Annotated in this window: 58 protein-coding genes and 1 pseudogene (1 of these 59 only partly in view); 9 read left to right on the forward strand and 50 right to left on the reverse strand. The window is 65.5% G+C overall.

All coding sequences use genetic code 11. The features are described from left to right. Positions 1–124, forward strand: a pseudogene (locus AC066S_RS23375) (IS481-like element ISRm20 family transposase); the annotation flags it as partial. A 41-nt stretch (positions 125–165) separates the two neighbouring features. On the opposite strand, the gene AC066S_RS23380 reads toward AC066S_RS23375, so the two are convergent. The 4 genes from AC066S_RS23380 to AC066S_RS23395 are packed head-to-tail and all read right to left on the reverse strand — an operon-like array spanning position 166 to position 4,668. Further along, positions 166–945, reverse strand: coding sequence for an SDR family NAD(P)-dependent oxidoreductase (locus AC066S_RS23380; RefSeq protein WP_478270699.1), 780 nt, complete (start codon positions 943–945; stop codon positions 166–168). 38 nt (positions 946–983) lie between these two features. Next, positions 984–1,727 (reverse strand): aspartate/glutamate racemase family protein, encoded by a 744-nt coding sequence (locus AC066S_RS23385; RefSeq protein ID WP_478270700.1) that lies wholly within the window; start codon positions 1,725–1,727, stop codon positions 984–986. A 9-nt stretch (positions 1,728–1,736) separates the two neighbouring features. Beyond that, on the reverse strand, positions 1,737–3,002 hold the full coding sequence (locus tag AC066S_RS23390; RefSeq protein ID WP_478270701.1) for an NAD(P)/FAD-dependent oxidoreductase: 1,266 nt from the start codon (positions 3,000–3,002) through the stop codon (positions 1,737–1,739). A gap of 4 nt (positions 3,003–3,006) precedes the next feature. Further along, positions 3,007–4,668, reverse strand: coding sequence for a thiamine pyrophosphate-binding protein (locus AC066S_RS23395; RefSeq protein WP_135168705.1), 1,662 nt, complete (start codon positions 4,666–4,668; stop codon positions 3,007–3,009). A 430-nt stretch (positions 4,669–5,098) separates the two neighbouring features. On the opposite strand from AC066S_RS23395, the gene AC066S_RS23400 reads away from it, so the two are divergent. Then, positions 5,099–5,788: an aspartate/glutamate racemase family protein gene (locus tag AC066S_RS23400; protein ID WP_126255076.1), complete on the forward strand. Its 690-nt coding sequence runs from the start codon at positions 5,099–5,101 to the stop codon at positions 5,786–5,788. A 64-nt stretch (positions 5,789–5,852) separates the two neighbouring features. Here the strand turns inward: AC066S_RS23400 and AC066S_RS23405 are convergent, their stop codons facing one another. The 6 genes from AC066S_RS23405 to AC066S_RS23430 form a co-directional block, all read right to left on the reverse strand. Continuing rightward, the gene (locus AC066S_RS23405; protein WP_478270826.1) at positions 5,853–6,644 is read right to left on the reverse strand and encodes an ABC transporter permease; all 792 of its coding nucleotides are present in this window, start codon (positions 6,642–6,644) and stop codon (positions 5,853–5,855) included. Then, positions 6,622–7,434, reverse strand: a complete 813-nt coding sequence (locus AC066S_RS23410; RefSeq protein ID WP_126255851.1) for an ABC transporter permease — start codon at positions 7,432–7,434, stop codon at positions 6,622–6,624. The genes AC066S_RS23405 and AC066S_RS23410 overlap by 23 nt, the downstream gene beginning before the upstream one ends. A gap of 256 nt (positions 7,435–7,690) precedes the next feature. After that, positions 7,691–8,740 (reverse strand): ABC transporter substrate-binding protein, encoded by a 1,050-nt coding sequence (locus AC066S_RS23415; RefSeq protein WP_164718304.1) that lies wholly within the window; start codon positions 8,738–8,740, stop codon positions 7,691–7,693. A gap of 22 nt (positions 8,741–8,762) precedes the next feature. Next, positions 8,763–10,070 carry an NAD(P)/FAD-dependent oxidoreductase gene (locus AC066S_RS23420; protein ID WP_478270702.1) on the reverse strand — a complete coding sequence of 436 codons (1,308 nt, stop codon included), beginning with the start codon at positions 10,068–10,070 and terminating at the stop codon, positions 8,763–8,765. A gap of 16 nt (positions 10,071–10,086) precedes the next feature. After that, on the reverse strand, positions 10,087–10,803 hold the full coding sequence (locus tag AC066S_RS23425; RefSeq protein ID WP_126255072.1) for an HAD family hydrolase: 717 nt from the start codon (positions 10,801–10,803) through the stop codon (positions 10,087–10,089). Between the two features lie 35 nt (positions 10,804–10,838). Then, positions 10,839–11,918 (reverse strand): ABC transporter ATP-binding protein, encoded by a 1,080-nt coding sequence (locus AC066S_RS23430; protein ID WP_478270703.1) that lies wholly within the window; start codon positions 11,916–11,918, stop codon positions 10,839–10,841. Between the two features lie 210 nt (positions 11,919–12,128). Here AC066S_RS23430 and AC066S_RS23435 point away from each other — a divergent pair, with 210 nt between their 5' ends. Beyond that, positions 12,129–13,067: a LysR family transcriptional regulator gene (locus AC066S_RS23435; protein ID WP_135168707.1), complete on the forward strand. Its 939-nt coding sequence runs from the start codon at positions 12,129–12,131 to the stop codon at positions 13,065–13,067. A gap of 266 nt (positions 13,068–13,333) precedes the next feature. Here AC066S_RS23435 and uxuA read toward each other — a convergent pair whose 3' ends face one another. From uxuA to AC066S_RS23465, 6 genes are all read right to left on the reverse strand, one after another. Further along, positions 13,334–14,524, reverse strand: a complete 1,191-nt coding sequence (uxuA, locus tag AC066S_RS23440; RefSeq protein ID WP_478270704.1) for a mannonate dehydratase — start codon at positions 14,522–14,524, stop codon at positions 13,334–13,336. A gap of 13 nt (positions 14,525–14,537) precedes the next feature. After that, positions 14,538–15,587 (reverse strand): L-idonate 5-dehydrogenase, encoded by a 1,050-nt coding sequence (locus AC066S_RS23445; RefSeq protein WP_478270705.1) that lies wholly within the window; start codon positions 15,585–15,587, stop codon positions 14,538–14,540. Beyond that, positions 15,584–16,990, reverse strand: coding sequence for a TRAP transporter large permease (locus AC066S_RS23450; RefSeq protein ID WP_478270706.1), 1,407 nt, complete (start codon positions 16,988–16,990; stop codon positions 15,584–15,586). The genes AC066S_RS23445 and AC066S_RS23450 overlap by 4 nt, the downstream gene beginning before the upstream one ends. A 4-nt stretch (positions 16,991–16,994) precedes the next feature. Continuing rightward, positions 16,995–17,573 (reverse strand): TRAP transporter small permease, encoded by a 579-nt coding sequence (locus tag AC066S_RS23455; RefSeq protein ID WP_478270707.1) that lies wholly within the window; start codon positions 17,571–17,573, stop codon positions 16,995–16,997. Positions 17,574–17,832: 259 nt separating this feature from the next. After that, positions 17,833–18,798 (reverse strand): sialic acid TRAP transporter substrate-binding protein SiaP, encoded by a 966-nt coding sequence (locus AC066S_RS23460; protein ID WP_478270827.1) that lies wholly within the window; start codon positions 18,796–18,798, stop codon positions 17,833–17,835. Between the two features lie 82 nt (positions 18,799–18,880). Further along, the gene (locus tag AC066S_RS23465) at positions 18,881–19,693 is read right to left on the reverse strand and encodes a FadR/GntR family transcriptional regulator (protein ID WP_478270708.1); all 813 of its coding nucleotides are present in this window, start codon (positions 19,691–19,693) and stop codon (positions 18,881–18,883) included. A 142-nt stretch (positions 19,694–19,835) separates the two neighbouring features. Here AC066S_RS23465 and AC066S_RS23470 point away from each other — a divergent pair, with 142 nt between their 5' ends. Both AC066S_RS23470 and AC066S_RS23475 read left to right on the forward strand, forming a co-directional pair. Beyond that, positions 19,836–21,320 carry a mannitol dehydrogenase family protein gene (locus tag AC066S_RS23470; RefSeq protein ID WP_478270709.1) on the forward strand — a complete coding sequence of 495 codons (1,485 nt, stop codon included), beginning with the start codon at positions 19,836–19,838 and terminating at the stop codon, positions 21,318–21,320. Positions 21,321–21,415: 95 nt separating this feature from the next. Beyond that, positions 21,416–21,823: a nuclear transport factor 2 family protein gene (locus AC066S_RS23475; protein WP_478270710.1), complete on the forward strand. Its 408-nt coding sequence runs from the start codon at positions 21,416–21,418 to the stop codon at positions 21,821–21,823. A gap of 22 nt (positions 21,824–21,845) precedes the next feature. Here AC066S_RS23475 and AC066S_RS23480 read toward each other — a convergent pair whose 3' ends face one another. Continuing rightward, entirely contained in the window at positions 21,846–22,601 is a 756-nt protein-coding gene (locus tag AC066S_RS23480) for an HAD family hydrolase (protein WP_478270711.1), read from the reverse strand. A gap of 143 nt (positions 22,602–22,744) precedes the next feature. On the opposite strand from AC066S_RS23480, the gene AC066S_RS23485 reads away from it, so the two are divergent. The 3 genes from AC066S_RS23485 to AC066S_RS23495 all read left to right on the forward strand — a co-directional run bounded on the left by AC066S_RS23485 (position 22,745) and on the right by AC066S_RS23495 (position 26,110). Next, positions 22,745–23,593, forward strand: a complete 849-nt coding sequence (locus tag AC066S_RS23485; protein WP_135168715.1) for an SDR family oxidoreductase — start codon at positions 22,745–22,747, stop codon at positions 23,591–23,593. A 118-nt stretch (positions 23,594–23,711) separates the two neighbouring features. Then, positions 23,712–24,980, forward strand: a complete 1,269-nt coding sequence (locus tag AC066S_RS23490; protein WP_478270712.1) for a serine hydrolase domain-containing protein — start codon at positions 23,712–23,714, stop codon at positions 24,978–24,980. Between the two features lie 551 nt (positions 24,981–25,531). Continuing rightward, on the forward strand, positions 25,532–26,110 hold the full coding sequence (locus AC066S_RS23495) for a MarR family winged helix-turn-helix transcriptional regulator (RefSeq protein WP_126255059.1): 579 nt from the start codon (positions 25,532–25,534) through the stop codon (positions 26,108–26,110). A 14-nt stretch (positions 26,111–26,124) separates the two neighbouring features. Here AC066S_RS23495 and AC066S_RS23500 read toward each other — a convergent pair whose 3' ends face one another. Further along, positions 26,125–27,087: a hypothetical protein gene (locus AC066S_RS23500; RefSeq protein WP_478270713.1), complete on the reverse strand. Its 963-nt coding sequence runs from the start codon at positions 27,085–27,087 to the stop codon at positions 26,125–26,127. Positions 27,088–27,903: 816 nt separating this feature from the next. Here AC066S_RS23500 and AC066S_RS23505 point away from each other — a divergent pair. Next, a complete protein-coding gene (locus tag AC066S_RS23505) occupies positions 27,904–28,674 on the forward strand; it encodes a winged helix-turn-helix transcriptional regulator (RefSeq protein WP_167767409.1) in 771 nt (256 codons plus the stop codon). Positions 28,675–29,073: 399 nt separating this feature from the next. On the opposite strand, the gene AC066S_RS23510 is transcribed toward AC066S_RS23505, so the two are convergent. The 32 genes from AC066S_RS23510 to flhB all read right to left on the reverse strand — a co-directional run. Further along, the gene (locus AC066S_RS23510; protein ID WP_126255056.1) at positions 29,074–29,532 is read right to left on the reverse strand and encodes a hypothetical protein; all 459 of its coding nucleotides are present in this window, start codon (positions 29,530–29,532) and stop codon (positions 29,074–29,076) included. Continuing rightward, positions 29,529–30,041 carry a flagellar biosynthesis protein FlgN gene (locus AC066S_RS23515; RefSeq protein WP_478270714.1) on the reverse strand — a complete coding sequence of 171 codons (513 nt, stop codon included), beginning with the start codon at positions 30,039–30,041 and terminating at the stop codon, positions 29,529–29,531. The genes AC066S_RS23510 and AC066S_RS23515 overlap by 4 nt, the downstream gene beginning before the upstream one ends. Before the next feature lie 43 nt (positions 30,042–30,084). After that, the gene (locus AC066S_RS23520) at positions 30,085–30,561 is read right to left on the reverse strand and encodes a rod-binding protein (RefSeq protein WP_167767410.1); all 477 of its coding nucleotides are present in this window, start codon (positions 30,559–30,561) and stop codon (positions 30,085–30,087) included. Beyond that, positions 30,558–30,977: a hypothetical protein gene (locus AC066S_RS23525; RefSeq protein WP_135168721.1), complete on the reverse strand. Its 420-nt coding sequence runs from the start codon at positions 30,975–30,977 to the stop codon at positions 30,558–30,560. The genes AC066S_RS23520 and AC066S_RS23525 overlap by 4 nt, the downstream gene beginning before the upstream one ends. Positions 30,978–30,983: 6 nt before the next feature. Then, on the reverse strand, positions 30,984–31,736 hold the full coding sequence (gene fliR, locus AC066S_RS23530) for a flagellar biosynthesis protein FliR (protein ID WP_126255052.1): 753 nt from the start codon (positions 31,734–31,736) through the stop codon (positions 30,984–30,986). Then, entirely contained in the window at positions 31,733–33,814 is a 2,082-nt protein-coding gene (gene flhA, locus AC066S_RS23535; RefSeq protein ID WP_478270715.1) for a flagellar biosynthesis protein FlhA, read from the reverse strand. Before flhA ends, fliR begins: the two co-directional genes overlap by 4 nt. Before the next feature lie 77 nt (positions 33,815–33,891). Next, positions 33,892–34,158: a flagellar biosynthesis protein FliQ gene (fliQ, locus tag AC066S_RS23540; protein ID WP_126255050.1), complete on the reverse strand. Its 267-nt coding sequence runs from the start codon at positions 34,156–34,158 to the stop codon at positions 33,892–33,894. Then, positions 34,155–34,574, reverse strand: a complete 420-nt coding sequence (gene flgD, locus AC066S_RS23545) for a flagellar hook assembly protein FlgD (protein WP_126255049.1) — start codon at positions 34,572–34,574, stop codon at positions 34,155–34,157. The genes fliQ and flgD overlap by 4 nt, the downstream gene beginning before the upstream one ends. A gap of 16 nt (positions 34,575–34,590) precedes the next feature. Beyond that, positions 34,591–35,001 carry a flagellar biosynthesis repressor FlbT gene (gene flbT / locus AC066S_RS23550; protein WP_478270716.1) on the reverse strand — a complete coding sequence of 137 codons (411 nt, stop codon included), beginning with the start codon at positions 34,999–35,001 and terminating at the stop codon, positions 34,591–34,593. Beyond that, a complete protein-coding gene (gene flaF / locus AC066S_RS23555; protein WP_164718296.1) occupies positions 35,001–35,345 on the reverse strand; it encodes a flagellar biosynthesis regulator FlaF in 345 nt (114 codons plus the stop codon). The genes flbT and flaF overlap by 1 nt, the downstream gene beginning before the upstream one ends. 54 nt (positions 35,346–35,399) lie before the next feature. After that, positions 35,400–36,446 carry a flagellar hook-associated family protein gene (locus tag AC066S_RS23560; protein WP_126255046.1) on the reverse strand — a complete coding sequence of 349 codons (1,047 nt, stop codon included), beginning with the start codon at positions 36,444–36,446 and terminating at the stop codon, positions 35,400–35,402. A 3-nt stretch (positions 36,447–36,449) separates the two neighbouring features. Beyond that, positions 36,450–37,925 carry a flagellar hook-associated protein FlgK gene (gene flgK, locus AC066S_RS23565; protein WP_478270717.1) on the reverse strand — a complete coding sequence of 492 codons (1,476 nt, stop codon included), beginning with the start codon at positions 37,923–37,925 and terminating at the stop codon, positions 36,450–36,452. 34 nt (positions 37,926–37,959) lie between these two features. Then, entirely contained in the window at positions 37,960–39,189 is a 1,230-nt protein-coding gene (locus AC066S_RS23570) for a flagellar hook protein FlgE (protein WP_126255044.1), read from the reverse strand. A 121-nt stretch (positions 39,190–39,310) separates the two neighbouring features. After that, a complete protein-coding gene (locus AC066S_RS23575) occupies positions 39,311–39,895 on the reverse strand; it encodes a transglycosylase SLT domain-containing protein (protein ID WP_478270718.1) in 585 nt (194 codons plus the stop codon). Beyond that, positions 39,846–41,186, reverse strand: a complete 1,341-nt coding sequence (gene fliK, locus AC066S_RS23580; RefSeq protein WP_478270719.1) for a flagellar hook-length control protein FliK — start codon at positions 41,184–41,186, stop codon at positions 39,846–39,848. The genes AC066S_RS23575 and fliK overlap by 50 nt, the downstream gene beginning before the upstream one ends. Then, on the reverse strand, positions 41,183–42,361 hold the full coding sequence (locus tag AC066S_RS23585) for a chemotaxis protein (RefSeq protein ID WP_478270720.1): 1,179 nt from the start codon (positions 42,359–42,361) through the stop codon (positions 41,183–41,185). Before AC066S_RS23585 ends, fliK begins: the two co-directional genes overlap by 4 nt. After that, positions 42,358–43,659 (reverse strand): MotB family protein, encoded by a 1,302-nt coding sequence (locus tag AC066S_RS23590; RefSeq protein WP_478270721.1) that lies wholly within the window; start codon positions 43,657–43,659, stop codon positions 42,358–42,360. The genes AC066S_RS23585 and AC066S_RS23590 overlap by 4 nt, the downstream gene beginning before the upstream one ends. A gap of 6 nt (positions 43,660–43,665) precedes the next feature. Then, complete coding sequence (locus AC066S_RS23595) at positions 43,666–44,349, reverse strand: hypothetical protein (RefSeq protein WP_478270722.1); 684 nt, start codon at positions 44,347–44,349, stop codon at positions 43,666–43,668. Next, the gene (fliF, locus tag AC066S_RS23600; protein ID WP_478270723.1) at positions 44,346–45,965 is read right to left on the reverse strand and encodes a flagellar basal-body MS-ring/collar protein FliF; all 1,620 of its coding nucleotides are present in this window, start codon (positions 45,963–45,965) and stop codon (positions 44,346–44,348) included. The genes AC066S_RS23595 and fliF overlap by 4 nt, the downstream gene beginning before the upstream one ends. Positions 45,966–46,264: 299 nt before the next feature. Beyond that, a complete protein-coding gene (locus AC066S_RS23605; protein ID WP_135162612.1) occupies positions 46,265–47,176 on the reverse strand; it encodes a flagellin N-terminal helical domain-containing protein in 912 nt (303 codons plus the stop codon). Between the two features lie 266 nt (positions 47,177–47,442). Continuing rightward, positions 47,443–48,348, reverse strand: coding sequence for a flagellin N-terminal helical domain-containing protein (locus AC066S_RS23610; RefSeq protein ID WP_478270724.1), 906 nt, complete (start codon positions 48,346–48,348; stop codon positions 47,443–47,445). 242 nt (positions 48,349–48,590) lie between these two features. Next, the gene (gene fliP / locus AC066S_RS23615) at positions 48,591–49,331 is read right to left on the reverse strand and encodes a flagellar type III secretion system pore protein FliP (RefSeq protein ID WP_135168732.1); all 741 of its coding nucleotides are present in this window, start codon (positions 49,329–49,331) and stop codon (positions 48,591–48,593) included. Further along, positions 49,328–49,771 carry a flagellar basal body-associated FliL family protein gene (locus AC066S_RS23620; protein WP_135162610.1) on the reverse strand — a complete coding sequence of 148 codons (444 nt, stop codon included), beginning with the start codon at positions 49,769–49,771 and terminating at the stop codon, positions 49,328–49,330. The genes fliP and AC066S_RS23620 overlap by 4 nt, the downstream gene beginning before the upstream one ends. A 42-nt stretch (positions 49,772–49,813) precedes the next feature. Then, on the reverse strand, positions 49,814–50,521 hold the full coding sequence (flgH, locus tag AC066S_RS23625; protein ID WP_135162609.1) for a flagellar basal body L-ring protein FlgH: 708 nt from the start codon (positions 50,519–50,521) through the stop codon (positions 49,814–49,816). Continuing rightward, on the reverse strand, positions 50,522–51,271 hold the full coding sequence (locus AC066S_RS23630; RefSeq protein WP_478270725.1) for a MotE family protein: 750 nt from the start codon (positions 51,269–51,271) through the stop codon (positions 50,522–50,524). A 68-nt stretch (positions 51,272–51,339) separates the two neighbouring features. Then, the gene (gene flgI, locus AC066S_RS23635; protein ID WP_126255031.1) at positions 51,340–52,470 is read right to left on the reverse strand and encodes a flagellar basal body P-ring protein FlgI; all 1,131 of its coding nucleotides are present in this window, start codon (positions 52,468–52,470) and stop codon (positions 51,340–51,342) included. Further along, positions 52,467–52,943, reverse strand: a complete 477-nt coding sequence (gene flgA / locus AC066S_RS23640) for a flagellar basal body P-ring formation chaperone FlgA (protein WP_478270726.1) — start codon at positions 52,941–52,943, stop codon at positions 52,467–52,469. Before flgA ends, flgI begins: the two co-directional genes overlap by 4 nt. A gap of 10 nt (positions 52,944–52,953) precedes the next feature. Then, positions 52,954–53,742 (reverse strand): flagellar basal-body rod protein FlgG, encoded by a 789-nt coding sequence (gene flgG / locus AC066S_RS23645; protein WP_478270727.1) that lies wholly within the window; start codon positions 53,740–53,742, stop codon positions 52,954–52,956. A gap of 18 nt (positions 53,743–53,760) precedes the next feature. Continuing rightward, entirely contained in the window at positions 53,761–54,090 is a 330-nt protein-coding gene (gene fliE, locus AC066S_RS23650; protein WP_126255028.1) for a flagellar hook-basal body complex protein FliE, read from the reverse strand. 2 nt (positions 54,091–54,092) lie between these two features. Further along, a complete protein-coding gene (gene flgC / locus AC066S_RS23655) occupies positions 54,093–54,509 on the reverse strand; it encodes a flagellar basal body rod protein FlgC (protein WP_126255027.1) in 417 nt (138 codons plus the stop codon). 11 nt (positions 54,510–54,520) lie between these two features. Then, positions 54,521–54,922, reverse strand: a complete 402-nt coding sequence (gene flgB / locus AC066S_RS23660) for a flagellar basal body rod protein FlgB (RefSeq protein WP_126255026.1) — start codon at positions 54,920–54,922, stop codon at positions 54,521–54,523. A 64-nt stretch (positions 54,923–54,986) separates the two neighbouring features. Continuing rightward, positions 54,987–55,299: the final stretch of a flagellar biosynthesis protein FlhB gene (gene flhB, locus AC066S_RS23665; protein ID WP_126255025.1), read on the reverse strand. Its footprint extends 776 nt past the window's final position; the window shows 313 of its 1,089 coding nt (coding positions 777–1,089); its start codon lies beyond the right edge, outside the window; its stop codon occupies positions 54,987–54,989.

The following is a 55,299-nucleotide window of genomic DNA, read 5'->3' on the forward strand; positions in this document are numbered from 1 at the left end:
CCTCGACCGCGATGGCCATTACGGAATCTTCTTTGCCAGCTGGCAGGTCGCATCAATCGACTTGACCAACGGCCAACCTGTCAGTGATGTGTCCGAACAGGTGTCAGCCATGTCCCCGGACTAAACATCAAGCCGGGCGATGACAGCGAGAATGGAGCCGCGGGCCTACTTATCCCTCACCGGCACCGTGTAGTTCAGGATCAGCCTTCCGCCGTCCGGATAGATCGTCTGTCCGGTGATGTAGGACGCATCGTCGCTCGCCAGGAACGCCACCACCGACGCCACCTCGCTCGGCTCGCCGCCGCGGCCGGCTGGCGTGCGCGACATCACGGTCCTGCGGGCGTCCTCCGAGGTGTAGATCGACGACGCGACCATGTCGGTCAAAATCGTGCCCGGCCCGACCGCGACGACGCGGATGTTGTGCGGGGCGAGCGCAACGGCGGCAACCGACGTCAGCTGCTTCATGCCGCCTTTGGACATCGCATAGGTCGCCAGCGCCGGGATGGCCAGCAGCGCGTTCACCGAGGACATGTTGATGATGACGCCGCCACCGCCTTGCGCGATCATTTGCCTCGCCGCCGCCTGCACGCCGAAGAACGCGCCCTTCAGATTGATGCCGATGATCTCGTCGAACTCCTGTTCGGTGATGTCGAGGATGTCCCGGTTGCGAGCAACGCCGGCATTGTTGACCATGATGTCGAGCCGGCCGAACTCCTTCACGGCGGTCGCGACGAGCTGATCCACATCGGCACGCTTGGCGACATTGCCGACCACGGTGCGCAAGGCGTCCGGCCGCCCCAGCTCGGCAGCCGTCGCGGCGAGGCCTTCCGCATCGACATCCGAGATGACGACCTTGACGCCGTCGTCCAAAAATCTCTTCGCGCAGGCCTTGCCGATGCCGCGCGCCGCACCGGTGATGGCGGCGACCTTGCCGGATAGTTTCATGGGTTGCTCCAGGACTTGTGACGATCTCGCGGACGCGTTCACGCAAAGGCGCGCGGGCGCAGTCCGGCGTGAAACCAGGTGATCATGGAATAGATGTCGTAGACCGGCAATCCCACCTCGGCCTGAAGCGCCGCGGCGTAAGGCGGCATGTTGGTGCATTCGAGCACGATGGCGCCGACATCGGGATTCTCGGCGACGAGCTGCTTGCCGGCCTCAACCACGTCACGCTCGGCCTGCGCGATGTCCATGTCGTCCTTCTCGGCCTTGATCAGGACGCGAAAGAACTCCTTGCCGTTCTCGGTGCCGACCACCGGCGTATCGAGCGGCACGCCGGCGCCTTCGAGATGGGCCGGCGTCAAGGTCGAGCCCGACACCGTGACGAGACCGACGCGCTTGCCCGGCGGCAGGGTCGCCTGCACCCACGGCACCTGCATCAGTGACGAGGTCGCGACGGGAACGCCGATTGCGGCCGCGATCTCCCTCTGGAACAGCGAGAGGAAGCCGCAATTGGTGGTGATGGCCTCAGCCCCCATCCGCACCAGATCATTGGCCGCATCGATGAAGTCGGGCAGCAAGCCGGCCGCGCCCTTCAGCACCACCTTCTCGGGCGAAGCCCCGCTCACCACGCGATAGAGCACCGGAAACGGCCAGGTCGTGCCGTTGCCCATGTCGCCGGGAATGCGGGGAAAGCGCGCTTCCAGCATCAGGATGCCGAGCGGCGCGCCGTAGATGGCCTTGCCGCCACGGGCGATGCGGGAGGATGAATGAGCCGAGTTGGTCATGCTGCGACCTCAGAGGAAACGTTCGGGCGCGAAGGGGAGAAGCGGAATTTCAGGCTGCCTGCCGCTGAGAAGCTGCGCGACAAGGCGGCCGGTACGGGCCGAGCCGACCAGGCCGACATGGCCGTGACCGAAGGCATAGACGATATCGCGCGAGGCGCGCGCATAGCCGATGCAGGGTCGTCCATCCGGCATGCTCGGCCGATGGCCGAACCAGGTCTTGATGCGCGAGGCAGGAATATCCCTCGGCAAATTCGGGAACATGCCGAGAAGATGTTCGCGCAGAATCTCGGCGCGCTTCCAGTTCGGCGCGGCGTCAAGGCCGGCGATCTCGACCGTGCCGGCGGCGCGCAAGCCCCTGTTGGTCCAGTTCACCACCATCTTGGCGTCGGATGCCATCATCGAGCTGCGCGGGCCCGATTCCGGATTCTCGATCACGACGTGGTAGCCGCGTTCGGTCTCCAGCGGCAGCGGATCGCCGACCGATGCCGTCAGTTGCTTCGACCGCGCGCCCGCGGCAATCACGACGGCATCGCAAGCAATCTCGCCGGTCTCGGTGACGACAGCCACCAGCCTGTCGCCGTTCAGCCTCAAGCCGGTCGCCTTGGCCCGCACGTGCTTGGCGCCGCTTGCGATCGCATGATTGGCGAGCGCCGCGACATAAGCGCCGGGATCGCGGCAGCGGCCGGCTTCCTCCACCACCACGCCAAAGGTATAGCGCGGATGCAGATCCGGCTCGCGCTGGCGCATCTCGTCGGCGTTGAGCTCCAGCCATTCGACGCCGACCTTCTTGCGCAGGCGCCAGCCGAGATCGTTGTCGAAATTGCCGCGCGACGGGAACACATGCATCACGCCGTTACGCTCGATCAGCTCCGGGACGCCCGCCTCTTCCGCCAGCTTTCGGTGCAGCAGCGGTGCATCCTTCAAGAGATCGCGCAGCGCGAACGCCGTCGTCTCGACGCGCGCCGCCGTCCAGCCCGAGAGCAGATATTTGACCAGCCAGGGCAGCGCCTTTGGCAAATAGGACCAGCGGATCGCGAGCGGCCCGAGCGGGTCCATCAGATAGCCCGGCACCTTCCTCCAGATGCCAGGCTCCGCCGGCGGGATCACCGAGTGCGACGACAGCCAGCCGGCATTGCCATAGCTCGCGGCCTGTTCGCCGCCCGGCTCCCCCGGATCGATCAGCGTGACGCGATGGCCCTCGCGCAGCGCCTCGATGGCGCTGATCACCCCGACCGCGCCGGCCCCGATGATCGCGACGTGGCGGCGGGCCGCCACCGCCTTAAGCCTTCACCGCGGGCGTGAAATCCTTGCCGACCGAGATCGCGCGGGGATCGATGATGCAGTGGAGGATCGACGGCTTGCCCGAGGCGAGCGCACGCTCGAACGCCGGCGCGAACTCCTCGGTGCGCTCGACCCGCTCGCCATGCCCCCCGAACGCCTTCGCATACATCGCAAAGTCCGGATTCTTGAGCTGGGTGCCGACGACACGGCCGGGATAGTCGCGCTCCTGATGCATGCGGATGGTGCCGTACTGCGAATTGTCGACGACGATGACGATCAGCGGTGCGTCATATTGCACGGCGGTGGCGAATTCCTGGCCGTTCATCAGGAAGCAGCCGTCGCCCGCAAACGCGACCACGACGCGATCCGGGTATTGCCGCTTGGCCAGCACGCCCGCCGGCACGCCATAGCCCATCGAGCCCGAGGTCGGCGCCAGCTGCGCCGCAAAGCTGTGGAAGCGATGATGACGGTGGATCCAGCCGGCGTAGTTGCCGGCGCCGTTGCAGACGATGGCGTCCTTCGGCAGGCGGTCGCGCAGCCAGGTCATCACCTCGCCGTACTGGAACCTGCCCGGCAGCTCGCGCGCCTTCCCGGTCCAGGCGAGATAATCGGCATGCGCCTTGGCGGCCTCGCCCTTCCAGGCCACCGCGCCCGATGGCTTCAGCTCCTCGACGGCGGCCGCGAACGCGGCAGGCGTTGCCTGGATCGCGAGATCAGGCTGGTAGACGCGGCCGAGCTCTTCCGAGCCCGGATGCACGTGGATCAACTTCTGCTTCGGCGCGGGAATGTCGAACAGCGTGTAGGACGAGGACGGCATTTCCGACATGCGGCCGCCGATCAGTAGAACGACGTCGGCGTGATCGACGCGCGCCTTCAGGCCCGGGCTCGGCCCGATGCCGAGATCGCCGGCATAATGCGAATGATCGGCATCGATCAGCGAGGCCCGGCGGAACGAGGTCGCGACCGGCAGGTCGAACCGCTCGGCAAAGCGCGCGATGCTCCTGGTCGCCGCGTCGGTCCAGCGCGAGCCGCCGAGGATGACCAGCGGCGCCTTGGCGCTGGCCAGCATCGCACCGACCTGCTCGATGTCGGCCGGCGCGGGCCAGCTCACCGCCGGCTCGATGCGCATGGCATCGGCGACGGCCGCGGTCTCGGTCAGCATATTCTCCGGCAGCGCGATCACCACGGGACCGGGACGGCCCTGCATGGCGACGCGGAAGGCGCGCGCCACCAGCTCCGGGATGCGGTCGGGACGATCGATCTCGACCGCCCATTTCGCCATGGTGCCGAACACCGCCTTGTAGTCGAGCTCCTGGAACGCCTCGCGCTCGCGCATGCCGGTGTCGACCTGGCCGACGAACAGGATCATCGGCGTCGAATCCTGCATCGCGATGTGGACGCCGTGGCTGGCATTGGTGGCGCCGGGGCCGCGGGTGACGAAGCAGACGCCCGGCCGACCGGTGAGCTTGCCATAGGCTTCCGCCATCATGGCCGCGCCGCCCTCGGCGCGGCAGATCATGACGTCGATCGGACTGTCATGCAGCGCATCGAGCGCGGCGAGATAGCTCTCGCCCGGCACGCAGGTGACGCGCTCGACGCCTTGCGCGACGAGCTGATCGATCAGGATCTGGCCGCCGGTGCGGGTGTTGCGGATGGTCATGACGGCTCCCTCAAGGCTCTGGCGATGCGCGATTATTCGGCAACTGCGTAAGACAGGCCGAGAGCGCGCGCAAGGTCGAAAGGCTTCCCGCAGCCTGCGCAGGCGGCATGCCCGTCGGTGCCGTTTGCACGACCGCCCATTCGTCGGCCCGATGGAGGGATGCGGTTGATATACCGCCTTCTGCTTGTCCCGGACGCGCCGCAACGCCTCTTAGCGTTGCGGCGCAGAGCCGGGACCCAGAGCCGGCACGGCACGCAGCGAGATGGGCCCCGGCTCTGCAGCGCATCGGTGCGGCAGGCACGAAGCTCCCGGATATAGCTCCCCTCATCCGAGCTACGCAGCGCCCACTAGGCATGCCTTTGCGACGGCTACCGAGCCTCGACGTTTTCGTCTACGGTCCGGCCGGACCACATCGTCGAGGACACCGGGAATGCAAACCATCGGCCTGATCGGCGGCATGAGCTGGGAGAGCACGGCGCTCTATTACAAGCTGATCAACGAGCGCGTCCGCGAACGCATGGGCAAGCTGCATTCCGCCCCGCTGCTGCTGTATTCCTACGATTTCGAAGAGATCAAGCAGATGCAATATGCGGGCCGCTGGAGCGAGGCCGCGGCCAGCCTGGCCGAGGTGGCGCGGCGTCTCGAAAGCGCCGGCGCCCGGGCGATCGTCCTATGCACCAACACGATGCACAAGCTCGCGCCCGAGATCGTCTCCAGCGTGGCCATCCCGTTCATCCACTTGGCCGATGCGACAGCGCAGCGGATCCGGGCGAAAGGCTACCGGCGGGTCGGGCTGCTCGGCACCAGGTTCACGATGGAGGAGGACTTCTACGTCGATCGGCTGCGCGCGCACGATCTCGACGTGCTGGTTCCTCCCACTGAGACGCGCGCCGACGTGAACCGCATCATTTACGACGAGCTGTGCCTCGGAATCGTCGCCGATGCTTCGCGCCGTCGCTATCAGGACGCGATGGCAGCGCTGGTCGCCGCCGGCGCGGAATGCATCATCCTCGGCTGCACCGAGATCACGATGCTGGTCGGCCCCGAAGACACGTCGGTCGAGACGTTCGACACCACGGCCATTCACGCCGAGACGGCCGCGGATTTCGCGATCGGGTGATCCTGAACAAGGCCACGCGCAACGGCGTCTGGCGCGCCCGATTGCGCCAGGGCAACGCCGCCCCTCACCCGTCCTTCTTCCGCGCGCTTGCCAGCAGCACCAACATGAACGAGGCCGCCGTCATCAGCGTCGAGATGGCAGCGATGGTCGGGTCGATCTCGTCGCGCAGCGCGGTGAACATGCGCTTGGTCAGCGGCTGATACTGTCCGCCCGAGATGAACAGCGCGACGATGGTCTCGTCCATCGCCGAGATGAAGGCGAAGATGCCGCCGGCAACCACGCTGGACTTGATCTGCGGCAACGTCACCGCAAAGAAGCTGCGGAGGCGGTTCATGCCGAGGCTGCGCGCCACCATCTCCTGCGCCGGATCGAAGCTCTGCAGGCCCGCCAGCACCGAGATGACGACGTAAGGCAGTCCCAGCATCACATTCGCCAGCACGAGGCCGGGCATGGTCGCGACCAGGCCGACCTTGGCATAGACGAAGAAGATGCCGACCGCGGTGATGATGATCGGCACCACCAGCGGCAGCAGCAGTGCCATGTGGATCACGCGCATGATGCGCAACTTCGATTGGCTGATGGCGTAGGCGGCGGCCACCCCACACGGCGTCGCGATCAGGACGGTCAGGACCGCGACCGTCAGCGTCACCTGCGTCGCCTGCATCCAGGCGGGGTTGGCGAAATATTGCTGGTACCAGCGCAGCGAGAACGACGGCGGCGGGAAGGTCAGGAAGCGCGCGCTGGAGAACGAGATCGGCACGATGATCAGAACGGGGAGGATCAGATAGACCAGCACCAGCGCACTGATCGCGTAGAGGACGATGCGGAGCGCGTCATTTCTGCCCCAACACGCGATCGAGCGAGATGAAGCGACTGACGACGAAGAAGATCGCGAGCACGCTGAGGAGCAGCACCACCGCGACGGCGCTGGCGGCGCCGAACTGGTTGTAGAGCTCGACATTGCGGCTCACCAGCATCGATACCATCACGGTGCGGCCGCCGCCCAGCAATTCCGGCGTGATGTAGAAGCCGAGGCAGAGCACGAACACCATGGTGCAGCCCGCGAGCACGCCCGGCAGCGACAGCGGCAGGAACACGCGGACGAACGTCAGCGACGGGCTCGCGCCCAGGCTGGCGCCGGCCTGCATCAGCTCGTTCGGGATCTTCTGCATGGTCGCATAGAGCGGCAGCACCATGAAGGGAAGCAGGATGTGCACCGTCGCGACGACCGTGCCGAAGGTGTTGTGGACAAGCGCGAGCGGCTCGGAGATCCATTCGAGTTGGCGCAGGAACTGGTTGATCACGCCGCTGCGCTGCAGCAGCACCAGCCAGGCATAGGCGCGCACCAGCACGCTGGTCCAGAACGGCAGCACGACCAGCGACAGGATGAGGATGCTCCAGCCTTTCGGCAACGCGTTGGCGAGATAGGCGACGGGATAGCCGAGCAGCAGCGCAATCAACGTGACCGCGAGGCTGATCTCGAAGGTCAGCGCAAAGCTGCGCCAATAGATGTCCTCGGTGAAGACGCGCCGATAATTCTCCAGCGTGAAGCCGTCATGGTAGATCGACTGCCAGGCGAGCCAGCCGACCGGCAGCACGATCAGAGCCAGGATCACGAGCAGCGCCGGCGACACCAGCGCCAGCATCAGCCCGTGCTCACGGCGCTGATGCTTCTGCGATGGATCTGGCACGGACGTCGTCAACGCTGGCATCGCTGGTCTCGGTTGCTACACCTCTCCCGCTTGCGGGAGAGGTCGGATCGCGAAGGCGATCCGGGTGACGGCTTTCTCCTCTTGGAGAGTCTTTGCTGTCGAGACACCCTCTCCCCAACCCTCCCCCGCGCGCGGGGGAGGGAGTGCAGCGTCCTTGCCGACGCACCCACGGGCCATCTCCTCTTTCGCCTCACTTCTGCATGAACGACGCCCAGCGCTTCTCGGCGGCTTCGCCGGCGGACGAGGACCACCAGGCGTAGGACATCAACGCCTGCTTGGCTGCATTGGCCGGCTCGCTCGGCAATTGCGCCGCACGCTCGGGCTTGATCACGCCGGTCTCGAACGCCTTGGGATTGCCCGGGCCGTAGTCGATATGGAGCGGCAGATTGGCCTGGTGCACGGGATCGACGGCCTCGTTGAGGAATTTCACGGCGGTGGCGAGATTGGGCGCGCCCTTGAGGATGCAGAGCGAGGTGCTCTGCAGGATGCCCTGGTTGTAGGTAAAGGCGACCTTGGCGCCTTCCTTGGCGACCGCGCTGACGCGGCCGTTCCAGGCCATCTCCATGTCGACCTCGCCGTCGTTGAGCAGCTGCGCCGACTGCGCGCCCGAGGTCCACCACACCGTGATGTGCGGCTTGATCTCTTCGAGCTTCCTGAAGGCGCGGTCGACGTCGAGCGGATAGAGCTTGTCGGGCGCGACGCCGTCGGCCATCAGCGCCGCCTCGAGCGTGGCGATCGGATGGTTGCGCAGCGCGCGGCGGCCCGGGAATTTCTTCACGTCCCAGAAATCCGCCCAGCTGTTCGGCGCATCCTTCGGGAACGTCTTCTGGCTGAAGGCGAGCACGCTGGAATAGAATTCGTAGGAGACGGAGTATGGACTGCGATACGCCTCCGGCATCGCCGCGGCGTTGGGGATCTTCGAGAAATCGAGCTTCTCGATCAGGCCCTGCTCGCCGCCGCGCAGGCAATAGCCGGTCGGGGTGTCGACGACGTCCCAGATCGGCTTGCCGCTGCCGACCTGCGTCTTGATCGCCGGCCAGGCGTCGGGAATCGAATCCTGATTGATGGTGATGCCGAGCTTCTTGGCGGAGGGATCGAGGATCGCCACCGTCTGCGCCTGCTGATAGGCCCCGCCTTGCGAGACGAAGGTGATCTGCTCGGCGGCATTCGCCGCGGTGCCGCTGAGCGCGATTGCTCCCAGCAAAGCGCAACCAAATCCGCAATTTCGTATCGCCGTCATTTTCGTCTCCTCCAAAGTGATCTCACCGACCGATCGCATCGAGAAACTGGTACCAGCCGGCGACCATGCGCACGGCGGGCTCGCGCAGCGGGTAGAGCGGAATCGTCTTCATCCGGCTGACGTCGAGCAGGCCGACATCGGGGCTTTCGCCGCGCACGAAAGCGGCGAGATAGCGGCCCATCAGGCTCGACATCGCAACGCCGGCGCCGTTGTAGCCCAGCGAGACCAGCGTGCGGTCGTCGAGGCGGCCGATATGGGGGACCGAGTCCAGCGTCATCGCGACCAGGCCCGACCATTTGTATTCGAGCGGGACGTCGGCGAGATCGGGGAAGATGCCGACCATTGCCTTGCGAAGTGCGTCGAACGCGGCCTGCGAGTCCTGCTTGCCGAAGGCGCCGCGGCCGCCGAAAATCACGCGGTTGTCGACCATGCGGAACCAGCGCATCATGCGCTTGGTCTCGGTATAGGTGCGCCCCGTCGGCATCAGCCTTCCTGCAAGATTGCGCGACAGCTGCGCGGTCGCAACCATGGCGCTGCGGAACGGGACCAGCGTGCGCTGCAGATGCGCGGTGGCGCCAGTGAGGTCGGAATAGCTGTTGGTGGCAATGATCGCCTGACTTGCGCGCACGGCACCTTGCGGCGTCTCGGCGACGATGCCGTCCTTCTCGCGCCGCAGCCTCATGACGGGCGACTCCTGGAAGACGGAGACGCCGCGACGCGCGACGCCGTCGGCGAGGCCGCGCAGATAGTTCAACGGATGGATACCACCGGAGCCGGGATTGAGCACACCGCCGACGAAGATGTCCGAGCCGGTCTCGTCACGCACCCCGTTCCTGTCGAGGATGCGGACCTCGGCGGAGCCCATCTCGCGCGTCATCCAGTTGGCTTCGTCGATCGCGGCCCGGAGCGTCGTCTCATTATGCGCGGCCTTGACCTGGCCGGTGCGAGTGAGATTCGCACTCGTGATGCCGAATTCGGAGACGAGCTCCTCGACCATGTCGGTCGATTCATGCGCGATCTCGTACATGCGCCGTGCCATGGCGCGGCCATGCACGGCGTCGATCTCACGAAACGACAGGCGGAACTTTGCGGTGATCACGCCGCCGTTGCGGCCGCTCGCACCCCAGCCGGGGCGGTTGGCCTCGAGCACGATTGGCGCGAGGCCGCTCTTGGCGATGTGGTGCGCCGCGGAGAGCCCCGTATAGCCCGCACCGATGATCACGACATCCGCCTGCCGATCGCCCGACAGCACGGGAAAATCGCGCGCCGGCGCCGCCGTGGCTTCCCACAGCGAGTTGGCCGATGGCAGCGCGCTCCAGTCCCGTGTCATGCCCGCGCTCACGGTGTTACGCCGCAGGCCCAACGGCGGCGTCGGCGAGCGCCTTCAACGTCGGGAAATGGAAGTCCGGCTTGGTCAGCGTCTCCACCGCCGGCGTGCCGCCGAAGCCGGCAATGCCCTGGCGACGCTCGATCCAGCACACCTTGTAGCCGAGCTTCCGCGCAATCCCGATGTCGTGGTACTGGCTCTGCGCGACATGCAGAATGTCGGACTGCTTGTAGCCGAAAGCGGACTGTCGCCCCCTGTTGTAGGCGAAGAATTCAGGGTTGGGTTTTGCAACGCCGGTGTCGTCGGCACACACCGTGTCGTCGAAGGGATCGCCGAGCGCGTGGGCATAGCAGGACAGCGCGACGCGGTCCGCGTTGGTCATCGCCACCAGCCGGAATTTCGTGCGCAGGCGCCCGAGCGCCTCGACCGAATCCGCGAACGGCCCCCAGCGCAGCACCGCAAGCTGGAACATGTCGCAGGCCGCATCGTCGGCGGGCAGTCCGAGCTCGGTGGCGAGGTGACGATAGACATGGAACATCGCCTCGCTGGAGCGCCCGTAGTGCTTGTCGCGGCCGCGCTTGTAGGGCTCGAAGATCTGGTCGTCGCTGAGCTCGGCCGGCGTCTTGCCCGAGATCCTGCGCACCGCGGAGAGCACGCCGGCCTCGAAATCGATCAAGGTGCCGACGACGTCGAAGGTGAGAACCTTGAAATTGCTGAACGCGGCTTGGGTCGACATATCAGTTTCTTCTCTCGGTTGGACAAGGCTTCAGTTCAGTCCACCCTGGGCACGACGATGGTGTCCTCGGGGTGAAGGGTGACGGTGAGGCTGCCGCCGAGCGGCGGAATGCGGCTGTAAGCCTGGTGATAGCTCGGCTGACGCAGGCTGAGCGCAATGCCGTTTTCGAGCGCCAGGAAAATGCGCAGGCTCTCGCCCTGATAGACGATATCGGTGACCGTGCCGGTCAGCCGGTTGCAGGCGGCGTCCTGCGCGCCGTCGTCGATCAGGAGTTTTTCGGTGTGCACGGCGAGCATCAGCGCATCGCCATCGGGAATGGCGCGGGCGCTGCGCAGCAGCGCATTGCCGAGCGCGACGCTGGAGGCATCGACGCGGCGAACGGGCAGCATGGTCGCCTCCCCGATGAAGCTCGCGACGAAGGAATCGGCGGGATGATCGTGCAGCCGCTCGGGCTCGTCGATCTGGACCAGGCGGCCGTCCTTCATGACCGCGACGCGGTCGCTCATGGTCAAAGCTTCGCGCTGGTCATGGGTGACATAGATGATGGTGGCCTGGATGCGCCGGTGCAGCGCGCGCAGCTCGATCTGCATGGATTCGCGCAGCTGCTTGTCGAGCGCCGACAGCGGCTCGTCCATCAGGATCAGCCGCGGCTCGAAGATCATGGCGCGCGCGAGCGCCACGCGCTGGCGCTGGCCGCCGGAGAGCTGCGCGATGCCGCGCTCCTCATAGCCGGCGAGCCCGACCATGCCGAGCGCCGCGCGCACCTTGTCGGGCCAGATCGCTTTCGGCAGGCGGCGGGCACGCAAGGGGAAGGCGACGTTCTCGCCGACGCTCATGTGCGGAAACAGCGCGTAGTTCTGGAACACGACGCCGATGTCGCGCTTGTGCGGCGGCATGTAAGTGACGTCGCGGCCGCCGAACAGGATCGTGCCCGCTGTCGGCAGGATGAAGCCGCCCAAAATTCCAAGCAGCGTGGTCTTGCCCGAGCCGGAGGGACCGAGCAGCGAGACGAACTCGCCGGCGCCGACATCGAGGGAGACGTCGTCGAGGGCGCGCACGGAGCCATAGGCCTTGCTCGCGGATCTGATCTCGACGCTTTCCGCTCGTTTGTCCAACGATCGACCTCGCCCGTCCCTGCAACGGCGTGCCTCACTGCGCGCCATAAGCCTGCTTTATAGACAGGGAATCTGAGCACTCGGGATCGAAGCGTGCACCGCACCAAATCCTTGCTCGCGAGCCCTGTCTTTAGGCTGTAATGGCGATGACAACAGACTTGGCAAAACTCGGCAATTGCCAAATTCTCACGCGCCTCATAACATGGCGTTATGCCCGAGCTTCGCCGCATGCTGCCGTCGAGCAACGCCCTGTTCGTCTTCGACGCCGCGGCGCGCAATGGCAGTTTCACAGCCGCAGCCGCCGAATTGAACGTCACGCAGCCGGCGGTGAGCCGGATGCTCGGACAATTCGAGGAGCATCTCGGCGTCCGCCTGTTCGACCGCAAGGCGGGTCGCGCGGTGCTCACCGAGGAAGGCGAGCTCTTGTATCGCCGCGTGCTCGACGGCTTTCGCAGCATCGAGAGCGGACTCGTCGAGATCGAGCGGCGCCGCAAGGGCACCGAGACGGTGACGCTATCGGTCTCGTCCGCCTTCACCACGCATTGGCTGATGCCGCGCATCGACAAACTGCAGAAGCAGTTTCCGCAGGTCGATTTGCGCTTCCAGCTCATCTCCGGCGCGTTGCGCGGGCCGGTGGAGAATGTCGACCTCGGCATGCGCTTCCGTGATCGCGACGAGCCGCCATCGGGCGGCACGTTAGTGATGAAGGAAGTCATGCTGCCGATGTGCAGCCCCTCCTATCTCGGCGAAACCGATCCCACCGAGGGCAACACCATCATCCGCCTTGCCGAGACGCCGGGCGACTGGGCCGCGGATTATTCCTCGCTCCTCACCGGGCGCCGCGGCGCGGCCAAGGCGCTGAGCTTCACCGACTATGCCGTCGTGGTGCAGGCCGCCCTGCTCGGCCAGGGCATCGCGCTCGGCTGGCTGACGGTTGCCTCGCACTGGCTGCTGACCGGCGCGCTGGTGCCGGCCTCCGACCGGCTGACCACCACGCGCCGCGTCTGCGAATTCCTGCCGCCGCGCAACCGGCCGATGCGCCCGATCGCCGCCGAGATCCGCGACTGGATCATCGCGCAGATGCGAAGCGAGATCGCCGCGATCGACCGACTCTATCCGAAGCTCGGCGCGATGGCGGCGTGCTATTGATTCTATTCTCCCTCTGCCCGCTTGCGACAGGACAATCGCATATGCGAGCGATCTCGCCCGTGGCCATCCTTCGAGACGCCCGCCGTTGGCGGGCCCTCAGGATGAGGAGCGGGTGCGCGGCGCGAGTTTCAAGAAGAACCAAAGCTGCTTAGCCTCATCCTGAGGAGACCGCGAAGCGGTCGTCTCGAAGGACGAGGCGCGCGCTCAGGTCCCGCAAAGCGTCATGTGCGATTGCCCTGCCGCAAGCGGGGAGAGGCGAAAAGCCTCTACCGATGCTCGATCGCGCGGATCGCGCCGCGGAGTTCGGCGAGGCCGCGGAGGCGGCCGATGGCGGTGTAGCCGGGGTTGGTGCGCTTGGTGGCGGCGAGGTCGTCGAGCATGCGGTGGCCGTGATCGGGACGGAAGACGATCCTCTTGTCCGGCGACCGCCGGGCGTTCTCCTTCAAAAGCGCCTTCAGCACCGCGATCATGTCGACGTCGCCGTCGAGATGATCGGACTCGTAGAACGACAGCCCGTCGGCCTCGCGCCTGGTGGCGCGCAGATGGGCGAACGCGATGCGAGGGCCGAAGCGCTCGGCCATTTCAGGCAGATTGTTTTCCGCGCGCACGCCAAGCGAGCCCGTGCACAGGCAGATGCCGTTGGCCTTGGACGGCACCGCGTCGAACAGCGCCTGATAGTCGTCGGCTGAGGAGGCAATGCGCGGCAGACCGAACAGGGGCCGCGGCGGATCGTCCGGATGCAGGGTCAGCGACACCCCGAGCTGCTCGGCCACCGGCGTCACGCGCGCCAGGAACTCGGCGAGATGCTGCCGCAGGATCTCTGGTGTGATATCGCGATACGTCTCCAGCCGGTCGCGAAATTGCGGGATAGTCATCGGCTCGGTGGTCGAACCCGGCAGCGCGCTGGCGATCACCATCACCAGATAATCGATATCGGCCTGGCTCATCTGCTCGAACAGCGCCTTCGCACGCGCCTGCTGCTCGGGCGAGTACTCCTGCACGGCCGCAGGACGCTTGAGGATATGCAGCTCGAAGGCGGCGAAACGGTCCTGGTCGAAGCGCATGGCGCGGGCGCCGTTCGGCAGCTCCCATTCGAGGTCGGTGCGGCACCAGTCCACCACAGGCATGAAATTGTAACAGATGATCTTGATGCCGGCCGCCGCGACGGCCTCGAGGCTCGCGATCCAGGCCTCGATCGACCTGGTCGCCTTGGCCCCCAGGCGCTTGACGTCGTCGGGGATCGGAATCGATTCCACCACCGACCATGTCAGCTGCGATCGCCCCGGTTGACCGTTCTCGATAAAATTCTTGCGCTCGTCGACCGCCTTGCGCGTCCAGGCCTCCCCGATCGGGACCTGATGCAGCGCCGAGACGATGTCGGTCGCCCCGGCCTGCCTGACGTCGTCCAGCGACACGGGATCATCGGGCCCGTACCAGCGCCATCCCTCCAGCATCATGGGTCTCTCCCAATCAGTTCGCGGTCAGCACCACCTTGACGCTCTGCGAGCGGTCGAGCGCCAGCCGCAGCGCATCGGGCGCGGTCGACAGCGGCCGTTCGGCGGTGACCAGCGACAGCACGTCGACACTGCCGGCCGAAATCAGCTCCACCGCGGTCATGAACTCGAAGCCGAAGCGGAACGAGCCGCGCAGATCGATCTCCTTGGCCATCACCGCATTCGACGGCGTCGGGATCTGGCCGCCCGGCAGATTGCCGATCTGCACCACGATGCCGCCACGCCGGACGATGCCGATGGCGCTGGCAAGGCCTGCCGCCGTGCCCGACACCTCGAACGCGACGTCGTATGGGCGCGAGGCCGCCTGCGCCTTGAGCCCTTCCTCGCCACCGGAGACATTCTCGACATGCGAAGCGCCAAGCCGGGTTGCAAAGGCCAGCGGCGCCGGTGCGATGTCGGCCACCGTGATGTCGGCCATGCCGGCGCGGCGCGCGGCAAGCATGGTCAGCAGCCCGATCGGGCCGGCACCGAAGATGATACCGCGCTTGCCCTCGATATTGCCGGCGCGCGCGACCGCGTGCAGGCAGACCGCCAGCGGTTCGGCGAGCGCGGCGGCCTGATATGACACGTGATCCGGGATCTTCACGCACTGCGCGGGGATCGCGTCGAAATAATTGGCAAAACCGCCCTGCATGTGCGGCGTCTTCGAGGCCGAGCCCATGAAGTAGATGTTCTCGCACAGATTCGGCCGGCCCTCGCGGCAGGCGACGCAATGGCCGCACCAGCGCGACGGGTTGACGGCGACGCGGTCACCGACTTTCAGATTGGCTGCCGCGCCTGCGATCTCCACGACCTCGCCCGAGATCTCGTGGCCGAGCACCAGCGGCGACTTCACCACGAAATCGCCGGTCCGGGCATGGCGGAAATAGTGCATGTCCGAGCCGCAGATGCCGCCGGCGCCGAAGCGGATGCGCACCATGCCGTTAGCGAGCCTGTCGAGCGGATGCTCGATCATGCGCAGATCTTCGGGACCGAACAGGGTTGCGGCGAGAGCGGTCGAGGTCATTTGGAGAGTCCCATGTATTTTGGCAGCCAGAGGGTCAGTTCAGGAATGTAGGTGATCGCGATCAGCGCCAACATCAGCGGCACCAGCCAGGGCAGGATCGCCACCGTCGTGCGCTCGACCGAGAGCTTGGCCACGCGCGCGAGCACGAACAGCACCATGCCGAGCGGCGGGTGCAACAGGCCGATCATCAGGTTCAGCGTCATGATCAGGCCGAAATGAATGGGATCGATGCCGAGCTTGAGCACGATCGGCAGCAGGATCGGCACCAGAATGGTGATCGCCGCCGTGGTGTCGATGAAGCAGCCGACGAACAGGATCAGCACGTTGGCGAGCGCCAGGAACACCCATTTGTTCTGGGTGACACTGAGCATCCAGTCCGAGAGCGTCTGCGCGGCCTGCGACACCGTCAGCAGCCAGGCGAAGATCGAGGCGGCGGTGACGATGAACAGCACCGAGGCCGTGGTCTCGATCGTGTCGAACGTCGCCTTCGCCACCGTTTGCAGCGTCATGGTGCGGTAGCGGACCAGGCCGAGGAACAGCGACCAGATCACGGCGGCGACCGCAGCTTCCGTCGGCGTGAACCAGCCGAGCGTCATGCCGCCGATCAGGATCACCGGCGCCATCAGCGCCATCACCGCCGAAAAGTCGAAGTACCAGTCGATCGCCAGCAGCGTGCCGAGGCCGATGACGACCGCCACGTTGATCGAGAGGCCGGCCATCACCATCAGCCAGATCGCCAGCGGGAACGAGAGCACGATGACGATCTCGAGGCCCGCCGAGCCGATCTGCGGCCAGGAGAACGGCGTGTCGCTGCCCCATTTGTTCTTGTGCGCGAAATAGCTGACCGTGATCATCATGAACAGGGTGAGCACGACCCCCGGAATGAGGCCGCCGAGAAACAGCGCGCCGATCGAGACGTTCGCCATCATGCCGTAGATCACGAAAGGCAGCGACGGCGGGATGATGGGCCCGAGCGTCGCCGAGGCCGCGGTGACGCCGACCGAGAACTCGGTCGAGTAGCCATGGTCCTTCATCGCCTTGATCTCGATGGTGCCGAGACCGGCGGCGTCCGCGATCGCGGTGCCGGACATGCCGGAGAAGATCACCGAGCCGATGATGTTGACGTGACCGAGGCCGCCGCGCATCCACCCCACCAGCGCGACGGCGAATTTGTAGATGCGCCCGGTGACGCCGGCGATGTTCATGAGGTTTCCGGCCAGGATGAAGAAGGGCACGGCGAGCAGCGGAAAGCTCTCGACGCCGGCGATCATGCGCTGCGCCAGCGTCACGTCGGGCGTCACGCCGCTGACCAGGATGTAGACCAGCGACGAGGCGGCCATGGCGATCGCCACGGGAACGCCGAGCAGCATCAGAACGAGAAAGCCTCCGAGCAACAGCAGCATGATGTTATATCTCCGACCCGTCGTAGGCACCGGGGCGTTCGAGGACCGAGTAACCCTGCCGCCAATGTTGCAGCGCCGCCTGCACGGAGCGCAGGAACATCAGCACGAATCCGAGCAGCACGGAGTAATAGACGTAGTTCTTGGGGAAATTGATCGTGGTCATCTGCTCGTCGCCGATGATCTGGATGTAGACCCAGACCAGCTTGATGGCGTAGCCGAAGAAAGCGATCCGGATCAGGTCGATCATTGTCGACAGCGCGCGCCCCACGGGCCGCGGCAGATAGCGGTAGAGGAGGTCGACCTGGATGTGCCGGGACAGCCGCACGCACATCGAAGCGCCGATGAAGACCACGCCGATCAGGCAGTAGGTCGCGATCTCCTCGGTCCAGGCGTAGCTGTCGTTGAGCACGTAGCGGGTGAAGAACTGGAGAAAGACGGCGAGCGCCATCACCCAGAAGATCGCAAGCGCCACCCAATCCTCGAACGCGTAGATGCCGAGATCGACCTTCGGCGTCGCCTCCTCCTCGAAGGTATGGGCGATCTCCTCCGCGGTGATCTGCCGGTGTATTTCGGCGGTCGACATTAGGCTACCTCTCTCCAATCGTCGTTCCGGGGCGACGCTTCAGCGTCGAACTCGGAACCTCGAGATCCCGGGTTCGGTCCTGCGGACCGCCCCGGGATGACGAGTTAATTCTATTCCGTCACGTTGCTGCACTCCTCATCCCGAGGAGCTTGCGAAGCAAGCGTCTCGAAGGATGGCCCCGGGCGACATCGGGGCCTTCATGGTTCGAGACGCGCTTCGCGGTCCTCACCATGAGGGCCTTATGACGCAGCGAGCAATGTTACTTCACCGCCTGGATCTTTTCCCAGTCGGCCTTGCGGTAGCCGAAGGTCTCGAACGCGACGTTCTTCAGCACGGTGTCGCGGAACTCGTTCTTGTCGACCTCGGTCACGCTCAGGCCCTTCTCCTTGAAGAAGGCGACCAGCTTGGCTTCGTTCTGCTTGATCTCGCCGGTGGCCTTGGCGGCGGCTTCCTGCGCCACGTCGGTGAAGATCTTCTTGTCTTCGTCGCTGAGCTTCTTCCACAGGGCGCCGGCGATCACGGTGTTGAGGTGATCGACGATGTGGCCGGTCAGCACGATGTGCTTCTGCACCTCGTAGAACTTCTTGGCCTCGATCGTGGTCAGGGGATTCTCCTGCGCTTCCACGGTGCCGTTCTGGAGCGCGAGATAGACTTCGGCGAACGCGATCGGCGCGGTGTTGGCGCCGCAGGCGCGCGGCATTGCGAGATAGGCGGGCACGTCGGGCACGCGTATCTTCAGGCCCTTCATGTCGGCGCAGGTCTTGATCGGCTTGTTCGACGAGGTCTGCCGCACGCCGTAATAGGTCACCGCGACGATGTGGTGGCCGCTCTTGTCCTCATAGCCCTTGGCGAGCTCCTTGAAGATGTCGCTCTTGGTATAGGCGAGCAGATGATCTGCATCGCGGAACGTGTAGGGATAATAGGTCACGCCGATCGGCGCGAAGCTCTTGGCCGCGAAGCTCGAGCCGGAGATGATGATGTCGACCGAGCCGAGCGAGAGGCCCTGGTTGATGTCGGTCTCCTTGCCGAGCTGGGAGGCCGGATAGACGTCGATCTGGTAGCGCCCGTTGGTGCGCTTGCCGATCTCCTGCGCGGCCCAGACCGAGGCGGTGTGGAACGGCTCCGAGGTCTCGTAGACATGGGCCCATTTGAGCTTGGTCTGCGCCATGCTGGCACTGGTCGCAGCCAGCAGCGTAGCGGCGGAGATCACTGCTGCAATCGTCATCTTCTTCAACATCGACTTTTCCTCCATCGTTCAAGTCTGCTTCTTGTTCGCCCGCCCCGGCAGGGATGCGGGCCGCACAATCTCATCGCCGCCGCGCGCTGCGGCCCGTAGCGCGCTTCTTCGGCGCAGGTTTTGGTTTTGGCGACTTCGCCGCGGGGCGCGCGGTCCGGCTCTCTCCCGGCGACGGCCCGGCCGCGTTCTCGGCACCGAAATTCTGCGCAAATCGCTCCTGCGACCTCGCGAGATGGGTCCGCATCGCCTCGCGCGCGGCTTGCGGATCATGCGCCGCGATTGCCTCGCGCACGGCACGATGCTCGTCGAGCGCGGTGCGCCAGGTGCCCGGGTTCTCGAAATAATGCGCAAGCTGCGCGAAATAGGGATTGAGGCGCTGGTCGAACAGCTCGCCGACCACGCGCACCAATACGGCATTGCCGAGGCTTCCGGCAATCGCGACGTGGAACGCGCGGTCGTGAACCATCGAGGCTTCGCCGGGATGCTCGACCTTCTCCATCGCGAGAAGCGAGGCGTCGATGCGGGCGATGTCGTCCTTTGTCGCCACGCGCGCGGCCTGTTCGGCGATGGCGCTTTCCAGGAATTCGCGGGCGCGCAGCAGCTCGAACGGCCCCTCGATGACGGACGCGGCTGCCGGCGCGGCGATTGCGGCGGGCTCGATCACATAGATGCCGGAGCCGACGCGAATGCGCAGCCGCCCCTCCACCTCGAGCGCGATCAGGGCTTCGCGCACCGTGGGCCGGGACACCTTGAGCTGCTCGGCGAGGTCGCGCTCGGTCGGCAAGCGGCTGCCGACCGCGTACTCGCCGCTGTCGATCAGGCTTCGCAATTGATCGGCGACCTGGCGATAGAGCCGTCTCGCCTCCACAGCTTCCAGCGGCACGCTGGTCCTCCCGAAAGGGCCGCGCGGGGCTTTTCCCGCCCGCGGCCTGCCAATTTTGGAAAATTGGTCTTACCAATTGACCGAAGCATTGACCTGATACGGGTGCCATGTCAAGCAGCGGCAAAGCAAAGGGGAGACGTCCATGCGCCCAGGTTCAGCGCGTCTTGGCAGGGCCAATCTCGACCGGTTGCCGCCGGCGGTGCGCCGCCCGGCCTACGACCTCCCGCGTGTCACGCCCGGCATCGTGCATCTTGGTCTCGGCGCATTTCATCGCGCGCATCAGGCCGTCGTCATCGACGATTGCCTTGCCACAGGCGCCACATCATGGGGCATTGTCGGCGCGAGCCTGCGCAGCCCGGACACGCGCGACGCCCTCGCCCCGCAGGATCATCTCTACACGGTAGCCGTACGCGCCGCCGAAGGCACCGAGCATCGCGTCATCGGCGCGCTGCTCGACAGTGTCGTCGCACGCGAGAAGCCGGCGGCCCTGGTCGAGCGGATGGCCGATCCCGCCACCCGCATCGTCTCGCTCACCGTCACCGAGAAGGGCTATTGCCACACGCCGCAGACCGGCGATCTCGACGAGCGGCACCCTGACGTCGTGCATGACCTGAACAATTTCGACGCGCCGCGATCGGCGCCCGGTTTCATCGTCGCGGCGCTGGCGCGGCGGCGCGCGCTCGGAGCCAAGCCCTTCACCGTGTTGTGCTGCGACAATCTCGCCGCCAATGGCCACACCGCGCAGCGGATCGTGACGCAGTTCGCGGCGCTGCGCTCCAAGGATCTCGGCAAGTGGATCGCGGACAATGCCGCCTTCCCCTCGACCATGGTCGACCGTATCGTTCCTGAAACCACGGATGCCGACCGGGACGCCGTGTCATCCGCGCTGGGCCTGCGCGACGCCTGGCCCGTGATGACCGAGCCTTTCACGCAATGGGTGGTCGAGGACCGCTTCACGGCGGGCCGGCCCGATCTTGCCGCCGCCGGCGTCGAGCTCGTCAGCGACGTCAAGCCGTTCGAGCTGATGAAGCTGCGGCTGCTCAACGCCAGCCATTCGGCGCTGGCCTATCTCGGCTATCTCGCGGGCTATGAGACCATCGCCGACACCATGCAGGATCCGCATTTCGCGCGCCTCGCCGCGCGGGTGATGGAGGAGGCAGCGGTGACGCTGACGATGCCGTCTGGCACGGATCTCGCCGCCTATCGCGCCTCGCTGCTGAAGCGCTTTTCCAATCCGGCGCTGCATCACCGCACCTGGCAGATCGCGATGGACGGCTCGCAAAAGCTGCCGCAGCGCCTGCTCGGCGCGATGCAGGACCGCCTCGCCAGGAACCTTCCAATTGCAACGCATGCGCTCGCGGTGGCCGGCTGGATGCGCTACGTCAGCGCAACAGACGAACAGGGCCGCGCCATCGACGTGCGCGATCCGCTTGCCGCCGAGTTCGCAAAGCTGACCCGCGAGGCGGGGCCCGTCGCGGAGCGGCTCGCACCTGCGCTGCTCGGGGTGGAGAAGGTGTTCGGACCACTGGGCTCGGAGCCGCGCCTGCGTGAGGCGGTCACCGCGGCCCTCGGCCACCTCTACCAGGATGGCGCGCGGCGGGCAGTGGAGTCGCTCCTCTCGGCCTGACCACAGCGGGCAATGCTGCACTGCGGTCCAAATTGAACCGAAGTCGAACGGAAGTCGCGCTTGATTTTTGCCCCTCCTTGCCCCACCCGGGAGCGATGGCAAAAGACAGCAAGATCATCGCCGCCAACGCGGCCTTCTACGCCGCGTTTTCAGCAGGCGACTTCGCCGGCATGGAACAGATGTGGGCGGATGACGACGGCATTTCCTGCATCCATCCCGGCTGGCCTGCGATCGTCGGCCGCGCCACGGTGATGGGAAGCTGGCGCGACATCCTGCAAAATCCCGAGCGGCCGCAGATCGTCTGCGCCGAGCCGCAGGCGATCATCGACGGCGACAGCGCCCGCGTGCTCTGCATCGAGATCGTGGACGGCACCGCCTTGGCCGCCGCGAACCATTTCCGCCGCGTCGGCGACGACTGGCGCCTGGTGCATCACCAGTCGAGCCCGATCGCACAGATTGTCGAGCAGGCAGAGGACGATAGGACGAGCCACCGCGTCCACTGAAAGCGGCGAAAGCGGGCGTGTTCTACTGTGCATGGGGTTGTTTTTCGGTTTCTTGTTTGGCGATGTCGAGTTCCGACAGATCATCCAGCACGAACCGTGCCGCGCTGAAATCCTCGTCGCGGAAGAACATGCTGCGGGTGATCACGACCGGAATGCCGGCCCGTGAGGCCGCGATCAGGCCGTTGGCGGAATCCTCGATGGCGAGGCAGTCGGCCGCACCCAGCTTCAGCCGTGCCAGGGTTTCGAGATAGACGTCCGGCGCGGGTTTCTTGTGCCTGACGTCGTCGCCGGCCACGATGGCACCGAACTCCGCCGCCCAGCGCGCCCCCAGCGCCTGCGACAAGAGCGCATCGATGTTGCCGTGCGAGGTCGTGGTCGCGATGGCGAGCCGCTGGCCGCGTGCCTTCGCCGCGGCGAGCAGTTCGATCACGCCCGGCCTCAAGGCACAGCAGCCGGTCTCGACCAGCTCGGCATAATACGCGGTCTTGATGCGGTGGAGCGCGGCGATGTCCGCATCCGACAGCGGCGGAGCGATCGCCAGCCGGGCGTGGTAGGCGCGCATCCGCTCCTTGCCGCCAGTCACCTGCAGCAGCTCCTTGTAGACGGCGCGGTCCCAGTGCCAGTCGAGACCGTAACGGGCGAAGGCATGGTTGAAGGCCTGCCGATGCAGTTCCTCGGTCTCGGCCAGGGTGCCGTCGACGTCGAAGATCAGCGCGGCCGCGCGCCGGATCAGGTCGGTGGCATTGGCCGGCCCCAAGGCGAGCGCTTCTGCCTGCATGATCGAGACCTCCCTGTGAGAGGCGAACATCGCCCGAGCCAGGAGGCGAGACAAATCGCAATATCTTTTGCCGGACCCAAAAATCTCTTATGAGCGAAGGACGCGCAACTCGCGCGGGAACTTTGACCTTTCGCGGGAGACGCATGCGGCTCTTCATTCTCGGCCTCGGCTACAGCGCCTTGCATTTCGTCCGCAAACACGGCGGCGGCTTCTCGCATCTCGCCGGCACCGTGCGCGATCCAGCGCAGCGGAACGACCTCGCCGGCATCGAGCTCCACGCCTTCTGCGGCAGCCTTCCGTCGCGCGAGACGGTCGAGCAGGTGCGCGACGCCGACGTGCTTCTGGTGTCGATCCCGCCCGGCAGCACCGGCGATCCCGCCATCGCAGCGTTCGGCGACGTGCTGGCGGCGGGCCGCCGCAAGATCGTCTATCTCTCCACCATCGGCGTCTATGGCGATCATGGCGGCGGCTGGGTCGACGAGAGCACCCCGCCACAGGCCACGCTCGACCGTGCGCGCCTGCGGGTTGCCGCCGAGCAGGCCTGGATGGACGTGGCGCACGGCAATGCCGCGATCCTGCGGCTTGCCGGCATCTATGGTCCCGGCCGCAATGCACTGGCAACGCTGCGCGCGGGAACGGCGCGGCGCATCATCAAGCCCGGCCAGGTCTTCAACCGCATCCATGTGGAAGACATCGCCAGTGCGATCATGGCCACCATTCGCCATGGAAGCGGCGGCACCTGGAACGTCTGCGACGACGAGCCTGCGCCGCCGCAGGACGTGATCGCCTATGCCGCGAAGCTGATGGGCGTTGCGCCTCCGCCGGAAGAGGCGTTCGCGACGGCCGAGTTGTCGCCGATGGCCCGCAGCTTCTATGCCAGCAGCGCCCGTGTCTCCAACGCGACATTGAAGCGCGAGCTCGGCGTCGCGCTTGCCCACCCGACCTATCGGCACGGCCTCGATGCGCTGTGGCGCGCGGGCGAAGGACGATAGCGCTCCGGCATTCCTGGCGCCCCAGTCATGCCCCGCCCGTGCTTGACTTCGCGTCGATGCGGACGTGATCTAGGCCTCCAGCGAGCCACCGCATAACGAGCTCGCCTGGGAGGACGCAATGATCAAGACGATCGCCATGATCGCGACGGCGGCTGCCGTCATCGCATACGGCACGGCCAGCGCCGCACCACTGCCCGAAGCCAATCCCGACGACGGCGGCTTTTCCAAGCAGGGCCTGGCACGCCTCGACAATTTCTTCGCGGGCGAGATCGCCGCCAAGCGCGTGCCCGGCGCCGTCGTCGCCGTGGCGCGGGACGGCAAGCTGGTGCACTACAAGGCCTACGGCCTGCTCGATCCGGACAAGGGCACGCCGATGCCGGTCGATGCGATCTTCGCGCTGGCCTCGATGACCAAGCCGATGGCGGCAGTCGCGGGCCTGACGCTGATGGAGCAGGGGCGGCTGCCGCTCCAGGCCAAGCTGTCCAATTACTATCCCGGCTTCGCCGACATGAAGGTCGGCGTGACCGAGACCAACGGTTCGCTCAAGCTCGAGCCCCAGGCCTCGCCGATCTTCATCCACGATCTCTATCGGCACACGTCCGGATTGATGTATGGCGGCCGGCCGGACTCATCGAGCCCGGTGGCGCGGCAATATCCTGACGGCATTGCTCCGGCGATCGAAGGCGACACCCAGGCCTTCATCGACCGCATCACCAAGCTGCCGCTGGCGCACCAGCCCTCGACCGCGTTCGAATACGGCTTTTCGATCGACGTGCTCGGCGCGGTCGTCGAGAAGGTGAGCGAGCAGAAGCTCGGCGACTATCTCGCGGCCAATGTCTGGCAGCCGCTCGGCATGAAGGACGCGACCTTCCACCCGACCGATGCGCAGCGCCCTCGCCTCGCCCGCCCCTTCGCCAAGGATCCGCTGACCGGCAAGCCGCAAGCCATCAAGCTCCTGGACACGCCGACCAGGTTCGATTGCGGCGGCGCCTGCGCGTTCGCCACGATCGGCGACTACCTCCGCTTCGGCCAGATGCTGCTCAACGGCGGCGAACTCGACGGCCAGCGCATCCTTTCCCCGAAGACCGTGCATCACATGACGGCCAACCATCTCGGTCCCGAGATCAAGAACAACGTGGCCAATGTCGAGCCGCATCGTGCCGGCTTCGGGTTCGGCCTTTCGGTCGCGGTCCGGACCAGCGAGGGGCTGTCATCGGTCCCCGGCAACCCCGGCGAGTTTACCTGGAACGGTGCCTACGGAACGCAGTTCTTCTGCGATCCCAGGGAGCGTCTCGTCGTCGTGGTCGGAACGGCGGCGCCGGGCGAGCTCAGGAAATACTACCGCGAGCAAGTGCAGGACATCGTCTATGGCGCGATGACGAAGTGAGACCTGCGCCATTTTGACGGAGAAGGGCGGCCACCTGGGCCGCCCTCGAAATTCAGCATCAGCTCAACACGCCGCACTTCCTGAACCCTGCCTGCGCCTGCGAGACTAGCGTGCCGGACTTAACCGTCCAGCTGCGTTGCGCCGCAACATCCGTTAACCGAAAAAGACGGTTCTCTCCCGGCTGATCACATGGCCGGGGACCGCCGGCGATGCAGATGCTCGCGCATTCCACGTGCTCAACTGCAACAAATGGGCACTGCGATGGCCGCAAAGACGCATCATGTTGCTCGCACATCACGCATGACCGCCAGATCACGTGCCAGCCGCCGTCATTTGATTGAAATTTTCAAAGGACTTGAGCCGTGCGATTTACTCGAACTTTCTTTGTGACGTCCTAGTTCCACGGCCGGAAGTTCCAATGGCGAGCTTCTACCCCGCGCACGGTGCACATCCGGCAACGGACGGACGGCGAGGCGGGACTTCATCTCGTCCACTCCGATTGCGCTACAAAAGGCTCAATTGAATAAAGCTTTATCCGACCTGGAATTGAAATGAATTTGGCTCGCGAATCGATTGAACTGTTGGAGCAGGTCGCACGCATCTTGTGGTTCGAAGGCACCAAGCACGGCTTGCGCGACCGCGAGTGGATGGCGCTGCGGTTTCTCTCCCGCGCCAACCGCTTCTCCCGGACGCCTTCGGCGCTCGCAAGTTATGTCGGCACCACGCGCGGCACCGCATCCTTCATCATCGGGGAGCTCGAGCGGCTCGGTTATCTCGAGCGGAAACGCTCAGCCACCGACAAGCGCTCGGTGATGCTGAGCGTGACGCAGCAGGGCAAGAAATTCCTGGTGCGCGATCCCGTCAACGTTCTGGTCGAGGCGATTGCCGGGCTCGACGACGAGGTCAAGATCCGCTTCCGCGACACGTTCCGGCACGTGCTGGATCAGTCGGACACGGCCGAGCAGCGGCACCACACCGACGTCTGCAAGCGATGCATCTTCCTCCGGGAAGAGCGCACCACCACGGACAGCAAGGCGACGGCCGAGTTCAGCTGCCGCCTGTTCCGCTCGCCGATCGCGGAGGCGGAGGTCGATCTGCTATGCACCAGCTTCGAGCATCACCGCCAATAGAAGGCGGCGCTCGATCAGGGCGTCGCCTTGCGTGACGAATAGACGACGCCCCCGCTGGTCTCCACCACCAGACGCCCATTCTCGTTCCTGATCTCCTCGATGCGGCCAAGGCCGGGCACCTGCTGTCCCAGCACGGCTTCGATGACGCCGTTCGGACTCTGCAGGATGGCAATTCCTTCGTAGGCCTGGCGGACCGACCAACCCTTGATCACCTTGCGCGGCGCCGACATGCGCTCGGACGGAGACACCGAGCCCGTGAACTCGGGCGCTGCGACCGAGGCCATCATCGGTCCTTGCTGTGACGAGGGCTGCGACTGCACCATTGCCGGTGCCGGCGCCTGGACCTGCGCCTGAGCTTGTCCTTGGGCGAGCTTGTCGAGCTTGACCGTCGAGGACGAGCTTACCCGCTCGATGCGATCCAGGTTCTCGGCGAACCTGCCGAACCGATCATTGGTTGCCTTGCTCGATTGATCGACTGCGGTGCGGAGGCCGTCGAGATTTTCCGACACGCCCGACACCTGCTTGCGCAGCTGTGCGACGGTCTCGCGCAGGATCCGGATCTCCGTACTGGCCGCGACGTTGTTCTGCGCGGGCTGCGTGGCGAGATAGGCGATCACGCCGGTGCAGGCGCAGACCACAAGCATGGCTGCGACTGCCAATGTCGCGAGCGGTGCAACCCATGGCGGCCGGGGCGGCGGGGGCTTGGCCACGATCACGGCCGGCTTGATCACGGTCGGCGCAGGCTTGGGTATCGCCATCTTGTCGAGACGCGCTTTGGCGCGAATACGTTTAAGTCCCTCGAGCGCCTCCTTGGCGAGAGCTTCATCGCTCGCCGCGGCCGACGCACGCTTTGCGCCCGCAGCAGGCCTGGTCGCTCGCGCCGTATTGTCCTTTGCATCGCGCGGATCGGGAGCCGGCTTCGCCGTCGCGAAAACATCAGCGGTCGCGTCGGGACGAGCTTGTCCATCGGACAACATGTGAAAATGCTCCGTTCGGTTCGATCTGTCGAACGGTGACGTTATTTGTCGAAGCTTGCCTGAAACGTGCGTATCGGAAGATCTTCATCGCGCGCGCGGCGACATCACGAGGCAACAACCGCGTCACGCACGTGGCGAGAGTGCGACTCGAAAGACACACCCTCGCCAAGATTTCGCCAAGCTGAGTCGCGCCGCCGTACATGAGTCGAATGGCCGCATGTGGAAAAGCGCGGATGCGAGTCAATCCCGGGTTGAAAAACCCTCGGTTTACCTGAGCCGCAGCACCACCCGAAATAGCTGTAATTGTACGGGGATACGGAACTTTAGAACCGTCACGGTGCAAAACTAGTTCAGCTTCCAAATCAACTGATGCGATTGAATATATCAAGAAACAACCCGACACAAATCAACAGCATCAAGCACACGTAGCAATCGCTTTATTACGCACGCTTGATCGGGAATCGGCAATTGTTACGGTCCTAGTCAAGTGATTCTCGCCAGTTGGCGAGGAGATCGACACAGTCAGTGGCGTTCGGACGCAATGAGCAACCTGGCGCAACTGTTCTAAGTCGTTTCTCAATCCGCTCCGCGAGGCGTCCGTAAGACGCCCGCCGGGCCTCACCCAGTAAGCGTTCAGTATCGAGTCGAAGTAGCAGGCCTGCGAGACGCAGGCACTGAAGGCGTAGGGCTGCCCGCGAATGTCGAAACCATAGCAACGGTTCGCGGGAAGGAATGTCGTCAAACAGCACGTTGCCGAGCCGGGGCATCACAACAACCAGCCGGCCGCAACAAGTGCGAAACAGGGGCGAAAGACTGATGTATATTATCGTTGATGATCGCGAGAGCGTCGCGAACAGCTACGTCGGAGGGCTCGTTCGCGAGGGCGTATCCTCGATCGGCTTCTCCTGCGGGGAATTCTGGGACTGGCTGCAATCCGCGACCGAATCGGATCTGGCGGCGGTCGATGCCTTCCTCCTCGGGGATTGCGACGGCCGCGCAAGCCTGCCGCGGGCCATGCGCAAGCGTTCCTCGGCTCCCATCATCGCCGTGAGCGGCCAGAAGATGCTCAAGAACACGCTGGAGCTGTTCGAATCTGGCGTCGACGATGTCGTGCATGTGCCGGTTCACCTCCGTGAGATCCTGGCCCGAACGGCCGCGATCGCGCGCCGCCGGGTGGGCGAGCTGCCCAGGCCCTGCGAGACCAGGATCCAGGTCTTCTTCAACGGCCGCGACCCCGAGATCGCGGGCCACGCCCTCACCCTGCCCCGCCGCGAACTGCGCATTCTCGAATATATGGTCAGCAACCACGGCAAGTGGATCACCAAGACGCAGATCTTCAACGCGGTCTACGGCATCTTCGAGTCCACCTTCGACGAAAGCGTGATCGAGAGTCACGTCAGCAAGCTGCGCAAGAAGCTCCGCGACCGCCTCGGCTTCGACGCGATCGTGGCCCGCCGCTATGTCGGCTACCGCCTCGACATCCCCGCCGGCGACACGATGGAGGAGCCGGAGCAGGAGCTCGACGAGGTCGGCATCCTCCTGAACAGGACGCATGCCGTCGCGGCAGCCTACCCCGCCGGCAACTGAGGCGGCCTCCGGACCAGCAACGGCCTCCGCGAAACACCTTCGCGGAGGCCGTTGCACGTTTGGCGGCGGCGACAATCGGATGAGCCCTGCTGAGCCGCGATGACGGCGCCTTTCCTTCTCCATAAGGCCGGGATTGCAAAGCGGTGACCTGAGCGCACGCCTCGTCCTTCGAGACGGCGCTGACGCGCCTCCTCAGGATGAGGCTAATCGGCGTCGGTGCCTGTTGAAACGACAGCCGCGCACTCGATCCTCATCCTGAGGGCCCGCCAACGGCGGGCGTCTCGAAGGATGGCAACAGCGGAAGTCGATTCCCTATGCGATTGCTCCCACAAGGGCGTCGGGAACGGAGAGAATATCGCTGTGTCGGCCCGGCGCGAGCCGACTTGGGGTCGTCGCGCGCTACGGCTTCTGCTGGAATTCCTCCTTGGAGACGTAGTTGAAGTCCTCGACGAGGACGTCCTGGACGATGTCAGCCTGCATCCGCTCGTTGACGCGCTGCTTGATGGCCGTGGTCAGGATCGAGAGGTCGTAACGGGCGAGCTTCCTGAAGTCGAGACGGTCGTCGGCATAGATCCTGCGGAAGGCCTCGTCGACGACGAACGGCTCCGGCGGAACGTTGAGCTGGTGCATCGTCCGCGCCTCCACGGTGTAGACGAAGCGCGCGACGATATAGCCCTGCACGTTGCCGTTCTCGACCATGGGCACGCTCAGTGCCCGCGTCTTCTGGTATTGCAGCCCGTCGAGATATTCGTCCTTTGCCGGCAGCAGGCTGCCGTTTTCCTTCCAATAGGCCACCGCATAGCTCGTGCCCGCGGTGAGGATGCATACCCAGAGCCCGGCCAGCACCAGTCTGATCATGTTCCGTCCTGCGCTGCGCGACCGGTATAGGTGCCGTCCGACTCGGCCTCCTTGATCGCCCTGACGATGATGCCGGCGACCTCGCGCACCGCGTCGTAGTGCATTTCGAGGATCGAGCGATTGCGCTCGAGTTTCTCGCGCAGCCGCTGAATCTCTTCGGTGACCTCGATTTCGCCGCCGAGATGCATCCGCGCCCGCATCAGGCGGACGAATTCGAGCATGCTCCGGCTCTTGCGCGCGCTGAAGTCGTCGAAATCGATCTTTTGGCCCGCCGTGAGCGCGGCCGTCTCCTCTTCGACGATGCTCTCGAGCCGGCGGATCGCAGACAGCAGGCCGCGCACCTCGTCCGACCTCGCCGCGTCGGCGCCGTCGACCGCGGCCTCGCTGCTCACCACCGGCAGCAACATGGGCAGCAGCGCATCGTCTGCCGCCGCCTCCGTCGCGATCACCTCGATATCCGCGACCGGCTGTTCGATCACCATGGCCGCCGCGCCGTCTTGTGCCTGCATAGGAAATTCACCCCTCAACGTGTGTCACTTATTCTTCGAATCGTCATCCGGCCTTGCCTGGCGTACTCGGTGCCGGCGGATGCGCGGCGGCGAGCCGTTCGGCGATGCCGATGCCCTTGCCCTTTGCCAGCTGGTTGCCGAGCTGCTCCGCCAGCATCGACTTCCAGACGCCGCCGGCCGTGCCCTTGCCGAAGACCTCCTCCGATTCCTTCGGCAACATCGTCTCGACGAAAGTCTGGAGGATGAAAGCCTCGAACTTCCGATAGACCTCGCCGGACGCCGGCGCCTTGATCACCCGAACCGGCTCGCCGTTCAACGCGTCCGACTGCACCCCGGCCACCCTTGTTGCGGGTTGCCCGGCGCCGGCCGCCGCCTTGCCGGCCTCAGCATCCATCGTGGCGGCGAAGTCGGCATCGGAAGATTTCAGCGCATCGAGCTTCGCGGTCGCCGCGCGCTGCGTCACGGGATCGGCGGCCTCGAGGACGTCGAGAACGAGGTCTGGCGTCGCTGTCACGATCATGTCTTGTTCCGGTTGGCTGGCCGTGGCGTCCACGCGCGCACGGCGGGACTTAGTCCCGTCATTTCCTCGAGCGCACGCTTCTCCGCGTCACGGAGCTTGTCGGCGAGCGCGGCCTTCGCGACCTCCTCGAGCTGCTTCACGCGGCGGCTTTCCGCGCGAACATGGTCGAGCTGCTGTGCGGCCCGCGCCTGCACCGCGCGCGCACCGACGCTCGTCCTGTTCAAGCGCCGCGCGATCGATTCGCTCGACGAGCCCGCCGGCGGCCTGCCGTCGTTCAGGGCTCCGACCAGCCATTCCTGCTCGTCCTGCAGGCTGCGCTCCTGCTGCCGCAGTTGCGCGAGCTGCCATTCGGACAGCCGAAGCTGGAGCTTCACCAGCGAGACCATCCGGCCGAGCTTGTCCGCGCGCGACGTCATCACCGCTCACTCCGCAAGCCACGACGAAACGCCGAGCATGAATTGCGTCAGCAGTTCGTCGCTGGTGAGGTAGAGCAGCAGGAAGCCTCCGAACAGCACGAAGGGCACGGAGATGAAATAGACCGGAATCGCCGGCGTCAGCTTGTTGATCAGGCCGACCGCCAGGTTGACGATCACGGAATAGACGATGAAGGGGCTGGTGATCCGCAGCGTCAGCACGAACGCCTCCGACAGGCGACCGACGAGCTGGTCGAGCGCCATGCTGCCGCCGAGCCTGTCACCGGGATGCCAGACGTCGTAGGAGTTCATCAACCCGCGCAGGACCTGCCAGTGCTGGTCGGTCATGAAGAACAGCGTGGTGACGGCGGCCATGATCAGCGGCACCAGCGCCGGCGCCGGATCGGTGTCGCCGACCGGCGTGCCCGGGATGTTGCTGAGGCCGATCGCGCTCGCCATCACGGTCGCCATGGTCTGGAGCGCGAGGAAGAACACCCGCCCGCCGAGCCCGATGACGCTGCCGACCAGCAGTTCGGAGCAGATCAGGAGCGCCAGCGTCAGCGGCGCCGCGTTGTCCGTGAGGGGTTTCAGCACCGCGATCAGGATCGGCGCCAGCGCAAAGGTCGTGACCAGCGCGACGAACAGGCGGACCTGAGCCGGAACGTTGACGCTGGAATAGCCGGGCACCAGCATCAGGCAGGCGCCGATGCGACAGAACACGATGAACGTCACCAGCACGCTGTCGGCGAGGCCAGAGATCACGAGATGGCTCCGAGTGCCCTGATCTCGGCACTGCGAGCGACCTCGACATGCGACAGCACCGGCAATGTCGGGAACACCCGCTCTAGGATCATCCGGACGTAGGGACGCGCTTCGGGCGTCACCGCCAGCACCACGCTGGTGCCGCTCTCGGTGAACTTGCGGATTGCAGCGCTGGCTTCGGTCGCGAACTGCTCGATCAGGCGCGGATCGGCGTCGAACTCGACGACGTCGCCCTTGGCGTCGCGCTTCAGGCTCTGGTGGAATGCGAGGTCCCAGCGATTGCCGAGACGGACGACGTTGAGCACGCCGTTGTCGGAGAGGTCGCCGCAGATCTGCTGGGCAAGCCGCATCCGCACGTGCTCGGCAACCTGCTCGGAGCGCCGCACGTGGGGCGCGATCTCGGCGATCGCCTCGAGGATGAGGTGGAGGTTGCGAATGGAGACCCGCTCGGCCAGCAGGATCTTCAGGATCGCCAGCAGACCCGAATAGGAGATCTGCGACGGGCACAGGTCCTCGACCAGGCGCTTATACTCGGGATCGAGCCGGTCCAGCAGCGCGCGCATGTCCTTGTAGGACAAGAGCTGGGCGAGGTTCGCCCTAATCACTTCGCTCAAGTGCGTGAGCAGCACCGACAGGTTGTCGACCGGCTTGCAGCCCTGCCGCTTGACCTCGTCGGTGAAGGCTTCGGTCACCCACAGCGCCTTCATGCCGAAAGCGGGCTCGATCACCTCCTCGCCCGGCACGTCGGGCTTGCCGTCCTTGTCGACCAGCACCAGCACCTCGCCGAGCCTGAGCTCGCCATGGGCGACGCGGGTGTCGTGGATCCGGATCTGGTAGCCCTTGGGATCGATCGAGAGATTGTCGGTGAGCTTGATCTCGGGAATGACGAAGCCGTACTGCTTGGCGAACTTCTTGCGGATCTTGGCCACGCGGTGCGCGAGCTCGGTGCGCGAGCCCAAGAGATGGACCGAAAGGTGGCCGCCGAGCGCCAGCTCGATCTCGGCGGTCTTGAGCTGCTCCTTGACGGATTCCTTGGCCTCGGTCTGGGCGCGCTCGTCGGCCTTGAGGGCCGCTTCCTTGCGCTCCCGGGCGGCCTGCCGCCTCGGCAGCGTATAGCCGACGAAGGCCATGACACCGCCGAGCAGCACGAAGGGCGCCATCGGCAGGCCCGGCATCAGGGCGAGCACGAACATCATCAGGGCGGCGGCCGACACCGCGCGCGGATAGCCGCCGAGCTGCCGCAGCACGGCCTGCTCCGCCGAGCCCCGGGTGCCGCCCTTGGAGACCAGCAGGCCCGCCGACAGCGACACGATCAGCGCCGGCATCTGCGACACCAGACCATCGCCGACGGAGAGCTTGGTATAGACGTCGGCGGCGCGCGTCAGGGTCAGCCCGTGATGGGTGACGCCGATGACGATGCCGCCGAAGATGTTGATCGCGGTGATGATGAGGCCGGCGATGGCGTCGCCGCGGACGAATTTCGAGGCACCGTCCATGGCGCCGAAGAACGCGCTCTCCTCTTCGAGCTCGCGGCGGCGGCGCTGGGCTTCCTTGTCGTCGATCAGGCCGGCGGACAAATCCGCGTCGATCGCCATCTGCTTGCCGGGAATGGCGTCCAGGGTAAATCGGGCGCCGACCTCGGCGATACGCGTCGCGCCCTTGGTGATGACGACGAAGTTCACGGTGACCAGGATGGCGAAGATGATCAGGCCGATGACGAAGTCGCCGCCCATGACGAACTTCGAGAAGCCGGCGACGACGTAGCCGGCGGCATGCTCGCCCTCCCCGCCTCGCGACAGGATCAGGCGCGTCGTCGCGATGTTCAGCGCCAGGCGCAGGATCGTCGCGATCAGCAGCACGGTCGGAAAGGCCGAGAAGTCGAGCGGCCGCTGAATCCACAGCGCGACCATCAGGATCAGCGCCGACAGAGCGATCGAGAACGCAAGGCCGAGGTCGATCAGGATCGGGGGAATCGGCAGGAACAGAATCGTGAGCATGGTCACGATGCCGGCCGCGAAGAAGGCGTCGGCCCCGAGGCGGCGCGGGCTGGGCAGGCTAGCAGCTAACGTATCGGCCATGGGTCACCGGCAGAGGGGTCCGGTTCGCAATCTGCCGCGCAAAGCTTACGCGAGGGTGGTGGCCGGGGCTGGCGGGATCAGAAGCCGTGCTCGATCCGCGAATAGACCATCTCGGTGAAGGTGGAGAGATGGGCGCCGATGAAGGAGCCGGAGACGGCAACGACCAGCAGAATGACGATGATCTTCGGAACGAAGGTCAGCGTCATCTCCTGGATCTGGGTGAGGGCCTGGATCAGCGCGATCACGGTGCCGACCAGCATCGCGGCGCCGACCGCGGGCCCGGAGGCGACGATGATGGTCCAGATCGCCGCCTGGACGATGTCGAGAGCGTCGCGCTCGTTCATGACTGGCTGATCGTGAGCCCGGGCCCGACCGCGACCTTGGTGCCGTCCTGGAGGGTCGCGATGGAGCCGTCGCTGTTGATGGCGACCGAAACGACCTTGCCGCTGAAGCTGGCACCGGTGGAGTCGGTGAAGCTGACCGTCTTCCCGATCAGGCCGTTGGCCTGCGACAACGACTGCGACGACAGCAGCGCGTCCAGCTTCGAGTTCGTCTGCATCGCCTGCTCGACCGTCGAGAGCTGGGCGAACTGGCTCATATATTGCGAAGTGTCCATCGGATTGGTCGGATCCTGGTTCTTCATCTCGGCGATCAGGAGCTGAAGAAACGTGTTGTAGTCGACGCTGTTGCTCGACGTCGTCGTGGTCTGGCTGGTCAAATCGGACTTGCCGGTCGTATCGGTCGCGCTGGTGACGTTCATGTCTCTCTCTCCGCTGTCAGGCAGCCTCGACGGGGGAAACGTTGGCGGTGCCGGCCAGGATCGCCTGCTCCACCGGGAACAGGGCCCGGATCCGCTTGAGCGCCTCGAAGTAACGCGTCGCCTGGACCAGCTCGTCGACCGCGCCGAGGCCGTCCAGCATCTCGCGGCTCTCGCACACGGCACACAGGGCGGCGTGATGCTGCGCGTAGAGCGCCGCGGCGTCGCGGATGTCGGTCGGATTCATCAGCATGAGCTGGACGATGAAATAGAGCTGCCGCAGCGCCGTGGTGGCGTCGGATGCCTGCATGACCTGCCCTTCGAGCAGGAACATCACGTCGTTGACGAGCTCGACAGAGACCTTGCGGTCCACGCGAAGCACCGCGCCGTTGATGTAGATGCGTTCGCCCGCCCGCAATGAGACTTTCATCAAAGCGCGTCTCGGATCAGGCGGTTGATTTCGATGAGCTGCACCACGTCGTTCGATCTCTCCTCGCGAAGACGGTCGGCTTCCTTGACGACCCACAGGCCGATCGAGATGATGTCGGCGCGCAGCTTGTCCGGCAGCCCGTTTTCCGGGTGCGAGAGATCCTCGATGAAGATCGTCCAGAGCCGCCGCACGTAGAGCAGGCTCTCGACCAGGTCCTCGAGGCTGAAGCGCCCCTTCTGGAGTCGTTCGAGCCGATCGATGCCGAGGCTGAGCGCCTGCCGCTCGCGGCCCCGCGCTTCAAAGCCACTCTCGTCGACGACCGCTTCATAGGCTTCAAACGTCATCAGAACCACTCTGCGCAGGAGACCGAATAACAGGACAAGGTTGCGAACCGGACTTTAGAGATAGTTGATGAGGCTTATCTGCTGGAGCTGCGAGGTGAGCGCGAGCGCCGTCTTGATCTGGGTCTGCAAGGTGTTGACCCGGACCGAAGCCTCGGTCGGGTCGACCGCCTCCATCTGGACGATCTGGTTGTTGAGGATGTCCTTCTGTATCTTCAGCTTCTCGGATGCGCCGGTGACCCTTTGCTGGATCGAGCCGACGGTCCCACCGAGCACGGCGAGATCGTTGATCGCACCGCTGACCAGACTGATGGCCTTGTCGACGACGACCTGGAACGTGGCCTTGCTCAGGCCAGTGTTGCCGAGATCGGTGAGCATGGTGTAGGCCTCGGCCAACTTGCGGAAGCCGGGCTGGTTGGCGCTGACCGAGCTGTCGACGACCTCGGTCGTGGAGATGCGGCTCGACAGCGTCTGGTCCGTGGCCGCCGACCAATTGGTGTTCCAGGCCGGGCTGGCGAACTCGGGATCGAGCACGTTGTCGAGGAAATTCTGCATCTGCGCCGGCGTGATCGTGCTGACGCCTGCCGCCGACTGCGAGAAGCCGAACGTCGCCAGGAAATCCGCATCGACCTGGTTCTTGCTGGCCGAGCCGGCCGTGTAGCTCGTGACCGGAACGGTCTGCGTGTTGATGCCGCCGAACAGATACGACCCGTTGTAGGAGACGTTGAGCGCGCCGATCAGGTCCTGGAGGTTCGCGGACGCGCTCGGCAGGATGATCTTCGCGCCGCTGTCTGCATCGCGGGCCGCGATCAGGTTCTTGAGGAATTCCGACGCCGTCGTGCCGAGCTGGGTGATCCGGTTCTGGGTCACGTCGAGGCGCCCCGAAACCAGCTCGTTGGTGTCGACCAGCTGATCGGCGAAGTTGAAATCGGCCCGCAGCGCCACGTCGCGGCCCGTTGCCGTGCCGAGCTCAAGGCCGACATCGGCGAACCGGCCGGTGGTCGCCTCCTTCGAAGCCTTGGTCAGCGCGCTCTGATTATTCGTGATCGACGACCTCAGCGACGACGACAGCATCAGGGTCGAGACGTAGTTCGCGCTCATCATGACTTAATTCCCCACGGCGGCCAGCAGGCTCTGCAACATCTCGTCGACGGTCGAAATGATCTTCGACGACGCCGAATAGGTGCGCTCGACCTGGAGCATCAACGACATCTCGTCGTCCATATTGACACCGGCGACGTTGGACAGCGCCGCGGTGCTGCGGTCGAGCAGCGTGTTCTGGTACTTGACGTTGTCGTCCGCGGCCTTGCGATGGCTTTCGATCCAGCTCGCCGAGGACGAGGCGAACTCGATCACGCTGCCGCTCGGCTTGCCTTGAGCGGTGACGTCGAACGGCTGCGGCGCGTTCATGTTGTCGATGAGCTGATGGAGCCGCGTCGAGAAGCCGGCGTTGCCGGTCGTATTGTAATTGTAGGCGGCGCTGCCGCTGATGGCGCCGTCGCGCAGAAGGTTGGGGTTGCCGCCCGCGGCCGGATCGACCGATGCAGCGACCGCGATCGTGCCGGCGAGGCCCACCGAGATGGTGGCACTTGCGGGCATTGCGGGCGCGCCGGGATAGGTGAAGAGGCCGGGCACGTCGGGCAGCGCGCTGGCGGACTGATCGACCTCCTTGAAGGCATCGATCAGGCCGCGCGCGATTTCGTCGAGCTGGCTCTGATACGTCACCGTGTCCTGGTCCCGCAGCTGGGCAAGGCCGGCGAGCTTGCCGGACTTGAGCGGCATGACGGAATTGGCACCGGTCACCGGAACGCCGTCGATGAAGACGGCATTGCCTGTGGTGCCGGCCGTGTAGGCGTTGGTCGGCGCAAAGCTCACGGCGCGCGCCGTCTTGTCGAACAGCACGACGCCGCTGTCGGTATAGAGCGCCGCATCGCCATTGGGACGGAGCGACATGGTGACGCCGACCTCCTGTGACAGCGTCGCGACGATGCTGTCGCGCTGGTCGAGATAGTCGGTGACGTCGTCGCCGGTGATCGTGCCCTTCACGATCGCGGTATTGACGGTCTCGAACTGGGTCAGCAGCCGGTTGATGTTCGCGACCGACGTCGCCATGTCGACGTCCGCTCCCTCGCGAACCGACTGCACGGTCTTGGTGGCCTGGTTGAGCGCGGTCGCCATGTCCTTGGCGGACGTCACGGCGGCCTGCGCCAGGGTCGCATTGTCGGTGGAATTGGCGTATTGCTGCAGCGCCTGCTTCAGCTTGTTGAGCTGGGCGGTCGGCGACTGTTCGAGCTCGGGATCGTCCACCGTCGCGACCGCGATCTTCTGCAGGCCGTCATAGATCACGCTCTGCTTGGCGGACGACGACGTCGCGGTCAGGACGTTGCTGTAGAGGCCGGAAGAGGCCGCGCGCTGGATCGCCGCGACATAGACGCCGGCGCCGGGAAAATTGTCCAGCATGGTGAGCTTGCGCGAATAGCCGGGGGCGCTGGCCCCGGCGATGTTGCGCGAGATCGTCGCCGACTGGATGCCCGACGCCATCAGCGAGGAGCGGGCGGAGTTGAGTGCGGCGGTAATGGACATGACGTGCCCTTGCCCGAAACGAGCGCTGAATTGTTCAGCGCTTCAGGTTGACGACGACGTCGAGCAGGTCGGCGCCGGTCTGGAACGATTTCGAGTTCGCGGTGAAGCCGCGCTGGGCCTCGATCATCGAGGTCAGCTCGTCCGCGAGATCGACGTTGGAATCTTCCAGCGCGCCGGACTTGACGGTGCCGAGACCGCCCTGGCCGGCGAGGCCGACCTGCACGTTTCCGGACTCGAGGTTGGGCGAATAGACGTTGCCGACCTCGGGCGTCAGATGGTCCGGGCTCGGCACGGTGGCGAGGGCGATCTGGAAGCTCGGCAGCGTGGTGCCGTTCTTGAGCACGGCGGTGACGACACCCTTGTCGTCGATATTCACCTTCTCCACGGCGGACGGAGCGTTGCCGTCGACCGTCGCCTTGAAGTCGAAGGAGGCAGCGACCTGGGTCATCGCCGACAGATCGATATTGAAGGCCGCGGAACCGCCGGGGATCGCGACCGTGAGCGACGTCGGGCTCGCCGCGGCCAGCTTGCCCTTGCCGGTCGCAGAGACGTCGAAGGTGAACGTGGTCGCGGGGCCGGCCGTCGTCAGCGCGGTGGCGCCGTTGTAGACCTGGATATCCCAGGTATTGGCGCCCGTCTTGGCGGCGTAGACGTCGAGCGTCACGGCGTTGCCGATGTTGTCGTAGGTCACCATCGACGTCTTCGACGTGTAATTGGCGGGTCCTGCCGGCGCCGCGATCGCGGTGGCGCTCGGATCGAGATTGGCGGCCACGGTCGCCTTGGTCGACGGTGCGGCCTGGAGCGCCATCTGGTTGACGTTGATGACCTGGAGACCGCCGAAGCCGTTGGCGGCGACGTTGGGCACGGCGCCGTTCGCGATGTTATAGCCCATCAGCTGGAAGCCGGCGGTGTTGACGAGGTTGCCGGTGTTGTCGGGCACGAACGCGCCGGCGCGGGTGAGGAAGTTGTTTCCGTTCGCGTCCTGCACCACGAAGAAGCCGTTGCCCTGGACCGCGAGATCCGTCGTCGACGTCGTGAAGTGGTAGTTGCCGGGGTCGGAGATGGCGTAGCGGACCGTGGTCTCGACCGCGCCGGAATCGTAATTGCCCGAGCCGCTCTTCAGGATCAGCGAGGAGAACTCGGTGGAAGCCCGCTTGTAACCAGTCGTGTTGACGTTGGCGATGTTGTCCGAGACCGTCGACAGCTTGTTGGACTGCGCGTTCATCCCGGAAACGCCGGTGCGCATAACACCATACAGGCTCATGAAAGGAGGCTCCTTTGGTAGGTTGCAGCTACAATGCGGGGTCTTGCTTGCGCGGGGCTGATGATTGCGAGCGATACACAACTTGTCGTCGTGCCGTCACTTGTTGCTTCAGGCCGTCATGTCAGGTCGCTTTCGGCTGACAGAACGAGCGGGCCTTGTCTGTCCAGGCACCGAAGCCGCTGGAGACGAGATGCGCGACGATGTGGCAGACATAGCGCTTCTGCGCCGGCTGATTGTTGGGACCGGCATTGTAGCGCGCGACCGCCATGGTCCAGCTGCCCTCGCGCTGCTTCAGCTCTTTCAGGAAACGCGCGGCGTAGTCGACGTTTCTGGCGGGATCGAACATCGTCCGCACCGAAGCGAACTTGTCGCCGTGATAATAATGGTTGATCTGCATGCAGCCGAGATCGATCAGCTTGATCCCCTTGCTCCGCATCGCCTCGAAATTCGCCATCGCGTCGTTCATGTCCTTGGCAAAGACAGTCTGGCCGTCGGCCCCGAGCGCGAAGGGATGCAGCGCGCCGCGCCGCCCGGTCTCGGTGAGGCCGACCGCATAGAGAATGCCGAGCGGAATCCCGTGCTGCTGAGCCGCGCGCGCCATCTCGCGCTCGCAGGGGCGCGCGTTGTCGGTCGCCGCCGCTGCCGCGGCGCCAGCGTTACAGATAAACAGGGCCGCGGCGATTCTGCTGGCCCATTTCCTGGTCATGAGGCGTCTCCTGGTTGGACTGGCGCTCCTGCCGGGCCTGTCTGGCGCCGCCTTCGGACTGCCCCGACGACGTGCCGGCACCGTCGAACGTTCCTTGCGACTGCGACGAGGGCTGTTGCTGGCTGGAGAGCTGCGGCTGCGACTGGCCGGAGCCGCTCTGGAATCCGTCCAGCGAGCCGTGCTGGACCGGCGCGACGTCGGCCACATAGCCCGCCGACTGCATGAGATCGCGGATCTGGTCGCGCTGCTGGTCCAGCATCTGACTGGTGTCCCTGCGCTCGGCCGCGAGATGGACGGACACTTCGGTGCCGACGAGACGAAGGCGCACGGTGACGTTGCCGAGCGCGGGCGGCTCCAGATTGATGGTCAGGATCTTGAGCGGCTGATCCGGCGCATTGGTCTGGGACGCCGCGAGATCGGGCGCTGCGGGCGGCGTCGGAGCAGCGGAGTCCTTCAGCTCGGCGACGACCGCATTGGCGACCTGCTGCGGGGCGTTGAATTGCGCCGGGGGCAGATGGGTCTCCTGCTGGATCACGGTGACCTTGGTCGTCTCGGGCAGTACGTCACGCCCGGCAGTCTTGGCAGCGCGCTCGACATTGGCCGTGACCGCCTCGAAGCCGGATGTCGCGGGCATTGCGCGCGACGGCTCGCTATCCTGTGCAGGCAAGGATTGCGGCGCGGCCGTCGCTTGCGACCCCGCTGCCTGCGAGCGCGTGGCGGTCGGAGCGTCGCCGGACGGGGCGTTATCGGCGGCCACCGCCTTCGCCGTACCTTGAACCTCCCGCTTCGTCGCGGGCGACCGCTCGTCGGGCGCAGGCGCGTTGCTGTCGGGGGATTGCCATTGCATCTGCGGCTTCACGACAGGCGCGGCGGCGATCTCCCGTCCGACCGCCACGGCAATGCCCGACTGGTCCTGAACCTCCGCCTTGGCGGCATGATCGACCGGCTGTCGTTTCTCCGACGGCTCGTCGGCCTTCTTGTCGGAGGAATCCGCTGCGGGCTTTGGTCGCTCTGGCGCCACCATGAGCTCGTGCGCCGTAGCCTTCTTCTCCTTCCCGGTCGGATGAGCCAGGCGCGCGCGCAGGGGCCCTGCCTTCGCGGCCGTGTCGCTGCCGTCGTCATTCAGAGCCTGCTTGGCGAGGTTCGAGACGGTGTGAAGCAGATCGTTGAACGAGGCGCTTGCCTGCGATCTGGCGCCAGCGCTCTTTGCCGCCCGCGATGTCCCGCGCATGTTGAGGCTCTCGGCGAGGCCTGAAAAAAGCTGTCCGGATGTTCCACTGAGCTTGGTCATGGACGGCGGTCCCTGGTGAGGAGTTCGAGTTCGCCCAGCTGCTTCTGCGCGCGCGCGAGCGTCACGGTCGATGACGCCAGATCGAGACGCGCCGGCGTTGCCGGAGGCTTGTCGGCAGCAGTGGCGGCTCCGCCCGGGAACGGCTTGCGAACATCGAGCGCGAGCTGCAGCGTGGCATTCAGAAGCGGGACGTCGCGATCGGGCAGCTTCGACCGGTCGAGGGCCTTCAGCTCGGCGAGACCGCCGTCATATTCGTCGGTGAGCGCGCGCGCGGCGCCGCGGAAGAAATGCGCCCGCTCGCGATCGGCGGAGGCGTCGTCGCTCAGAGTCAGCGCCCGCTCGCCGGCAAGCCGCGTCACGTCCAGCTGCCCGCGCACCATCGCCGCGCGCGCGATCACGAGATAGAGCTTGAGGCGGCTCGCGCGCTCGATCTTCTCCAGCATGGCTGCGATCCGTGCGAAGCGGCGCTCGTCGAGCGCCAGGCTCGATTGCGTCAGGCCGGAGGAGAAGCGCTGCCAGAAATCACCGGCATAGATCGAGTTGCGGTAGTGGCGTAGATAGGCCAGCGTCAGGAACTCGAACTTGTCGAAGTCCTCCGCCTGCCCGACCAGCAGGATCTCGCGCCGCAGCGCCGCCTCCTCCACCAGCGTTCCGGGCAGAAGCAGGCGCGCGTCGTCCAGCCGCTCGATCGCGAATGATGCCTCGGCACGCGCGAACAACGCGCCCTGGACCAGCGCGACCTGTCCGCCCAGGCCCGAGGAGAGCGTCCGCGGCTTGACGTCCTTGAGCAGCTCCCGCGCCTCCTCCTGACGACCCTCGACATAGGCGAGCGCACCATTGAACAGCCGCTCGTCCACGTTCATCTTGTCGCGCGGCAGCTTGCGGACGATTTGCGGCGCGCCGCCGCTGAGCAGGTAGATCACCACGGCCTGGCTGTTCTGCGGATTGGCCCACACGCCAGGATCGGCGGCGAGAAACTTCTCTCCGATCTGGCGGATCAGCGCGACGTGGCTACCATGCGCGGCGGTGTCGCCGTTGGCGATGCCGTCCTGCACCGCCTGCAGTGCGCGGACCAGTTCATAGGGCTCGCCCGGCTGGCGCGCGGGCTGAGCCCGCAGGTTCGCCGCCGTGAACGGCAGGAGCAGCAGAGCGGCGCAAAGGAGCGGCCTGATCAAGGGCGCTTCTCACGGACGAGGATCTCGATCCGGCGATTCTGCGCGGCCGCGGGATCGTTCGGAAGCTTCGGCCGCCGATCGGCGTAACCTTCGACATGCTCGATCCGCTGTGCGTCGACGCCGGAGCGAACCAGCATGTAATAGGCCATCTGGGCGCGGGCGGTCGACAGCCGCCAATTGTCGTAAGTCTCCGAGCGATACGGCCGATTGTCGGTATGGCCGCGGACGATGATCATGCCCTGCCGCTTCGTCAGCAACGGCCCGATCTTGTCGATCACGCGGATGAGCTCGGGCCGCGGCTCGGCCGAGCCGACCGCGAACATGCCGAAGCTCGCATCGTCGGTCAGGCTGATCAGGAGGCCCTCCTCGACCTGACGCACCTCGGCTGCCGGTCCTGCGCCCGCCTTGATGTCCGACAGCGCGTCCGCGATCGCGGACTGAAGCTGCTTGAGGGTCGGCTGCTGGATCTGGGCCGCATCGCGCGGCTCGGTTTCCTTCACCGTCTCGCTCTGACGCGCTTGCGCGGCAGCGTTGGCTTGAACGGTGGTTTGGGCGCTGCCCTCGCGTGGGGATTGCGCCGGCGCGGGCCCCGGGGGCAGCAGGGGCGAGAGGTTTGCGGACGTGGCGTCCGCGCTGGAAGCCGCGCTTCCGCCGGCATCGTTCGCCTTGGCCCGACGTCCGGGCTGCTCGCCCTGATTGGTGGCGGACGCGGAGGCATTCGGCTTGGTCTCGCTCTCGATCATGCGATCCGCGTCTCTGGAGGCTTGCGGCGCCAGCTTCCAATAGCCGGGGTCAAACGGATCGCGGTAGGCGTCGCCGCCCTTGAGGCCATCCTCTTCGGCGGACGTCAGCGCGCCGGCGCGCCGCTGGCCCGAGGCCTGGTTCGCGCTGCTCGCGATCTCGGCGAGCGTCGCGTAGGGATCGCGGAACAGCACCTTCTCTTCATAGAAGGGCGGCTTCTCCGCGGTCGGGGAATCGCCGCGGCGTTCTTCGCTCGGACCGGCCGGCTGACGCTTGCCGTCCTGCCCTTCGAACGACGACGGCTCCTTCTTGGAAAGATCCTTGAGGCCTTTCGGGGCAGGCGCGTTCTCCGCAAGCTTGATCGGGTTGAAATAGCTCGCGACCACCTGCTTCTGGTCCTGGTTGAGCGCGTTGAGCAGCCACATGACCAGGAAGAAAGCCATCATCGCGGTCATGAAGTCCGCATAAGCGATCTTCCATACGCCGCCGTGATGCGCCTCCTCGGCGAAGGCGCTGCGCCGGCGGACGATCACGATCTCATGCTTGACCTCTTCCATGTCGGGTTACCGGCGCGCTGCCTTCAGGCGTTCGTTCCAGACCGAGATCTGCGTCTCGATCACGGTCTGGTCCGCCACGACACGAACCTCGAGCGCCTCGGCCGCCTCATACTCGACGCCGATTCGCCTGGACCCCTCGAGCTGCGTCTTCACGAGGTCGAGCAGCTCGCTTGGGCCGGTGACCTTGAACGCCGGCGCGGACGAGCTGCCCGTGAGCACCGCGATCTGCTCGACCAGCGATCCGATCGCCTTGTCGCGGACCGCGTCAGCGAGGAACGGAAGCAAGATCCGCGCAACCGAGCTTGCGATGTTGGTCTCGATCTCGCGGCAAGCCGCCTCGAAGCCGCTGACGATTGCGACCGCCTGCTGGTCGGACCATTTGGCGCGCTCCTCGCCGAGCCGGATCGCGCTACGGACGCGCTCCTCGGCGAGCCTGGCGTCGCCTTCCGCAACGCCGGCCGCATGGCCGCGCCGATAGGCGTCGTCCAGCAGATTGGCCGGCGGGGCTTCCGCCTTCGGCGCCGGCTGGGACGCAGGCTGCGGCTGAGCCTGAAGCTGCGGCTGAGGTTCGCGCACGGCCTCCTTCGGCCTGGTCAACAGGTCCTGGCTCCTGGGCGGCGGAGGCGGTGGTGATTTGGCCCGGCCGTTCGCGTCGAACTGGGTCAGGAGCTTTCCGATCGCCGCGTTCATGCCGCCTCCTCGCGCCGCATCCAGTCTTTAAGGATCGCGGCCGCCTGCGCCTGATCGAGCCGAACGATCTGCTCCAGCCGCTTCTGCGGCGTACGCTGCATCTTGCCTTCGAGGTCCTCGACGAGGTTGAGCTCGGGATCCTCGGCCAGCGCCAGGGCGGCGGCGGTTTCGAGCTCCGCGGCCTCGGCGGCCTCCACCTGCTCCTGCTCTGCGCGATGGGTCAGAATGCCGTTGACCGCCGGCCGCAATCCGAACCAGACCAGCATCGACGCAACGGCCAGGATCGTCACCGCGTTGATGACGCTGCCGAGCTGCTTGTTGATCATCTCGACGAAGCTGATCGGGGGCACCGGCGCCAGTTCGCGCGAGCCCTCGATGAAGTCGACGGCCGTCACCTGGATCTGGTCGCCGCGCTGTTTGTCCAGCCCGCCGGCCGTCGCCGCGAGCTGGCTGATCTCGGCGAGCTTGCTGTCGACGATGGCCTGGTTGGTCTTGTCGCCGAGATCGGCCACCAGCCGCGCGCGATTGACCAGGACGGCGATGAAGAGCTTCTTCACCGAATAGCCGTCGCTCACCGTCGTCGTGGTCTTGGACGAGACCTCGAAATTGGTGACGTCCTCGCGACGGGTCTTGTCCTCGCTGGAGTTCTTGCCGCCCCCGGCGTTCACCTGCTGATCGGGAAGGTTCTGCTGCACCGTGGTCGGCGTCGAACGATCGGCATTCTGCGACGATTCCTTCTCGCGCACGTTCCGCACCGAACGCTCGGCGCGGCTCTCCGGATCGTAGACGGTCTCGTTGATCTGCTTCTTGTCGGTGGAGAGCTGCGGCGCGACGCTGACTTCGAAATTGTCGAGGCCCAGATACGGCGTCAGCGCCTTGCGGATGTTCTCCTGCACCATGCCGCCGACCGTCTTCTGAAGGCTCGCCATCTTGGTCGGCGCGGCGCTGGCCTCGTCCTCTTCGGCGAGCAGCATCGAGCCGTCGGCATCCAGCACCGTCACCTTGTCGCGGCTCATGCCTGGAATGGCGGCGGCGACGAGATGACGGATCGACTGCGCCGTGCGCGCCTCGATCGCGCCGTCGGTGCGCAGCACGACCGAGGCCGAAGGCGGCTGCTGCGTCGCGCGGAACGAGCCGCGCACCGGCAGCACGATATGCACCCGCGCCGCCTTGACGCCCTTCATCAGCTGCACCGTGCGTGCGATCTCGCCTTCCAGCGCGCGGAGCTTGGTGACCTCCTGCATGAACGAGGTGAGGCCGAGCGAGCCGATCTTGTCGAACAACTCGTAGCCGGAATTGGCGCTGGTCGGCAGCCCCTTCTCGGCCAGCAGCATCCGCGCCTGCATGGTCTGGCTCGGACGCACCGAGAGCGCGTCTCCGGCCGTATTGACGTCGAAGGTGATGTTCTGCTCGCGCAGCGCCGCGCCCATGCGCGTCACGTCCTCGCGGGTAAGGCCGGTATAGAGCGTCTCGAATTCAGGCCGGCTCAGATAGTACGCCCCGCCGACGACGGTGACGAGAACGGCGAAGCCGATCAATCCCAAGGCCATCAGGCGTCGTGGCCCAAGCTCCAGCAGATTGTTGAGCAGTTGCTGTATCTGCGCACGACTGAGCATATGACCTCGTACCAATGCGAACGGAGAGGACACTCCGCTGCCAACCTTGTCTGAAGGTTGCGCGCGGACATGACGGTGTCAGTTCGCAGGCACGGCGTTGCAAATTTGCAAAGCGGGAGGACGGCAATCAGCCGGCGGAACGCGCGAAGCCCCGGGCGCATCATGGTGCGATCGGTTGTGGCGCGCCATATGAGATCTGGGGTCGGGTCGATTGCGGGCACGTCATGTGCCGCCATATTCGCCGGTCAAGGCGGGGACCGTGCTCCCCGAGGGAGCACGGTCGTTTTCGAAAGCGCCGCTTAGCCGCGGAACAGCGACAGGATGCTCTGGCTGTTCTGGTTGGCGATCGAGAGCGCCTGAACGCCGAGCTGCTGCTGGGTCTGCAGCGCCTGGAGCCGGGTCGATTCCGCGTTCATGTCGGCGTCGACGAGCTGGCCGATACCGCGATCCACCGAGTCCATCAGCGACTTCACGAACTCCGAGTTGTTCGAGATGCGGTTCTTGATGGCGCCGAGGTTGGCGGCGGACTGGCTGACCGTGTTGATCGCGGCGGTGACCTGCGCGATGTAGCCGTCGAGCGTGGTCTGGTCGGCCGCCGAGTCAGTCAGCGCACCGATGTTGATGGTGTCGACCGACGCGCTGCCGGTCACCGTGTCCAGGATACCGGCCGTGGTCGAGGTATAGAGCGAGTAGTTGGCAACCGTCACCGTGATGGTGTTGATCGTGGGCGTGCCGCCGACGCGCGAGAACGACGACACCAGGTTGACCGTCGCCGGGGTGGTGGCGTTGGTGCTCAGCCAGTTCACACCGTTGAACGTCGCCGCGTTGGCCACGTTCTTCATGTCCTGCTGGATCTGGGTGATTTCAGCCTGGATCTTGGTGCGGTCGATACCGGCGGTCTTGGCTTCGACCAGCAGCGCCTGGAGCTTGGTCAGGCCGGAATTCTGGTCGCCGATGACCTTGTTGAGCGCGGTGTACTCGGTGTCGACGGTCGCGGCCGACAGACCGAGCGAGTCGGAGACGGCGGAGAGCGCGGCGTTGTCGGCGCGCATCGAGGTCGCGATCGACCAATAGGCCGAGTTGTCCGAAGCGGTCGAAACGCGCTGGCCGGTGGAGATGCGGTTTTCGGTCGTCTGCAGGCTGGCGCTGACATTCCGGAGGGTCTGGAGCGCAGTCATTGCAGCGGAGTTGGTAAGCAGGCTGGAAGCCATCTTTGATGTCCCTTTGAAAGCAGATTGGATTTTGGGACATACCGGGCTTGCACCGGTACGACAGGGCGGCATCATGCCTTTGGGCTGCGGAATTGCGCATGAACCCAACCCGTCGTAGCGGCCAGACTAGCCGGCGAAGCTTGCGCGGGGCTTGTGGCGGCGTGATCTCTCTGCAACAGGGCAGCCGGAATCATGGCGCGGCGTCGCGCCAAACGAAAGGGCCGCGCCTCGTAAGAAGCGCGGCCCCTCCGCAGAGCGTCTGGGACTTAGCGGAACAGCGACAGGATGCTCTGGCTGTTGTTGTTGGCGATCGAGAGCGCCTGAACGCCGAGCTGCTGCTGGACCTGGAGAGCCGCGAGGCGAGTCGACTCCTGGTTCATGTCGGCGTCGACGAGCTGGCCGATACCGCGATCCACCGAGTCCATCAGCGACTTCACGAACTCCGAGTTGTTCGAGATACGGTTCTTGATGGCGCCGAGATTGGCGGCGCCCGAAGCGACCGTACCGATCGCTGCGGTGACCTGCGCGATGTAGCCGTCGAGCGTGGTCTGGTCGGCCGCCGAGTCGGTCAGCGCACCGATGTTGATGGTGTCGACCGACGCGCTGCCGGTCACCGTGTCCAGGATGCCGCTCGTGGTCGAGGTGTAGAGCGAGTAGTTGGCGACGGTCACCGTGATCGAGCTGGTGGTCGGCGTAGCGCCGACGCGCGAGAACGACGACACCAGATTGACGGTCGCCGGGGTGGAAGCGTTCGTGCTCAGCCAGTTGACGCCGTTGAAGGTCGCCGCGCCGGCGACGTTCTTCATGTCCTGCTGGATCTGGGTGATTTCCGACTGGATCTTGCTGCGATCGATACCGGCGGTCTTGGCTTCGACCAGCAGCGCCTGGAGCTTGGTCAGGCCGGAATTGCTGTCGCCGAGCACCTTGTTCAGCGCGGTGTACTCGGTGTCGACGGTGGCGGCCGACAGACCGAGCGAGTCGGAGACGGCGGAGAGCGCGGCGTTGTCGGCGCGCATCGAAGTCGCGATCGACCAGTAGGCGGCGTTGTCCGAGGCGGTCGCCACGCGCTGGCCGGTGGAGATCCGGCTCTGCGTGGTGGAGAGTTGCGAGCTGACAGACCGAAGGGTCTGGAGCGCGGTCATGGCGGACGAGTTCGTGAGCAGGCTTGACATTGCGAATGTCCCTTTATGTACGCGTTACATTTTCATCAGGGGACATACCGGGCTTGCACCGGTACAGAGGGGCGGCATCATGCCTTTGGACTGATGTGGGTGAGGTCCAACCCGCCGTGACGCCTTGCTAGCACGCCGAATCTTGCCGCCGGATTAAGGCCGGCTTGAATTGCGCAGCAATATCATATGGTTAATATTACTTTCCGCTAACCATAACGAGCCGGCCGGCGATCGTCGGCGGTTTATGAGAAGGAGCGCACCAGCCCGGAGGCGAGCAGATTCCAGCCGTCGATCAGCACGAAGAACAGCATCTTGAACGGCAGCGCGAGGATCGTCGGCGGCATCATCATCATGCCCATCGACATGGTCAGCGTCGCCACGATCATGTCGATCACCAGGAACGGCAGGATGATGAGGAATCCGATCTCGAACGAACGCCTCAGCTCGGAGATCATGAAGGCCGGGATGATGACGCGCAGATCGACGCGCTTGTCGTCGAACTTCTTACGGAAGCTCTCCGCGGCGAGCGACTCGAAGGTCTGCAGATCCTTGTCGCGGACATGGGCCAGCATGAACTCGCGGAACGGGTCCGTGATCTTCAGATAGGCCTGCTCTTCCGAGATCTCGTTCTTCATCAGCGGCTGGACGCCGGTCTCCCAGGCCCGGTCGAAGGTCGGCGCCATCACGTAGAAGGTCATGAACAGCGCGAGGCTGATCAGCACCAGATTGGCCGGCGTGGTCTGCAGGCCGAGCCCGGCGCGGAGGAACGACAGTGCCACCGCGAAGCGCGTGAAGCTCGTCACCATGATGAGCAGCCCCGGCGCCACCGACAGCACCGTGATCAGGGCCATCAGCTGGATGATCCGGCCGCTGGTCGAGCCGTTCCCGGGCGGCAGCAGCGAGTTGAGGTCCGGGATCTGGGCGAGCGCCACTTCGGGCAGAACGACCATGATCAGCGCCGGCAGCAGGACTTTCACTCTCACTGGATCACCAACGTCTCAATGATCAATTCGCGGACCTTGCCCGACGAGCGGATGGCGGCGCGCTCGGTCAGGTCGTCGCGCAGATGCTGAAGCCCGCGCGATCCCTCGAATTGCGCCACCGACGCGGACCGCAAGTAGGTGACGATGTCCTCGCTGATATGGGCGGCCAGGATGCCGGCGTCCTCGTCGCTCATGCTCTCGGTCACCATGGAGGCCTCGATGCGGGCCCAATTATTCGCCGGCGCGGCGAGGTTGGTCACGATCGGAGACAATTTCCTGAGCCGTGCGCTGCCGGCGTAGCTCGACGCGACCGGCGGCGGGGTCGCGCTCTTCTTCGCGTCGGCGACGCGCTCGGCGGCCGCAAACAGGTGCAGTCCGGCCAGCGCTCCCGCGCCGATCGCGACCAGGGTCAGCACCACGATGGCCGCAATCAGGCGCATGACGTCCCCTGCCCTGGCGACACGGCCAGACCGGTGCGCACTTCAGAATGGTGCCACGGCGTCATAGATCCGATGTCCCCATCCAGGCTGCTGCACGTCGGACAGATTTCCGCGACCGCCATAGGACACGCGCGCCTCGGCGATCTTGTCGTAGGAGATCGTGTTGGCCCGCGAGATGTCGCGCGGGCGCACGATGCCGCCGACGTTGAGCACGCGCATCTCGGTGTTGACGCGGAACTCCTGCGAGCCGCTGATCATCATATTGCCGTTCGGCAGCACGTCGGTGACGATGGCAGCGATCGAGAGCTTGATGTCCTCGGTGCGGTCGATCTGGCCGTTACCCTTAATCTGGGTGTTGGCGCTGAGGTTGGCGTTGGTCGATCCCTTGTCGCTCCATCCCGCGACGTCCATCAGCCAGTCGAGCCCGAACTTGACCTGCGAATCGCGCGAGCGGCCGGTCTTGTTGTCGAGCTTGGCCTTGTCCTGCATCGAGATGATCACCGTGACCACGTCGCCGGTGCGCCGGGCGCGGGGGTCGCGGTAGAGATCGGTGCCGTCGTCCCAGGTCGAGCGATAGCTGACGGGCGTGCGCATGCGCGGCGTCACCGGGATCGGATCGGCCTGGGTCCTCAGGCCGCTGCCGACCGGCGACATTTGCGGGCCGGTCAGGACCTCGGCTGGATCGTGAAAGCATCCGCCCAGGAGCACCGAGCCCAGGATGAGCGGGAGGATGAGGATCGGCTTCTTCATCTATTTGGTCTTTCCGTCATCAACGCGGCGCATTCCGCCCAGCAGGTCGGCGAGGTGCGCCGCGCGCGCCGTCTCCATCTCGTTGAAGATCGCGCTCGAGCTCCTCGGGCTGAGCTTGGCAAGCACGGCGGCGGCGGTCTCGTCCGCCATGCCGGCGATCTGGGTCGCGGCGGCTTCGGGCTTCATGCGCGAATAGATCTCGACGACGCTCGCTTCGGCCTTCTTCAGGAAGTCGTCGCGCAGCGCCATCCACTTTTCATATTCGGCACGCTTGGCCTCGACCTCGGCGATCCGCTCGCGGAGCAGGCTCTCGGCCTTCTCCAATTCCTTGAGCTGCCAGGCCAGCCTCGCATCGACGGCCGGATCGGCAACGTTGCTGCAGAACAGGGCGACCTCGTTGTCCGCGGACGCCGCGGCCTGCGACGGCGCGGGCTTGGGCGGCGCCGTGACGCTGCCGGGCTTGGCCGGTCGTGCGGGCGCAGCCGGCTCCGAAGCGGGCATCGCGCCGGTGGTTGCGGGCCCCGAATCTTCGGCCGCCCATGCGGTCGCCCGGATTGACGCATTGTCGCCTGGCACCGCCGCGACCGGCTGCGGCTTCTGCGGTCCGGACGCGCGGCCGCGCGCGAAGGAGAGCAGGTTGAGCGGCTTGGAGGGCTTGGCCTCGTCCAGGGCGCGCACGGGCGACGCGCTCGCCAGCATCGATGCCGCGACCAGCAGGAGGAGTGTGGCTTTGTGATCCAGCTTCAGCATCGGGACGCGTGCGATTCTCGCTTTCAGACCCGAGCATTGAGCGACCAAGCTTGCACGACGCTTATGCATCATTGCACGATGACGTCGGCCTGGAGCGCGCCAGCGGTCTTGATCGCCTGGAGGATCGCAATGATGCCGGACGGCTTCAGGCCGATCTGGTTCAGCCCGCGCACCAGGCGCTGCAGGTCGACACCGCTGAGGATCGCCACCTGCGACCCGGCCTCGTTGGCCTCGACCATGGTCTGCGGGACCACCACCGTCTGGCCTCGCGAGAACGGCGCCGGCTGCGACACCACGGGCATCTCGGTGACACGGACCGTGAGATTGCCGTGCGTCACGGCAACGGTCGAGATCCGCACGTCGCGCCCGATCACCACCGTGCCGGTGCGCTCGTTGATCACCACCCGGGCCGGCGTGTCCGGCTCGACCGTCAGTTCGCCGATCTCGGCGAGGAACCGGACCGGGCCGATGTGGCGCGGCTTCGACAGCACGATGGTGCGGTAGTCGCGCTCGAAGGCGATCTGGGCGCGGTAGCGACCGCCGGCGTAGCGGTTGATGGCGTCGAGGATGCGCGTTGCGGTGATGAAGTCGGGGTTCTTCAGCTCCAGCACCAGGAACTCCATCTCGCGGAGACTTCCCTGCACCTCGCGTTCGACCAGCGCACCGTTCGGGATGCGCCCGGCCGTCGGCGTGCCCTGGCTGACATTCTGCGCCTGGCCTCCGACGCTGTAACCGGCGACCGTGATCGCGCCCTGCGCCACCGCGTAGACGGCGCCGTCCGCAGCGCGCAGCGACGTCATGACCAGCGTGCCGCCGAGCAGCGACGTCGCATCGCCGAGCGACGACACGGTGACGTCCATGCGCTCGCCGGGCCCGATCGAGGGCGGCAGGTCCGCAGTCACCATCACGGCCGCGACGTTGCGCGTGCGCAGCGTGGTCGGACGCGGGGGATTGGTGGTGCTCGTGGTCTCGTTCCTGACGTTGATGCCCATGTTCTCGAGCATCGATTGCAGGGACTGCTCCGTGAAGGGCGCGTTGCGAAGCGTGTCGCCGGTGCCGTTGAGGCCGATGACGAGGCCGTAGCCGACGATCTGGTTTTCGCGCAGACCCTTGATGTCCGCGATGTCCTTGATGCGGACGGCGGCATCGGCGCCGGCGGCCGAAAGCAGCAGGACGAGCGCGAGCAGAAGCCTGGTCATGACCCGTCCACGACCTTGACGGTGCCGTCCGGCTGGACGATGCCCCTGATGATCACGCCGGTATCGGTATTGCGCACCGGGATGAGCGCGCCGGCCGCACCCGACTGCATCGCCGAGCCGTAGGTGACAATCGACAGGCCGCTGTCTTCCACCACGACCTTGACCATGGCGCCGCGGGCGACGGTCCAGGGATCTTCCACCGCGTTGCTGGGAATGGGCTGGCCCGGCAACAGCGCGCGCCGCGCCATGCGGCCGACCAGGACCTGGCGCCCCTCGATGAACATGGCGACGCCGAGCAGGCTCGGCGCGAAGGCGCGCTCGGTGATCATGTCGTCCCGGATCAGCTCGCCGGCGCGGATCGCAACCGCCGGCACGGGAAGCCGCTTCTCCTCGGCCACCGCGAGGCGCGCGGGAGCCAGAATCAGCAGCACGACGGCCAACCCGCGCACGATCAGGCCCATCCTGTTCAACATGACTTCGGACCTAGCGCATGCCCTTCGAGACCGTCTGGGCCATTTCATCCGAGGCCTGGATGACCTTGGCATTCATTTCATAGGCGCGCTGCGCCGAGATCAGCTCGGTGATTTCCTTGACCGGATCGACGTTGGAGGCTTCGAGATATTTCTGGTTGATCTTGCCGTAGCCGGCATCACCCGGCAGCCCGACCACCGGCGTGCCCGACGCCGTGGTCTCCTTGTAGAGATTGCTGCCCAGCGGCTCGAGGCCCGCTTCGTTGGCGAAATTGGCAAGGTTGAGCTGGCCGATCTGGCGCGGGTTCACTTCCGCGTCGAGCTTGGCAAACACCTGGCCGGTGGCGTTGACCGTGACCTCGACGGTTCCCTGCGGCACCGTGATCGCCGGATCCAGGAGGTAACCGTCGATCGTAACGAGCTGGCCGTTGGCATTGGTGTTGAACGAACCCGCACGGGTGTATTGCACCTCGTTGTTGGGGCCGAGCACCTGAAACCAGCCGCGGCCGTTGATCGCCATGTCGTACGGATTTCCGGTCTGCGTCAGCGCGCCCTGGATGTGCAGCTTGCGGATCGCCGCCGACTTGACGCCGAGGCCGAGATTGGCGCCTTCCGGAATCGGCGAGGAGCCGTTGACGTTGGCCACGCCCTGCATGCGGTCCATCTGGTAGAACAGATCGGTGAATTCCGCCCGCGCCCGCTTGTACGACGTCGAGTTGATGTTGGCGATGTTGTTCGCGATGACTTCGATGTTGGTCTGTTGGGCGTTCATGCCCGTGGCCGCAATGGCGAGCGATTTCACTTGACCCACTCCTTCAGATCAAATCGACATCCGAACGACTTCCTGATAGGCCTGCACGACCTTGTCGCGAACCGCGACCGCCGTCTGCAGGGCCTGCTCCGCCGACATCAGCGCTTCGACGACGCGGCGCGTCGATTCCTTGCCCTGCATCGCCGAGATCGATGCCGCCTCGCCCGCCTTCAGCGTTCCGATCGCGTCGGTCGTCACCTGCTTCATCACCGATTCGAAGCCGACATCGTCACCGGACTGGATCGCCGTCGTTGCCGCGGGCGCGATCGCCTGCGTCTCGGTCGCGCGGGACGCCGCCTGTCCTGCGGAGACCGCCGTGGATGAAATCGCCTCAAGCATTGTCAGCTCCTCAAGAGGTCAATGGTCATGCCGAGCATCGACCTGACCTGTTTCACGACCTGGAGATTGGCTTCATAGGACCGGTTGACTTCGCGCATGTCGGCCATCTCGATCATCATGTTGACGTTCGGCAGCTTGACGTAGCCGGCCTTGTCGGCCCCGGGATGCCCGGGGTCGTACTCGACGCGGTACGGCGTGGTGTCGACGCCGATCTCCTTGACCTTCGCGAGCTGCGCGCCCGAGGCGCGGTCCATCGCGGCATCGAAGGTGATGGTCTTGCGCTGATAGGGATCGGCCCCGGCCGTCCGCCCCGTCGAGGTCGCGTTGGCGAGATTCTCCGAGACGATGCGCATGCGCGTCGACTGCGCTTCGAGCCCGGAGCTCGCGACCGTCAGCGAGGCGCTCAGTGAGTCCAGCATGTCAGTTCACCTCAGGCCTTTGCGCTCGACAGGACCATGCGGTGGAACGACCGCACGATCGCCGAATTCATCGAATAGTCGCGATTGACGTCGCTGCCCTTGATCATTTCCTGCTCGAGGCTGACGGAATTGCCGGAGTGAACCACTTCCCAGCTGTCCTTCTTCGCGGTCGCGCGCGTGTCGGTCTCGGCTGCGGACAATTGCAGGTGCGACGGCGACGTCGTGGCGAGCCTCACCGGCATGCCGTCGAGCACCTTGTTGAAGGGCTCGACGTCGCGCGCCTTGAAGCCCGGCGTGTTGGCGTTGGCGACGTTGGTTGCGATGGTCGACTGGCGGAGCTCGAGGTGGCGCGCCTGCGACGATGCGAGTTCGAAGAGATAAAGCGGTCCCACGACAGCCCCGTTCTGGTCCATTCGGGAGAAGCCTAGGGCGTTAAGCTTTCGTCAAGCTGTTGGGCCGGACGTCGTCCTCGGAATTCTACTGGACCTTCTCGGTGCGCGGCGGCGTCTGCTTCGACTGAAGGAAGTAGATGATCTCGGCGACGGGTCGGAAGAATTCGGCCGGAATCACCTGATCGACCTGGACCGCTTCGTAGAGCGCGCGCGCCAGCGCCTTGTTCTCGATGACCGGAATCCGGTTCTGCTCGGCGACCGCGCGGATCTTCAGCGCGATCACGTCCATGCCCTTGGCCACCACGAGCGGCGCGGGATTTTCCTCGCGGTTGTAGCGCAGCGCGATCGCGAAGTGGGTCGGGTTTGCGATCACCAGCGTCGCGCGCGCAGCGGAGGCG

The sequence above is a fragment of the Bradyrhizobium sp. CFUWI genome (assembly GCF_056429085.1).

What these genes read in the sequence shown, in the direction of transcription:
- AC066S_RS23380 (WP_478270699.1), bottom strand. Translation starts at nt 945, where the DNA reads ATGAAACTATCCGGCAAGGTCGCCGCCATCACCGGTGCGGCGCGCGGC.
- AC066S_RS23385 (WP_478270700.1), bottom strand. Translation starts at nt 1,727, where the DNA reads ATGACCAACTCGGCTCATTCATCCTCCCGCATCGCCCGTGGCGGCAAG.
- AC066S_RS23395 (WP_135168705.1), bottom strand. Translation starts at nt 4,668, where the DNA reads ATGACCATCCGCAACACCCGCACCGGCGGCCAGATCCTGATCGATCAG.
- AC066S_RS23400 (WP_126255076.1), top strand. Translation starts at nt 5,099, where the DNA reads ATGCAAACCATCGGCCTGATCGGCGGCATGAGCTGGGAGAGCACGGCG.
- AC066S_RS23410 (WP_126255851.1), bottom strand. Translation starts at nt 7,434, where the DNA reads ATGCTGGCGCTGGTGTCGCCGGCGCTGCTCGTGATCCTGGCTCTGATC.
- AC066S_RS23415 (WP_164718304.1), bottom strand. Translation starts at nt 8,740, where the DNA reads ATGACGGCGATACGAAATTGCGGATTTGGTTGCGCTTTGCTGGGAGCA.
- AC066S_RS23420 (WP_478270702.1), bottom strand. Translation starts at nt 10,070, where the DNA reads ATGACACGGGACTGGAGCGCGCTGCCATCGGCCAACTCGCTGTGGGAA.
- AC066S_RS23425 (WP_126255072.1), bottom strand. Translation starts at nt 10,803, where the DNA reads ATGTCGACCCAAGCCGCGTTCAGCAATTTCAAGGTTCTCACCTTCGAC.
- AC066S_RS23435 (WP_135168707.1), top strand. Translation starts at nt 12,129, where the DNA reads ATGCCCGAGCTTCGCCGCATGCTGCCGTCGAGCAACGCCCTGTTCGTC.
- uxuA (WP_478270704.1), bottom strand. Translation starts at nt 14,524, where the DNA reads ATGATGCTGGAGGGATGGCGCTGGTACGGGCCCGATGATCCCGTGTCG.
- AC066S_RS23445 (WP_478270705.1), bottom strand. Translation starts at nt 15,587, where the DNA reads ATGACCTCGACCGCTCTCGCCGCAACCCTGTTCGGTCCCGAAGATCTG.
- AC066S_RS23450 (WP_478270706.1), bottom strand. Translation starts at nt 16,990, where the DNA reads ATGCTGCTGTTGCTCGGAGGCTTTCTCGTTCTGATGCTGCTCGGCGTT.
- AC066S_RS23455 (WP_478270707.1), bottom strand. Translation starts at nt 17,573, where the DNA reads ATGTCGACCGCCGAAATACACCGGCAGATCACCGCGGAGGAGATCGCC.
- AC066S_RS23460 (WP_478270827.1), bottom strand. Translation starts at nt 18,798, where the DNA reads ATGACGATTGCAGCAGTGATCTCCGCCGCTACGCTGCTGGCTGCGACC.
- AC066S_RS23470 (WP_478270709.1), top strand. Translation starts at nt 19,836, where the DNA reads ATGCGCCCAGGTTCAGCGCGTCTTGGCAGGGCCAATCTCGACCGGTTG.
- AC066S_RS23475 (WP_478270710.1), top strand. Translation starts at nt 21,416, where the DNA reads ATGGCAAAAGACAGCAAGATCATCGCCGCCAACGCGGCCTTCTACGCC.
- AC066S_RS23480 (WP_478270711.1), bottom strand. Translation starts at nt 22,601, where the DNA reads ATGCAGGCAGAAGCGCTCGCCTTGGGGCCGGCCAATGCCACCGACCTG.
- AC066S_RS23485 (WP_135168715.1), top strand. Translation starts at nt 22,745, where the DNA reads ATGCGGCTCTTCATTCTCGGCCTCGGCTACAGCGCCTTGCATTTCGTC.
- AC066S_RS23490 (WP_478270712.1), top strand. Translation starts at nt 23,712, where the DNA reads ATGATCAAGACGATCGCCATGATCGCGACGGCGGCTGCCGTCATCGCA.
- AC066S_RS23495 (WP_126255059.1), top strand. Translation starts at nt 25,532, where the DNA reads ATGAATTTGGCTCGCGAATCGATTGAACTGTTGGAGCAGGTCGCACGC.
- AC066S_RS23500 (WP_478270713.1), bottom strand. Translation starts at nt 27,087, where the DNA reads ATGTTGTCCGATGGACAAGCTCGTCCCGACGCGACCGCTGATGTTTTC.
- AC066S_RS23505 (WP_167767409.1), top strand. Translation starts at nt 27,904, where the DNA reads ATGTATATTATCGTTGATGATCGCGAGAGCGTCGCGAACAGCTACGTC.
- AC066S_RS23510 (WP_126255056.1), bottom strand. Translation starts at nt 29,532, where the DNA reads ATGATCAGACTGGTGCTGGCCGGGCTCTGGGTATGCATCCTCACCGCG.
- AC066S_RS23515 (WP_478270714.1), bottom strand. Translation starts at nt 30,041, where the DNA reads ATGCAGGCACAAGACGGCGCGGCGGCCATGGTGATCGAACAGCCGGTC.
- AC066S_RS23520 (WP_167767410.1), bottom strand. Translation starts at nt 30,561, where the DNA reads ATGATCGTGACAGCGACGCCAGACCTCGTTCTCGACGTCCTCGAGGCC.
- AC066S_RS23525 (WP_135168721.1), bottom strand. Translation starts at nt 30,977, where the DNA reads ATGACGTCGCGCGCGGACAAGCTCGGCCGGATGGTCTCGCTGGTGAAG.
- flhA (WP_478270715.1), bottom strand. Translation starts at nt 33,814, where the DNA reads ATGGCCGATACGTTAGCTGCTAGCCTGCCCAGCCCGCGCCGCCTCGGG.
- fliQ (WP_126255050.1), bottom strand. Translation starts at nt 34,158, where the DNA reads ATGAACGAGCGCGACGCTCTCGACATCGTCCAGGCGGCGATCTGGACC.
- flgD (WP_126255049.1), bottom strand. Translation starts at nt 34,574, where the DNA reads ATGAACGTCACCAGCGCGACCGATACGACCGGCAAGTCCGATTTGACC.
- flbT (WP_478270716.1), bottom strand. Translation starts at nt 35,001, where the DNA reads ATGAAAGTCTCATTGCGGGCGGGCGAACGCATCTACATCAACGGCGCG.
- flaF (WP_164718296.1), bottom strand. Translation starts at nt 35,345, where the DNA reads ATGACGTTTGAAGCCTATGAAGCGGTCGTCGACGAGAGTGGCTTTGAA.
- AC066S_RS23560 (WP_126255046.1), bottom strand. Translation starts at nt 36,446, where the DNA reads ATGATGAGCGCGAACTACGTCTCGACCCTGATGCTGTCGTCGTCGCTG.
- flgK (WP_478270717.1), bottom strand. Translation starts at nt 37,925, where the DNA reads ATGTCCATTACCGCCGCACTCAACTCCGCCCGCTCCTCGCTGATGGCG.
- AC066S_RS23570 (WP_126255044.1), bottom strand. Translation starts at nt 39,189, where the DNA reads ATGAGCCTGTATGGTGTTATGCGCACCGGCGTTTCCGGGATGAACGCG.
- AC066S_RS23575 (WP_478270718.1), bottom strand. Translation starts at nt 39,895, where the DNA reads ATGACCAGGAAATGGGCCAGCAGAATCGCCGCGGCCCTGTTTATCTGT.
- fliK (WP_478270719.1), bottom strand. Translation starts at nt 41,186, where the DNA reads ATGACCAAGCTCAGTGGAACATCCGGACAGCTTTTTTCAGGCCTCGCC.
- AC066S_RS23590 (WP_478270721.1), bottom strand. Translation starts at nt 43,659, where the DNA reads ATGGAAGAGGTCAAGCATGAGATCGTGATCGTCCGCCGGCGCAGCGCC.
- AC066S_RS23595 (WP_478270722.1), bottom strand. Translation starts at nt 44,349, where the DNA reads ATGAACGCGGCGATCGGAAAGCTCCTGACCCAGTTCGACGCGAACGGC.
- fliF (WP_478270723.1), bottom strand. Translation starts at nt 45,965, where the DNA reads ATGCTCAGTCGTGCGCAGATACAGCAACTGCTCAACAATCTGCTGGAG.
- AC066S_RS23605 (WP_135162612.1), bottom strand. Translation starts at nt 47,176, where the DNA reads ATGGCTTCCAGCCTGCTTACCAACTCCGCTGCAATGACTGCGCTCCAG.
- AC066S_RS23610 (WP_478270724.1), bottom strand. Translation starts at nt 48,348, where the DNA reads ATGTCAAGCCTGCTCACGAACTCGTCCGCCATGACCGCGCTCCAGACC.
- AC066S_RS23620 (WP_135162610.1), bottom strand. Translation starts at nt 49,771, where the DNA reads ATGCGCCTGATTGCGGCCATCGTGGTGCTGACCCTGGTCGCGATCGGC.
- flgH (WP_135162609.1), bottom strand. Translation starts at nt 50,521, where the DNA reads ATGAAGAAGCCGATCCTCATCCTCCCGCTCATCCTGGGCTCGGTGCTC.
- AC066S_RS23630 (WP_478270725.1), bottom strand. Translation starts at nt 51,271, where the DNA reads ATGCTGAAGCTGGATCACAAAGCCACACTCCTCCTGCTGGTCGCGGCA.
- flgI (WP_126255031.1), bottom strand. Translation starts at nt 52,470, where the DNA reads ATGACCAGGCTTCTGCTCGCGCTCGTCCTGCTGCTTTCGGCCGCCGGC.
- flgA (WP_478270726.1), bottom strand. Translation starts at nt 52,943, where the DNA reads ATGTTGAACAGGATGGGCCTGATCGTGCGCGGGTTGGCCGTCGTGCTG.
- fliE (WP_126255028.1), bottom strand. Translation starts at nt 54,090, where the DNA reads ATGCTTGAGGCGATTTCATCCACGGCGGTCTCCGCAGGACAGGCGGCG.
- flgC (WP_126255027.1), bottom strand. Translation starts at nt 54,509, where the DNA reads ATGCTGGACTCACTGAGCGCCTCGCTGACGGTCGCGAGCTCCGGGCTC.
- flgB (WP_126255026.1), bottom strand. Translation starts at nt 54,922, where the DNA reads ATGGACCAGAACGGGGCTGTCGTGGGACCGCTTTATCTCTTCGAACTC.